The sequence below is a fragment of the Burkholderia sp. YHN3-13 genome (assembly GCF_055810675.1).
On sequence record NZ_JBVVNQ010000014.1, the window covers coordinates 114,019 to 171,689 of the forward strand.

The following is a 57,671-nucleotide window of genomic DNA, read 5'->3' on the forward strand; positions in this document are numbered from 1 at the left end:
AAGGCTTCACGTGGTCGTCGTCATGGCGCGGCGACGATCTGCCGTACGTGCATCCGCGCGGCGACGGCGGCGCACATGGCGCGCGGCTCGTCGAGCTGCCGCTGCACTACGAGCTTGAAGACGAGCCGTACTTCGAGTTCAACCTGTCGCCGCCGGTGCCTGCCGGCCAGCCGCGCATCGCGGCGTACCGCGACGTGCTCGACAACTGGCGGCGCGATGTCGACGGGTTTCGGCGGTTCGGGCTGTGCTGCGTGGTGCGTCTGCATCCGGAGATCATCGGCACGGCGGGGCGTATCGACCTGCTGCGCGCATTGCTCGCGCACCTGCGCGATGCGGGCGACGCGTGGTTCGCGACCGGGCGCGACATCGCACGCTGGTGGCGTGCGCAGGCGCCCGTCAATCCGCCGGGCCATCCGGTCGACGTATTCGCGCACTGCGTGGCAGACGCGTCCGCGCGATGACGGCGGCGCCGGAAACGCGCGCTACCCGGCTGGCGGCATTCGTCGCGCAAACGGCCGCCGATGCATTGCCGGATGACGTCGTCGCGAAGGCGCGGCGTCATGTGCTCGACACGCTCGGCGCGGCGCTGGCAGGCACGTGTGCCGCCGAGACGCGCAGCGCCCGCGCGCTGACGGGCACGGTCGCGCAGGGCGGCGCGACGCTGTGGGGCACGCGGCACGCCGCGGGCGCGCGCGATGCGGCGTTCGTGAACGGCATTGCCGCGCACGCGCTCGAACTCGACGATTCCGGCGGCTGCGATCATTCGGGCGCGGTGGTGTTGCCGGCCGTGCTGGCCGCGCTGTCGTGCGCGGGCCGCCCGGTGACGGGGCGCGAATGCGTGATGGCGATCGTGCTCGGCTACGACGTCGGCCGGCGCGTGCTCGAAGCGGCGGGCGGCTACGCGGCGCACAACGGGGCGGGCTGGCACTCGACGCTCAGTTGCGGCGTGTTCGGCGCCGCGGCCGCGAGCGCGCGCGTGCTCGGGCTCGACGCCGCGCGCACGCGCGACGCGCTCGGCCATGCGGCGAGTTTCGCGGGCGGCCTGTGGGGTTTCATCCACGACGGTTCGCAGACGAAGCGGCTGCACGCCGGGCGGGCGGCGGAGGGCGGCGTGCTCGCGGCGCTGCTTGCGCGCGAAGGCGTGAGCGGCCCCGCGCGGGTGTTCGACGACGTATGGGGCGGTTTCTTCAGCACGTTCGCCGCGCAGTCGCATGCGCCCGATGCACTGACCGACGGCCTCGGCACTCACTGGAAGCTGATGCGCTGTTCGATCAAGCCGCACGCATCGTGCCGCAGCGCGCATGCGGCCGTCGACGCGGCGCTGCAGCTCGCGAACGGCCGCAGGTTCGATGCGGGCGACATCGAGCGGGTGGTCGTGCGCGCGAGCGCGTTCGTCATGCGCATGTGCGGCGGTTGCGATCTGACGACGCTGTCGTCCGCGCAGATGAGCCTGCCGTATGCGGTGGCGGCGGCGCTTGCATTCGGGGACACGGGAATCGGCGTGTATCGCGCGGCGCAGCGCAGCGATCCGCGCGTGACCGCGCTGCTGGCGCGCATCGCGCTCGAGGTCGACCCGGCGCTTGGCGATCTCGACGAGCCGACGGTGATCCTGCATGGCACGGACGGGCGGCAGGCATCGTGCCATGTGCCGATCGCGCTCGGCGATCCGCGCAATCCGCTGCCGGACGCGGCCTTGCTCGCGAAATATCGCACGCTGGCGGGCGTGGCGTTCGACCGGCCGCAGGTCGATGCGCTGGGCGACGCCTGCCTGGCGCTGGATCGGCTGGAGGACGCGCGCGTGATGAACGAATGGCTGGCTGTGAAGCTTTGATAGGTTGGTTCGATGGTTCGTCCGGACGGGGTCCGGGCGACTGAAGGTCGCCAAACCCCCGATCTTCCAGGAACCCGGCCGGATGAACATCCACAAGAATGTCCGACGCGCTTTCGCGCGTCGATTTGAGCTGGTTCGGGAGATCACCGGATCCGGTTCGAGCGTGCCGCACGCGGCACGTCAATCGTTGCCCAACCGGATCCGCTGGGCGAGCAGATCGACGAAGGCGACGACCTTGGGTGAAAGATGGCGCCTCGTCGGATAGAGCGCATAGACCGGAATGTCTTCCCAGGACCAGTCGACGAGCAGGTGCCGCAAGCGCTTCCCGTCGAGATCGTCGGTGCACAAGGCCTTGGGTAACCATGCGATTCCCACGCCGGCGAGAGCGGCCACTCGAACCATCTCGATGTCGTTGGCCATCAGTCGTGGCGTAATGCGGACTTCGGTACGTTTGCTTCCTGATTCCAAAGGCCAGACGCGCGACGTCGCTTTACCGCCAAGGGCGATGCAGGCGTGGTTCGTCAGTTCGGCAGGTGTCTTCGGGACGCCATGGCGTTCGCAGTATTCGGGCGTCGCCACCAGCATGAACTGTGCTGTTCCGAGCTTGCGTGCGACGAGCGACGAATCGACGAGTGCGCCCGCCCGAATCGCGACGTCGAAGCGCTCGTCGACGAGATCGACAAGGCGATCTGAGTTCACCAACTCGATCGCGACGTCGGGATGGCGAGCGAGGTATTCGGCAATGATCGGTCTGAGTGGGCTGAAAGACATCGGCGCCGCGACCCGCAGCACGCCACGGGGCGTCCCACGCATTCCCGCCACTGCGCTCTCCGCCTCTTCGATGTCGCTCATGGCGGGGCCGACGCGTTCGAACAGGACGCGGCCGGCCTCGGTGAGGCTGAGCTTGCGTGTCGTGCGCTGAATGAGCCGCTCGCCGATCCGGTCTTCCAGGTCGGAGATTTTTCGGCTTACCGTGGACTTCGGCAGGTTCAGGCGTCGCGCTGCCTCACTCAGGCTTCCCGCCTGAATGACCCGGATGAATATCAGGAATTGGTTGAGATCGATTGTTCCACTCATGGAACGATGATACTAAAAATGCCCGTCTTGTTCAACGAAAGGCTCGGACGTATCTTCTGCGGACTGGGAAAACTTCCCGAATCGGATAGCAAAGGAGAAACCGTCATGCCCGATACTTCGCAGATGCTCACGACGCTGGCCCAGGGCCTCAGCACCCCGGTCCGCGCACCGATCCTCCACACGCCGGACGAGTATGGAATGGCGTACGAGGACATCACGTTCCCGTCCCTGGACGGCACTCCGCTGGAGGCGTGGTGGATTCCCCGAGCGGGATCGAACAAGCTGGTGATCGCCAACCACCCGATGCCGATGAACCGCTACGGCTTCCCCTCGCACCTGCCGCGGTGGCAGTTCGTTCCGGGCAATGACATCGAGGTCAACTACATGCGGGAATATCAGCACCTGCATGAGGCTGGCTACAACGTGCTGACCTACGACGCGCGCAACCACGGCCAGAGCGGCGCGGCCAACGGCAACATCTTCACGTGGGGCCTGTTCGAATCCCGCGACGTCGCCGGTTCGCTGAAGTACGTCAAGTCCCGCCCCGATACCCGTGGCATGAAGCTGGGCCTGCTCAGCCGCTGCATGGGTGCGAACGCCACCTTCGTCGCGAAGACGCGATATCCGGAGCTCTTTGCCGACGTACAGGCGCTTGTTGCCGTGCAGCCGATCTCGATGCGAGCCATGGTCGAGCGCAACCTCGAGTACATGGGGCTTGCGGACCAGTTCGAGGCGATCGACCGCGAGGTGCAGCTGATTACCAGCTTCAGGATCGACCAGGTGTCGCCGCTGGAATACGCGAAGCACTGGCAGGCGCCGGCCTTCCTGCTGCAGGTGCGTGACGACGCGCTGACCAAGCCCGGCGACGTACAGTCGATCTTCGACAACATTCCCGTTGCCGACAAGCAGCTGTTCTGGCTCGAAGGCAGCACCCGGCGCTGGGATGGCTACAACTACTTCTCCGAACACCCGGAGCAGTTGATCGCATGGTTCGACAAGCATGTGAAGTGAGTCCGTTTCACTTCGATCACGCTATGTGAACGCACCACACCGCTACGACTGGGTGCGAGACGAGCGCTGAGGATCCCGCTCCCCGAGCGATGTCCTCGGCTCCTTGGTATCAGCGGCAATCCGCAGAAAACGCAGGAGAATGACCATGTCGGAAAAAACCATTGTCGTGTTTGGCGCGACGGGGCGACAGGGGCAAGGCGTGGTGAATGCGCTGCTCGATCAAGGCGGTTATACCGTCCGGGCGATCAGTCGAGATGTCGGCTCGGATCAGGCCAAACGGCTCGCCGCTCGAGGCGTCGAAGTGGTTGCCGCAGATCTGAACAGGGTAGACACATTGGCGCCCGCGCTCAGCGGAGCCCATGGGGTGTTCCTGGTCACGAATTTCTGGGATCCCGCAACAGGGACGAGCGAATACGATCAGGTAAGGCATGTGGTCGGCGCTGCAAAATCTGCCGGCGTGACTCACATGGTCTGGTCGACGCTACCCGACGCTCACGAAATTTCAGGCGGCCGGTATGAGGTTTCGCACTTCACCCACAAAGCTCGGGCCAACGCCGTGATCGCCGACGCGGGCTTTCCCGATTACAGCTTCGTCGAAGCGCCGTTCTTCTTTCAGAATTTCCTTGGCCAGATGGCGCCGCAACCCACCGGGAACGGGAATCAAAAGGCCTGGGCGGTTCCGATGGATATCAACAGCAAGAGCGTCCATGCCGGCGACATCCGCGAACTGGGGAAGTTGGTCAAGGAAGTCTTCGACCATCCGGAGATAGCCGGTCAGGGGCAGATTCTGTCGTTGTGCGCCGACGCTTACAGCTGGCAGGCGTTCGCGGATATCCTGAATGCGCAGGGCCACAACGTGGTGGTGAACCAGGTGCCGGGCAAGGCCTACGAAATGTTCTATCCCGGCGCGGACGAAGTCTGCGCGATGATGGGTTACTTCGAAGACTACAGTTACTTCGGCCCTGACGCGGACGCCAAGAGGGCGCGCGCAGATGCGCTGGTCAACGGGCAGATCACCGGCTTTGCGGAGTGGGCCAAGGTCAACATGCCGGCTTGATCAGCGTGGCAAGAAGTTAGGATGCCGATTCGATATCGTCATGGACGCGGATGATAGGCGGGACCCCAACCGGGTATTGCGCGACGCGCGGGTTGGTCAGCCACTATTCGCTCACTTTCGCACGAGCGGCAAGTCGAAAGAAGACGTGAAAACAAGGATGAATGCCATGACAACAAGCACGACGGGAAGCGAAAACGCCCAGTTTCCGCTCAAGCATGAGCAGCGTTCACGTGGTATCGTCCGCCGCGCGCGCGGGTTGGGCAACGGGTCGATTACGCGGCTGGTGAGTCCCTCTGACCTGGGTCGGTTGATCAAGCCGTTCGTGTTCCTTGATCTCTTCGAGTCCAATGGCAGTCACGCCCGACCGCTTGAATTCGGCTGGCATCCGCACTCAGGCATCGCCACGGTAACGGTCGTCCTTGACGGCGCGGTCCAATATGCGGAAACGACGGGCAACGCCGGGGTGCTGCCCGCGGGTGGGGTGGAATGGATGCAGGCGGGCGGCGGTGTGTGGCACACGGGCACCTTTGACACGGCACCCCTGCGGGGCTTTCAGCTCTGGGTCGCGCTCCCGCCAGATCTGGAGAATGCACCGACCAGGAGCCAATATGTGATGCCGGAGCAGGTTCCGGGCGCGGGCCCCGTGCGCGTGATCCTGGGCACGTACGATGGCATGACGAGCCCTGTCGATGCACCGCCGATGACCTACCTCGTGGTCACGCTGAAGGATGGCGAGCATTGGGCGTTTGTTCCTCCTCCGGGGCAGGACGTCGCGTGGGTTTCCGTGATGGATGGCGCACTGCGTGCGTCATCCCGCATCACGCGTGGAGAGGTCGCGATCTTCGAGCGCGCCGAGACGGCGATCGAACTGGTCGCCGAGGGCGACACGCGCTTCGTGCTGGGTTCCGCCACTCAGCATCCCTACGAACTCGTGCTCGGCCACTACTCCGTGCACACCAGTGTCGACGCGCTTCAGCGCGGAGAGGCCGAGATTCGCCGCATCGGACGTCAACTTCGTGCCGAGGGCAAGCAGAGCGGTGCGCTCCAGTCGATCTGACGCCGGGATCGGAACGCCCGCACCGGGCTGGCCTGAAGGCCGGCCGGAATCGACAGACTCGCTCATACCCGGAATCGAGCCGGCGCAGCAGCGTGTCGAGGCGATCGAGCGACTGTACATTGATCGCGATACAGCCGAACTCGTCAACCGCGCGGTTGCTGCGCACCATGCGAGACGATCGGGTCGACGCCGAGCGGTGTGACCGCTCGCCCGTGTCGATGTCTGCCGTCGATGGCGTCGATCGACAAACACGGCGGCCGCGCCTGACGCATGGCCGCCCGATGGCATGCCCGCGGATGCCCGTACAATCCGGGCCGCGTTCTTCACCGACCCCGCAGCGGTAAATCCTTCCCTGAACGGAAGGTCGCGTTTATGATCCGCCATGCAAGCGGTGGTCGCTGGAATCGCCTGATTGGTCGCACGACCAGTCCGTTCCTTCGGGCACCGCTTTCCTTTTGTGCCCGACCTTCACGCGAATTCACGCAGACCCCGTGTAACGTGTGATCTCGTCACCGCCGAACCGAAAGCGATCTGTAAATAACAATGCTGCCGACAAGCTACAACGCGTTGCTCGTTCTTCTTTCGCTCCTGATCGCCATATTGGCGTCCTACACCGTGCTGGACATGGCCGGGCGCATCAAGACCGCCCAGGGGCGCGCCGCACATTGGTGGCTGGTCGGCGCGGCTTGCGTGATGGGCACGGGCATCTGGTCGATGCATTTCGTCGGCATGCTTGCTTTCGCGTTGCCGATTCCGGTCGGATACGATCCGGCCATCACGTTGCTGTCGCTGCTGATCGCCATCGCCTGCTCCACGTGCGCACTGTGGCTCGTCTGTCGGGATACGCTGAAGTGGCACCGGCTGTGCGGCGGGGCCGTGTTGATGGGGGCCGGCGTCGCGGGAATGCATTACACGGGCATGGCCTCCATGCACATGTCGCCGGGCATCCGGTACGACCTGCTGCTCGTTTGCCTGTCGGTCGCGATCGCCGTGGTCGCGTCGGGCGCCGTGCTGTGGATCGTGTTCATCCGGCGTGCGAACTCGTCCCGCGTGCGCCTGCTCAACCTGGGGTCCGCCGTGCTGATGGGGGCCGCCATCGCCGGCATGCACTATACCGGGATGGCCGCCGCCCGGTTCCCGCTGGGCAGCATCTGCGGCGCAGCCGGCTCGCGCATGGACGCTGGCTGGCTCGCACTGGTCATCATCGTCGCCACGTTGGCCATCCTCGCCATCGCGCTGGTCGTTTCCATCCTCGATCTGCGTCTGGAGTCCCGCACGGCAGTGCTGGCGACGTCGCTGGCCGAAGCCAACCAGGAATTGACGTATCTGGCGTTGCACGACAACCTCACCAAGCTCCCCAATCGCGTGCTGCTCGAAGACCGGATCGATCAGGCGATCCAGGGCACCGACCGCGAGAAAGGATGTTTCGCGCTGATGTTCATGGATCTCGACGGATTCAAGGCGGTCAACGACGCGTATGGCCATCATGTCGGCGATCTGCTGCTGGTCGACGTGGCGCAGCGCATCGGCGCGAACCTGCGCACGCAGGACACGATCGCCCGTCTGGGGGGCGACGAGTTCGTGCTGGTCGTGTCCGTCGACGAACCCGCGGACGCGGCCGGCGTGGCGGACAAGGTACTGGCGGTGATTCGACAACCGTTCCGCGTGGCCGAGCACGAATTGCGCGTGTCGGCCAGCATCGGAATCGCGCTCTATCCCGGCAACGGCAGCCATTTCCGGGACCTGATGACCAATGCCGATGCAGCGATGTATCACGCGAAGGCGCTCGGCCGAAACGCGTACTGCTTCTTCGAGGCATCGATGAACGCGAATGTCCGCGAGCACCTGAAGATCGTGCAGGAACTCCGCCTGGCGCTGGAGCGGCGTGAACTGGTCCTGCATTACCAGCCGAAGTTCGAAGTGCCGCATGGACCGATCATCGGCGTCGAGGCGCTGTTGCGGTGGATGCACCCGACGCGCGGCCTCATTTCACCCGATCAGTTCATCTCGATCGCGGAAAAGACCGGGTTGATCGTCCCGATCGGCGAGTGGGTACTGGACGAGGCCTGCCGGCAGATGCGCGCGTGGTGCGATGCCGGTCGAACCGACTGGACGATGGCCGTCAACCTGTCGCCGTTGCAATTCGGTCACGCGAGCCTGGTCCAGGTCGTGCAGGCCGCATTGCAGCGGCACGCGCTGGAACCGCGCTGCCTGACGCTGGAAATCACCGAATCGACTGCGATGCGCGATGCCGATGCCAGCTTGAGAATCCTCGAGCAGCTGCACGACATGGGCGTGCGTATTTCCATCGACGACTTCGGAACGGGTTATTCGAGCCTGCTCTATCTGAAACGCCTGCCGGCCAACGAGCTCAAGATCGACCGCGGGTTCATCCGCGATCTCGAACACGACACCGAGGATGCCGCGATCATTTCCGCGATCGTCGCGCTCGGCCGGGCACTCGACCTGAAGATCGTCGCGGAGGGCGTTGAAACGACGGCGCAGCAGCAGTTCCTGACCACGCTCGGCTGCAATTCGCTGCAAGGTTTCCTGCTCGGGCGTCCGATGCCGGCGGAGCATTTCATCGACATGACCGCGCAAGGCAATGCGATCGGGAGCGCTTGATCCCGTCGTCATGATTCGGTTGTGAAATCCGATGGGCGACAAGCCGACGGCCGGCGCGCGACCGCCGAGCAGCGGTGCGTGAAGTCGCCGAAGCATGCAACGTCGGGCGGTGGCGATCAAGGGCGCAATGCGTGGTCGGGTGCGATGAGTGCATGGATCGGTGCGAGTTAAAGGGCCATATCGAAAGACCTGGCTGGCGTTCGTTTGTAGCGCCCCCGCGGCAGGAAAGCGAATGATCCGTGATGGCCGGCCGACATGTGTTCCGTCGGCGGAACCGATTCCTTCGAAGCCTCGCCGGGAAAGGGGCGTGTGCGGAGATCACACGCGACTTGAACGAGTAAACCGAAACGGTCAGACTGTCGCTGAATCCTCGGCACGGGATTCATGAAACGAATGCTGCTCGATTCAGAAGATAAATTTCGAGAAGACCGCGTCGGCCGGTATGCTTGATGCCGCTGTCCCACGGCCCGACGCCGGATATCGAGTACGGAACCTGGCGATGGAGACAACGTGTTCGTGGCTGCATCAGGGCTGCGCTGTTGATCCAGGTTGACCTGTTTCACCAAGGCCGGGAGCCTGAATTTGGCCACTCGACACTCGGGGCTGAATTTTTCGCGCGGCCGCAACCGACAGTTCACAATATGACATTACAGATTGGGATTCCTCTGGAGATAGCCACCGGCGAACGGCGCGTAGCGACCGTCCCCGAGGTGGTTGAGAAACTGATCAAGCTGGGGTTTTCGGTGGCCGTGCAAAGCGGCGCCGGGGCCGGTGCGAACTTTGACGACGACGCGTATCGTGCGGCCGGCGCGAGCATTGCCGCCACGGCGGCCGAACTCTGGTCCGGCAGCGACATCGTGTTCAAGGTGCGCCCGCCGACGAGCGACGAAGTGGCGCTGATGCGCGAGGGCGGCACGCTGATCGGCTTCGTGTGGCCCGCGCAGAATCCCGAACTGATGGCGCAGCTGGCCGCCAGGCGCGCCACCGTGCTGGCGATCGATTCGCTGCCGCGCACGCTGTCGCGCGCGCAGAAGATGGACGCGCTCACGTCGATGGCCGGCATCAGCGGCTACCGGGCGGTGATCGAGGCCGCGCACGCGTTCGGCCGCTTCCTGAACGGCCAGGTCACGGCGGCCGGCAAGGTCCCGCCGGCCAAGGTGTTCATCGCCGGTGCCGGCGTGGCCGGTCTCGCCGCGATCGGCACGGCCGCGAGCCTCGGCGCGATCGTGCGCGCGAACGACACGCGCGCCGAAGTGGCCGACCAGGTCAAGTCGCTGGGCGGCGAGTTCGTCAAGGTCGACTACGAAGAGGAAGGCTCGGGCGGCGGCGGCTACGCGAAGGTGATGAGCGAAGGCTTCCAGCAGGCGCAGCGCGCGATGTACGCGCAGCAGGCGAAGGACGCCGACATCATCATCACGACCGCGCTGATTCCCGGCAAGCCGGCGCCGAAGCTCATCACCGCCGAGATGGTGCAGTCGATGAAGCCCGGCAGCGTGATCGTCGACATGGCGGCCGAACAGGGCGGCAACTGCGAACTCACGGTGCCCGGCGAGGCCGTCGTGCGCCATGGCGTGACGATCGTCGGCTACACGGATCTCGCGTCGCGCCTGTCGCGGCAGTCGTCCACGCTGTATGCGACCAACCTGCTGCGTGTGGTCGAGGAGCTGTGCAAGGCCAAGGACGGCACGATCAACGTCGATTTCGACGACGACGCGATCCGCGGCCTCACCGTCATCAAGGACGGCAACATCACGTGGCCGCCGCCGCCGATCAAGCAGGCGGTCGTCGCGCCGAAGCCCCCGGCGGCGCCCGCGGCGGCCGCGCCCGCGAAGTCCAAGGGCCATGGCCACAGCGGCGAGCCGATGTCGGCCAAGGCGCTCGCCATCGTGTTCGCGGTCGGCGCGCTGGCTTTCCTGGTCGTCGGCCAGTACGCGCCGGCGAGCTTCCTGTCGCACTTCACGGTGTTCGTGCTCGCGTGCTTCGTCGGCTACATGGTGATCTGGAACGTCACGCCGTCGCTGCACACGCCGCTGATGAGCGTGACCAACGCGATCTCGTCGATCATCGCGATCGGCGCGCTCGTGCAGGTCGCGCCGCCCCTCGGTGAACTGGCCAACGCGGGCGATCGCCCGTCCGGGCTGATTCTCGGCCTGGCGGTGGGCGCGCTGACGCTCACGGCCGTCAACATGTTCGGCGGCTTCGCGGTGACGCGGCGCATGCTGGCGATGTTCCGCAAATAAGGGGACGACAACAATGACTGCAAACCTGACTACCGTCTCCTATATCGGCGCCGCGATCCTGTTCATCCTCAGCCTCGGCGGGCTGGCCAACCCTGAAACCGCGCGTCGCGGCAACCTGCTCGGCATGATCGGCATGCTGATCGCCGTGCTGGCCACCGTGGCCGGCCCGCGCGTGTCGGCCGCGGGCATTCCGTACGTGGTCGCCGCGCTGGTCGTCGGCGGCGCCGTCGGCCTGTACGCCGCGAAGAAGGTGCAGATGACGCAGATGCCGGAACTGGTCGCGCTGATGCACAGCCTGGTCGGTCTCGCCGCCTGCCTGGTCGGCTTCGCGAGCTACATCGACACGTCGCTGCAGTTCACCGGTGCCGAGAAGGCCATCCACGAAGTGGAGATCTACGTCGGCATCCTGATCGGCGCGGTCACCTTCGCGGGCTCGATCATCGCGTTCGGCAAGCTGTCGGGCAAGATCGGCGGCAAGCCGCTGCTGCTGCCGGCGCGGCACTGGATGAACCTGGCCGCGCTGCTGATCGTGATCTACTTCGGCCGCGCGTTCCTGCATGCGGAAAGCATCCAGGACGGCATGCTGCCGCTCGTCGTGATGACGGTGATCTCGCTGCTGTTCGGCGTGCACATGGTGATGGCGATCGGCGGCGCGGACATGCCGGTCGTGGTGTCGATGCTCAACAGCTACTCGGGGTGGGCGGCGGCGGCCACCGGTTTCATGCTCGGCAACGACCTGCTGATCGTGATCGGCGCGCTGGTCGGCTCGTCCGGTGCGATCCTGTCGTACATCATGTGCCGTGCGATGAACCGCAACTTCATCAGCGTGATCGCGGGCGGCTTCGGCAGCGGCGCAGGCGCGCCGGCGGCAGCCGGCGGCGGCGCGCAGCCGGCCGGCGAGGCGGTGGCGGTGAGCGCCGCGGAAACGGCCGAGCTGCTGCGCGAGGCGAAGCGCGTGATCATCGTACCCGGCTATGGGATGGCGGTGGCGCAGGCCCAGCACACGGTGTTCGAGCTGACGAAGCTGCTGCGTGAAAAGGGCGTCGACGTGCGTTTCGCGATTCACCCGGTCGCGGGCCGCATGCCGGGCCACATGAACGTGCTGCTGGCCGAAGCGAAGGTGCCGTACGACATCGTGCTCGAAATGGACGAGATCAACGGCGACTTCCCGGAGGCCGACGTGTCGATGGTGATCGGCGCGAACGACATCGTGAACCCGGCGGCGCAGGACGACCCGACGAGCCCGATCGCCGGCATGCCGGTGCTGGAGGTATGGAAGGCGAAGACGTCGATCGTGATGAAGCGCAGCATGGCTTCGGGTTATGCGGGCGTCGACAATCCGCTGTTCTACAAGGACAACAACCGGATGTTGTTCGGCGACGCGAAGTCGATGCTGAGCGAGGTCTTCGGCATGCTGAAGGCCTGATGCGAGCGCGAACTTGAGTCAGTGACGGAGCGCGCGACGGCCGGCAACGCCCGGCCGTCGCCGCCAACACGTGCACCGCGGGGCGAGGCCATGCGCAAGTGCTCCGCGGTCGCCAGCGGTCCGGCCACGGCGCACGATACGTCGTGCGCGAATCGATCGACGTGATCGACCGGACGATCCGGATCATGCACGACCGGGCATGGCGTCGCTCTTCCCCGGGCACGACATCCGAAACATCCCGGGATCCCTGCCTGTCCAGGCTTGTACACGCGCCGCACTGCGCGCGCGACCGATACGCTCCCCGTTCGATTCCACGCCGCTTGCGTCACGCGTCGCGGCCGTCGATCCATTTTTGTCGCGCTGTCGTATGCAAACGATGGCGAGGCATCCGCCATTTCCAGCGCACCTTGCCGGTATTTAAATCGGTTGACAGGTTTTTTTGGATTGGATTGCGGATTACCGGCCGCCGATATTCACCGCATTCCGATACGCGCTGCAATGTGCGGTGAATCTGTCGTTCAGGCCGCGTTCTCCGGCCGCACCCGTTCCGCAATCGCAACGATCCGGGTGTTCCGTGCCATGTTCCCGTCCGGCGTGCGTTACGGCGCATCGTTACGTAACGGGCGAGAGCGTTTCATCCCCGCAAACGTTAAACACGATTATTTCTATTTATTCATACCTTTTCAATTCCGGACATAGGTCATTGGTTTGTCGAGGTTTTTCTGCGTTGCAGCAAAAGAAAGGGATGCAATGGCACGGATCGTGCGTTAAATGGCACGTGCCGAAGTAGTTAATACCATAACGTTAGACCGATCATGAATCACATCCTTATTCCGATATCCGGACGCGACGCGGGGGCGAAGCGGTCGATTCCGGGCCTTCACGTGATCAATCGCGTTCATGCGCCAATCCGTTCGGGATGGCTCGGACGCGGCATTTTCATTGCCATGCCGAACCGGGCCGACACGCCATCGCGGCGACAGTGCATCGGTGCGGAGGCGTGCGCCTAGGCAATTCGCAGTCCGTTCATCGTCCGGGTTCCTTGCGGGAATCGAATCGCTCGTCCGGTAACCGCGCGTTCCATTACATATAGGAATGCGAATTTATTGATTAATTCATCGATGGACGGGTGACGTCCGGGATGAATGTTGTCGACGTATCGGGATACCGAGGGCGGAGCATGTCCGGCGTCAGCACGGACATGCTCGCAGGCGAGGTAATGGGTGCAAGGGACAGGCAGTGCCATGCGGTGCCGTGATGGGAAAGGTGGATGTTGAGGAGTACATGAGATGAGTGAAATCGAGTTGGTCGACAAGGCGTGCCATGCCGATCCGGGCGTTCAGGATCGGCATCGTGTCGCCGCGGGCGCGGTGGTGCCGGTGGTCCTGGCCGGCGGGTCGGGAACCCGGCTGTGGCCGATGTCCCGCGAGCAGCACCCGAAACAACTCACGCATCTCGTCGGCGACGAAACGCTGCTCGAATCGACGCTGCGCAGGGTGAGCGGACTCGGGTCGGCATTCGAGCTGGCTGCTGCACAGGTCGTATGCGGCGACGCGCATCGGCACACCACGGTGCGGCAGCTTGCGGCCGGCGGCCTGCGGGCGCGCGTGGTCGTCGAGCCGGCGCGCCGCGATACGGCGCCCGCGATGACGCTCGCGGCAGCCCTTGCGCTGGCCGAGCACGGCGACGCCGTGCTGGTCGTCATGCCGGCCGATCACGCGATCCACGACACGTCCGGTTTCGAGCGTGCGATGGCAACCGCATTGCGTTACGCGCAGCTCGGGTGCATCGCGACGCTCGGCGTCCGGCCGACGCATGCCGATTCGGGCTTCGGTTATCTGCGTACCGGTGGCCAGGTCTCGCTGGACGGCGCCGCCGGCGGCTACACGCTCGATGCGTTCGTCGAAAAGCCCGCGCCCGAAATCGCGGCGCAGTACGTCGCGTCGGGCTCGCACTGGTGGAACAGCGGCATTTACGTGGTCCGGGCGAGTGTCTGGCTGCGCGCGATCGAGGCGCTTGCGCCGGACATTCACGCAGCGTGCGTCGCCGCGATCCGCGATGGCCGCGCGGACGACGGCTGCTTTCACCCGGCGCCGGAACCGTTCGCCGCGAGCCCGTCGGATTCGATCGACTACGCGGTCATGGAGCGGCTGGCCGCGATGACCGAACCGCCGGTGGCCGTCGCCGTGCCGCTGGATGCAGGCTGGTCCGACCTCGGGTCGTGGGACGCCGTCTGGGCCGCGCTCGACAAGGACGAGGACGGTAACGCCGGGCGCGGACGCGTGATGTTCGAGGACGCGACTGCGTGCTATGCGCATTCGGAAGGCCGGCTCGTCGCGTGTGTCGGCGTCAGCAACGTGGCGGTGGTGGAAACGCCCGACGCCGTGCTGGTCGTGGACCGGCAGCACGTTCAGGGCGTCAGGTCGCTCGTGGCCCGGATCAAGGCCGAACATGGCGCGGAAGCCGAGACGCACCGGCTCGTGCGGCGCCCGTGGGGCTGGTACGACTCGGTCGACCGCGGCGAACGCTTCCAGGTCAAGCGGATCGTGGTGGATCCCGGCGCGCGGCTGTCGTTGCAGATGCACCATCACCGCGCCGAGCACTGGACCGTCGTGAAAGGCACCGCGACCGTCACGCGCGGCGACGAGCAATTCCTGCTCGGCGAAAACGAATCGACCTACATTCCGATCGGCGTGCGGCACCGGCTCGAGAACCCCGGGCGCTTGCCGCTGGAAATCATCGAAGTGCAGACCGGCAGCTATCTCGGCGAAGACGACATCGTGCGCTTCGACGATGCATACGGGCGCGTGTGACGGCAAATGCGGCGCCGTCGCGCGCCGCCTGGAGAAGAGTCATGTTCGGAGTTCAGTCGATTGTTGCGCGCCTGTTCGATGCACTCGTCGTGGTGCTGGCGGCGGCCGCCGCGTCGCATGTGCGGTTCGATGACGATACGCTTGGCCGGTCGGACGCGATGGTCGTCCCGTTCGTCGCGATGCTGACGCTTGCCGTCTTTCCCGCATTCCAGGTGTACCAGTCGTGGCGCGGGCGGTCGTGGATCGCGATGATCAGCCGCATCAGTGCCGCATGGGTCGCGGTGCAGGCGGGCAATCTCGTGCTGCTGTTCGCGATGCATCGCGTCGATCACGTGTCGCGGCTGTGGTTCGTCTACTGGACGGCGATCGCGGGATGCGGATTCGTCGTGATCCGCCTGGCCGCCTACACGATGCTCGCGCACGTGCGGCATGCCGGCCTGAATCTTCGCAAGGTGGCGATCGTCGGCAATGGCGCGCATGCGGTGCGGGTGATCGAAACGCTCGCGCTGTCCCCTGCGAGCGGGTTCCGCCCGGTGGTGCTCCACGATCCCGCGGGCGGGGCCGGCGGCATCATCCCGGCGATCGCGGATTTCGCCGAGTTCGCCGCGGCCGTGCGCGCCGAAGCCGCGACGGAAATCTGGCTCGCGTTGCCGATCTCCGAGGAACAGACGATCCGGCGGGTCCTGAAGACGTTCGGCGACGACCTGATCAATATCCGCTTCATGCCGGACATGTGCAGCATCGCGCTGCTCGGCGGAACGATGATGGATCTCGTCGGCATGCCCGCGATCAACCTGGTGGCGTCGCCGATGTCGCATCGCGCGTTGATGCAGAAGGCGCTGTTCGACCGTGTGTTCGCGGCCGCGGCGCTCGTCGCGCTGGCGCCGCTGCTCGGGTTGATCGCGCTGGCGGTCAAGTTGTCGTCGCCGGGCCCGGTGTTGTTTACGCAGTATCGGAAGGGCGCCGATGGCCGGGTGTTCAGGATCTACAAGTTCCGCACGATGCGCGTGCACGCCGAACAGGCCGGCATCGTGCGTCAGGCCACGCGCGGCGACGCGCGCATCACGCGCATCGGCGCGTTCCTGCGCCGCACGAGCCTCGACGAGCTGCCGCAGTTCTTCAACGTGCTGCGCGGGGACATGTCGGTCGTCGGGCCGAGGCCGCACGCGATCGAGCACGACGATCTGTACCGGCCGCTCGTCGAGGGCTACATCCATCGTTACCGGATCAAGCCCGGCATCACCGGATGGGCGCAGGTCAACGGCTATCGCGGCGAAACGGATCACCTCGACAAGATGGTCGGCCGCGTGCAGCACGACCTCTATTACCTGCGCAACTGGTCCTTCGGGCTCGACATGAGGATTGTCGCCGCCACGGTGTTGAAGGGCTTCGTTCATCCGAACGCCTACTGAGCCCGGCCATGATCGAACGCATTCTGGTCGTTTGCGACGGCAATGCATGTCGCAGCCCGATGGCGAGCGCGATGCTGGCGCGCGCACTGCCGTCGGTGCACGTGCATTGCGCCGGGCTGATCGCGCTGGCCGGGCGGCCGGCCGCACAGGCCGCGATCGACGTCATGCGCGAACGCGGCTTCGACATCACGTCCCATATCGCGCAGCCGGTGCATCTCGGCCACGTGCGCGCATCGCAGCTGATTCTCGCGATGACGCTCGTGCAATGCCGCGAGATCGAGCGCCGCTATCCGTTCGCGCGGGGTCGCGTATTCCAGCTCGACCATGCGACGAAGCGCGATATCGCGGATCCCGTCGGCAAGTCGGCGGACGTGTTCGATGCGGTGGCGCATCACATCGAGCGCGCGGTCGCGTACTGGATCGCGCGGATTCCGGCGGCCATCGCACGGGGAGGCCGCTGATGCGCGCTCGCCACTTCGCACTGCTCGCCGGCCTGGCGTGCATGTCGGCCGCGCATGGTAGCGCGCCGGCGGCGCGCCCCGCGACGAGCGCTGCGCCGAATCCGCCGCGGTGGATCACCGGTCTTGTGGACCCCGCGTCACACACGTCGAATCCCTGGCGCGGTTCGATCGCGAAGCCGGCGGTCGCATCCGGCGTCGCCGTGCCGTCGGCCGGCAATTATGCGCCGCTGCCGGTCGAGCGGCAGATGCGTGCGTTGTCGAGCGATGCGCTGGGCATGCCGACCGTGCATCGCGCGCGCAGTGCGCGACGCGTCCCGATTCGGACACCCGCCGGGGCCGGCGGCACGGCGGGCGACTGGCCGGGCATCGTGCCGCCCTGGTCCCGCTCGCCATGGTGATCGGTCGGCAGGCACGGGACGGGGGCGAGACGAGTCGCGCCCTCGATCGACGTCATGAAAACAACCGCGAGCAACGCGCCACGGACGGCATGAACGACAGCGCGACAGACGAGGCAGCAATGGGTAATGCATTCGACGTGATATCGACAGGCAGCAGACGGGGCCGCGCGTTGGCGCCGCTCGTGCTGTCGGTGTTCCTGACGGCATGTGCGGTCGCACCCGGCATGCGAATGACCGGTTCGCAGGAACTGCCGGTGGCCAGCACACGTAACGGCGAGCCGGCACGGTCGCTCGATGTGCCGATCCGGGAAATCGACGTCAACCTGCTGAAATCGATGCGCGACGACAGCGATGCGGCCGAGAACGTCGACACGCTGCTGCGCGAGCGCGCGAAGGGCGGCTATCGGATCGGCGCCGGCGACGTGCTGCAGATCACGGTGTGGGATCACCCCGAGCTGTCCGCCGCGGCGCCGACGAGCCAGTCGTCGTCGACGCAACGGCCGAGCGATCCCGTCAGCGGCTTCGTCGTCGATGACACCGGCAGCGTGCAGTTTCCGTATGTCGGCACGATCGCGGTCGCGGGCCGGACGACGACCGAGGTCCGCGATGCGTTTCGCGTCGCGCTGACGAAGACCTTCCGCGATCCGCAGGTCACCGTGCGCGTGACGTCGTACCGCAGCCAGCAGGTGTACGTCGAGGGGGAGGTGCGCAATCCGGGCGGCCAGCCGATCAACGACGTGCCGATGACGCTGATCGAGGCGCTCGATCGCGCGGGCGGCCTGCAACCCACGGCCGACCGTAGCCGGATCGAGCTGATGCGCGGCGACGAGCATTACGTGCTGAATCTGTCGCAGCTCGTTGCACGACGGATCGACCCGGCCCGCATCCTGTTGCGCAACCGGGACGTGCTGCGCGTGCAATCGCGCGAGGACAGCGGTGCATTCGTGATGGGCGAGGTCGCGAAGCCGACGCTCGCGTTGCCGCTGCGCGACGGTTCGTTGACGCTCGGCGACGCATTGCAGCAGGCCGGCAGCTTCAACAGCGGCACCGCCGACACCGCGCAGGTCTATGTGATTCGCGGTCGCGGCTCGAGCACGCCCGATGTGTTTCATCTCGACGCGAAGTCGCCGGTCGCGATGGTGCTCGCGAACGACTTCAGGCTCGCGCCGAAGGACGTCGTCTACGTCGACGGCAACGGCCTCGTCCGACTCAGCCGCGTGCTGTCGTTGCTGCTGCCCGCCATCAATGCCGGCATGACCGGCGCGCTGGTCGCGAAATGAACCGCCGGAACCCGATAGACACTGGATTTGCCATGACCGACCTTTCCGAAGCACGGCTGTACGACGCGGCGTTGTACGACGAGGCCCCCCTTTCGTCGTACGTCGACATCGTGCTGGCACGGTGGCGGCTGGTACTCGGCATCGCGGCCGGCGTGTTCCTGCTGGGGCTGCTGTACGTCGTGTTCGCGACGCCGATCTACCGGGTCGACGCGACGATCCAGGTCAACGAATCGACGACGGCCGGCAATTCGCCGCTGCACGACATCGCGGCATTGCTCGACAACGGCAGCACGACCGCCGCCGAACTCGAACTCGTGCGCGCGCGCATGGTGATCGACCAGGTCGTGTCGAAGCAGCATCTCAACATCATCGCCGAACCGCGCTATTTCCCGTTGATCGGCCGCTGGGTCGCACGCCGCTACCGGGACGACGGCGTGGCGCCGCCGCTGTGGGGGTTGTCGCGGTTTGCATGGGGCGGCGAGCGGTTCAACGTCGCCGCGTTCGGGACGGTCGGCAAGAAGAGCCACGACGGCGTCGACGTGCTGGACGGGATCGGGTTCACCGTGACCGCCGAAGGCGGCGGTCGCTACGTGCTCCGGGACGAGGACGACGACGTCGTGCTGAAGGGCGCGGTGGGCGTGCCGGCGCACGGGGCGTTCAAGGGACAGCCGCTGACGCTGCTGGTCGCGGATCTCGATGCCCGCCCGGGCACGGTGCTGCGGCTCAAGCGCATCCCGCAGCTCGAGGCGGTGTCGCAACTCCAGGACGATCTGACCGTCGAGGAGAAGGCCAAGCAGTCCGGCATCCTGTCCGTCACGCTCGAGGGTGACGACAAGGCGCGCATCCGGGAAATCCTGAAGGCCGTGGTCGACGGTTATGTCGCGCAGAACCGCGATTACCGGAGCGAGGAGGCCGCCGCGACGCTGAAATCGCTCGAGGCCAGCATGCCGACGGTCGAGAAGACGCTGAAGGATGCCGAGGAACGGTACGCGGCGTTCCGTTCGCGTACGCGCACGGTCGACCTCGACGAACAGGGCAAGTTGCTGCTCGGTCAGGAAGTGGACATCGAGACGCGCACGCTCGAACTCAAGCAGAAGCGCGTCGACCTGATCGCGCGATTCGCCGATGGCCATCCGGCCGTGCAGGCCCTCGACGCCAACCTCGCGGAACTGGCGGGCAAGGCACAGGAACTGAAGGCGCTCGAAGCAAGGTTGCCGGGTACGGAGCGGGAAGGTCTCGCGGTGCTGCGCGACGTGCGCGTCAACACCGAGCTGTACACCAACCTGTTGAATACCGCGCAACAGCTCAAGATCGCCCGGCAAAGCGAGATCGGCAACGTGCGGGCCGTCGACGAGCCGGTGCTGCCGGTGAAGCCGGTCAAGCCCAAGCGCCTGCTGCTGGTTGCGCTGTCGCTGTGTGTCGGGCTCGCCCTGGGCGTGGCTGCCCCGTTCGCGCAACGCGCGGTTTGGGGGCGCGTCGAGCACTCCGAGCACCTCGAGCAGGCGCTGGGCGTGCCGGTCTATGCGGTGGTCCCGCACAGCCGCGAGCAACGACGCCTGGTGCGAAGCCAGCAACGTGCGGCCCAGGGCGCGCATGTGCTCGCGTCGGAAATTCCCGAGGACGTGACCGTCGACGCGATCCGCAGCCTGCGCACGACGCTGCAGTTCACGCTGTCCGAGTCGGGGCACCACGTGATCATGGTCACGAGCCCGCAGCCCAATGCGGGCAAATCGTTCCTTTGCGCGAACCTGGCGTCGCTGTTCGCTTTGGGCGGCAAGCGCGTGCTGCTGATCGACGCGGATATCCGCCGCGGCCAGGCGCACCGTCACTTCGGCTTGCAACCGGCGCCGGGCCTGCCCGACGCGATCGCGAGCGGCACGCTCGAGCGCGGCGTGCAGCGTTCGGCAATCGCCGGCGTCGATGTGCTGGCGCGCGGTGCGGTTGCGCGCACCTCGGAGCTGTTCACCGACGGCCGCTTCAAGGGGCTGCTCGACACGGCGTCGCGGCTCTACGACATCGTCATCGTCGATACGGCGCCGATCCTCGCGCTGCACGACGCGGCGTCCATCGGCCGCCACGGCGCGACGACGCTGCTGTGCGTCCGGCATGGCCGCAGTTCGATGCCGGAGATCCGCGAGGCCGAACGTCGCCTGCGCAACGCGGGCATCGCGATCAGCGGCGTCGTGCTGAACGACGTGCCGCGGCGTCAGGCCGTCTACGGTGCGTATGGCGAAGGGAACTACGCGTATGAAACCGAGCACTGAGCCCGCGCTGCGCGACCTTGCGCCGCGCGCCGCGAACGGCCATGCGTGGTCCGGCGGCGAGCGGCTCGGCGCGCGCACCGTGCGCGGCCTGGCATGGGCGCTGGTGCAGGCCTGGGGCGGCAAGCTCGTCACGCTCGTCACGTACCTGCTGGTCGCGCGCTGGCTCGGCCCGGCCGACGTCGGGCTCGCGGCGGCCGTCACGCTGTCGCTGTCGCTGGTCCTGATGATCGCCGAGGGCGGGCTGGGCGACGCGGTGGTGCAGCGCGCAACGCTCGACGACGACGATCTCGAATGGCCGTTCGTGTTGTCGATCGCGATGGCCGTCGTGCTCGCGGCCGTGCTGTTCGCCATGGCCGGGCATGTCGAGACCTGGCTGGGCGTACCGGGCCTCGCGCCTTACCTGCGGGTGGCCTGCGTGTTCGTCCCGATCGGCTCGGCCAGTTCGTTCCAGGAGGGACTGTACAAGCGGCGGCTGGATTTCCGCACGCTGGCGATGCGTCAACTCGTGGCGGTGAGCGTCGCGGGCGCCGTGGCGGTCGCGCTGGCGGTGGCGGGTGCCGGTGCGTGGAGCCTGATCGCGCAGGCGGCGACCTTCATGACGATGTCCGCGTTCTGGCTCTGGCGCAAACCGGTCTGGCGTCCGCGCGGCCGGCGCAACGCGTCGACTTTCTGGCCCATCGCGCGCTTCGGCGGCCACGTCGTCGCGGCGCGGCTGATCGACTGGTGGGCGACGCGCACCGTCGACCTGATCGTCGTCGCGCTGTACGGCGCGGCCGGGCTGGGCATCTACGCGATCGGCGCGCGGCTCTACCAGACGGCGCTGGAACTGCTGTGCCGCGCCGCGACCGACGTCGCGCTCGCGGTGCTGTCGCGCGTCGCGCACGACGCCGGGAAAATGGCGGCCACCTACCTCGACGTCACGGGGCTGGCCGCGATGGCCGCGGCGCCGCTGTTCGTGCTGATGGCCGTCATGAGCCGCGACATCACCATCGTGCTGTTCGGCGCGCGCTGGGCCGACAGTGCCGCGGTCATGACGCCGCTGATGGCGCTCGGCGCAGTCCAGACGGTCCAGTTCGTCAACGGCGCATTCCTGTCGGCGCGCGGCCGCCCCGGCGTCACGATGTGGCTGACGGTCGTCAAGCTCGTGCTGGTGCTGGGCGCGATGCTGTGCCTGCCGTCGCACGATGTCGCCGGGCTGGCGTGGCTGTACGTCGGTGCGGTGCTGTTCATCACGCCGCTCAGCTTCGGCGCCGTCGTCGTCGAACTGTCGGTCGACCCGGGCCGCCTGCTGGGACGGCTCGTGCCGCCCTATCTGATCGCGCTCGGCTGCGCGCTGCTCGTCTCGCGGCTCGGCGCATGGCTCGGCGGCGTGCCGGTCATGGCCCGGTTGGTCCTGCTGATTGTTTGCTTTGTCGCCGCGTATGCCGGCGCGACCTGGATGCTGCGTCGTCAGGCCGCCCGGCAAACCGTGTCGATGCTGATCGCGTTGCGCGATGCGAGGAAAGCGGCATGAACGGCCTCGTCCGGCAGGTGCCGCGGCAGCACGCGGCGTCGCCCGGTGCGGCGCCGGCCGCGCCGCGCGCGCGCTTCGATCTCGCGGATGCCGTGCTGCTCGTGCTGCTGCTGCTGAACGCGATCCAGTTCCTGAAGATCGGCGGCGCGCAACTCGGCCAGCTGTTCGCGGTGCTCGTGCTGCCGGTGCTGCTGGTGCGGCGCCGGATCCCCGTCGGCGCATGGGAAATCTGGACCTTCACGCTGTTCGTCGGCGCCGCGCTGTCGACGACGTTCCTGTCCGGCTATCCGCACTTCAAGGCGGCCGAGCAGATCGTGAAATTCGTGTTCGTGATGCCGGCGTTCTATCTGATCGGCCGTTACTACGGCGCACGGGCGCGTCAGCGGCCGCTGCCGTTCGGTTATGTCGCGATCACGGGATTCCTGGCGTTCCAGTATGCGCTGCAGCACTTCGACGTCCCGGTGCTGTACGAGAAAGTCGATTTCATGCAGAACGCGATTCACGGTTCGTTCAAGGAGCGGAACTGGTTCGCCGCGTTCTTCTTCCTGAGCGCCTATGCATGTTTCCTGCAGTCGCCGCGCCGCATTCCCGACGTCGTGAAGTTCGTGGTGCTCGCACTGGTCGTGACGCTGCTGAGCGAATCGAAGACGGTGCTGATCGCGTGCGCGATCGTGATCCTGTTCCAGGTGCGCGGCTACTTCTTCGCGAAAGCGCTGACGATGGCCGCCGGCGCCGGGTTCTATCTGTACATGTTCACGCGCGAGCTGACCGGCGACCAGTTGCAGGTCCGCCTGCAGCAGGAGCGCGGGCTGGCCTTCACGGAATCGATCAAGCTGGTCGGCCGCGACTGGATCGGTCACGGCTTCGGCTTCGTCGAACACTACTTCTCGCACTCGGCCGTCGCCGTGCGCGGGCTCGGCGAGGGCACGAGCGCCGTCTTCTGCGCGCCGCTGGACCTGATGCTGGTCGCCGGCCCGATCGGGCTGCTCGCGTGGGCGGTGTTCTTCGGTGGCCTCGGCCAGGGCCGGCGCGCGATGGTCATGCTGGCGCCGATCGCCGCCTGGTCGCTGATCAACCCGATGCACCAGAGCGAAACGTCGTACCTGTTCATCGGCTACCTCGCGTCGTTCGCCCTCGCTCCTCGGGCGGCACCCCGCAAAGCACGCACCGCGCCGCGCGTCGCGCGGCCCCGATCCTTTTTTCCGTCCGGGTCTATTCGATGAAATTCTCCCTCATCATGGCGACGCTCGGCCGCAGCGACGAGATCGAGCGCATGTTCGACTCGCTGCTGCTGCAGGCCTATGCCGACCTCGAAGTCATCGTCGTCGACCAGAATCCGGACGATCGCGTCGAGCGGATCGTCGACCGGTATCGCGACCGGCTGACCATCGTCCACCTGCGATCGGAGAAGGGCAAGTCGCGTGCGACGAACGTCGGGCTGAAGGCCGTGACGGGCGACGTGGTCGGCTTTCCCGACGACGACTGCTGGTATCGGCCCGGGATGCTCCATGCGGTCGCGGCGCGCCTGTCGGCCGACAGCACGATCGACGGCATGACCGGGATGAGCGTCGACGCCGCGGGCAGGCCGTCGCAAGGACGATGGGCGACGTCGGCGCAGACCGTGAACCGTTTCAACGTGTGGGTGTGCGCGACGTCGTACACGATCTTCCTGCGCCGGACTGCCGTCGCCGCGGCGGGGCAGTTCGACGTCGACCTGGGCGTCGGCGCGACCTCGCGCTGGGGCGCGGGGGAAGAGGTGGATTTCCTGGTCCGCGCGTTGCGGGCCGGATGCCGGATCGACTACGACCCGCACCTGCGCGTGCATCATCCCGAGCCGCTGGCCGTGCTCGACGAGCATGCGTATGCGCGCGGACGACGCTACAACCGCGGGTTCGGGCACGTGCTGCGCATCAATCGCTATCCGCTCGCGTACGTCCTCTACATGATCGCGCGGCCCGTGGCCGGCTGCGTGCTGTCGTGCGCGCGCCGCAATCCCCGCCGGGCGAAGTACTACTGGATCGCCGCATCGCATCGGCTGCTGGGCTGGATGGACTGAACGATGAGCACGATCCTCTCCCCGTCGACGGACAGCGCCGATCGCGCCGGTCGCGTCGAGCGCGCACCGCTCACGGTCTACACCGACACGCGCTGGCCGGTCGGCACCGGCATCCACAACGTGATGGCGGCCTATGCCGAGCGTGCGCCGTCGACCGTGCGCATCGCGCCGCTGACGGTCGGCGGCGGTGTCGCGCATCCGTTGTCGCCGCTGGCGTTGAGCCGGGCGCTGCGGCGGCTGCCGGCCCGCAACGCAGTGTTCTGGAATCCCGGGTTCGTTCCGGCCACGTTGCCCGATTTCCCGTCGGTCGTCGTCGTGCACGACCTCACGCATCGCCATTTCTATACGCGCGCGCATCGCTTCTACTACGACACGATCCTCCGGCCGCTGTACCGGCGTTGCACGGCGATCGTCTGCGTGTCCGAGTTCACGCGCGACGAATTCCTGCGCTGGTCGGGCATGCCGCCTGAGCGCGTTCACGCGATCCACAACGGCACCGACGACGCGTACCGGCGCAATCGCGACACGCTCGGCTATCCATTTCCGTACGTGCTGTATCCAGGCAACCGGCGCAACTACAAGAACCTGCACCGGCTGATCGAGGCGTTCGGCGCGAGCGGGCTGTTGCCGCTCGGCGTGCGCCTGATGCTGACCGGCGAACCCGACCCGGCGCTGCTTGCACATGCCGCGCAGCACCGGTGCGCCGACGGGCTCGTGTTCGCGGGGGTCCTGCCGAACGATGCGATGCCGAAGCTGTACCGCGGCGCGCTGTTCGTCGCGTTCGTATCGCAGTACGAAGGTTTCGGCTTGCCGATTCTCGAGGCGATGGCGTCCGACGTGCCCGTGCTGACGTCGATCGTGTCGGCGATGCCGGAAGTGGCAGGGGCCGCCGCGATGCTCGTCAATCCGCTGTCGGTCGTCGACATCGCGGTCGCGATGCGCCGGCTCGGCACGGAGGCTGCATCGCGCGACGCGCTCGTCGCGCGGGGCCGGGAGCAGATCCACCGGTTCGACTGGAACGCATCGGCGAGCAAGTTCTGGCGGCTCGTCGAGCAGGTCGGCGCGTCGGCATGACGCGCCCGTCAATCAACAGAGCCGGGCAAACCGGCCGATACCATCAATCACGGCGCGGGGTATCACGATGGAAACGGAAGGAAGAATCAGCGTCATCGTCGTCAATTACGGCACGCCCGACCTGACGATACGATGCGTGGCGTCATTGACGTCGTTACGCGTCGCGTTTGCCGACGATATCGTCGTCGTCGAGAATGCGTCGCCGGACGACTCGTATGCGCGGTTGCGACGCGAACTGCCGCACGGCGTGAGGCTGTTGCGTGCCGCATGCAATCGCGGTTTCGGGTCGGGTGTGAACTTCGGCATGGCCGCCTGCCGGCGCGACTACGTGCTGGTGGTCAATCCCGATACGCGTTTCAGCGAGAACGGGCTGGCCAGGGTGCTGGACCTGCTCGACGCGCGCCCGGAGGCCGGGCTCGTCGGGCTCGATCTGCAGTATCCCGACGGTCGCCGCCAGTATTCGGCACGGCGGTTCTACAGCTGGCTCGACATCCTGGCGCGCCGCACCGCGCTCGGCCGCTCGAACCGCTTCCGCGCGCGGATGGCTCGGCATCTGATGATCGATGCCTGGTCGTGCGGCAGCCCGTTCGACGCCGAATGGGTGATGGGAACGGGGTTCGTGGTGCGACGCGACCTGTTCGAGTCGCTCGGCGGCATGGACGAATCGTATTTCCTCTACATGGAGGATGTCGATCTGTGCGCACGGACCTGGCTTGCCGGTTATCGCGTGCTCGGCATGCCGGGCGTCACGCTCGTGCACGAGCATCAGCGGCAGTCGGCGGCGAGCCCCGTCTCCCGTGCGGGACGCCATCATCTGCGCAGCCTGTGGCGGTTCTATCGCAAATTCCACGTGCCGTTGTCGTTGCCGCCCGGCGTGTCGCGGATCGCCCGGCAATGACGCCAGTCCGTCCGTCTCGCGTCGTCCGGTGTGCCGTGGCCGCCGCGCTGTACGCGCTGGTCATGCACGGCGCGGATGGCGCGCAGCCCGTGCCGCCGGCGTCGCGCGTGCTGCTCGCGCGGGACGGCGTCGCGCGCTACGGCGTGCGCGCCGGTGCGGCGGATGCCGTCACACGGCACGCGGCCGACGAGATTGCCGACTACCTGTCGCGCATCAGCGGCGCGTCGTTCGCCGTGTCGGACGACGGCCAGGACCGGACACCCGCGATCGTCGTCGGCGGCGAGCACGCGGCGCAACGATGCGGACCGGCCAACGCGGCGGGGCTCGGCAGCGACGGCTTCGTCGTCTGCCGCAGCGGCGCCGACCTCGTCATCGCCGGTGGGACGCCGCGCGGCACGCTGTTCGGCGCGTACTGGTGGCTCGACCGCAAGCTGGGCGTGAAGTGGCTCGCGCCCGATGCCACCGAAGTGCCCAGGCAGGCCGAGCTTCGCGTCGACGCGACACCCGTGCGGCAGGTTCCGCGCTTCGCGTATCGCGAGGTATTGAGTGCGGAAGGCGAGGACAAGCCGTTTCGCGCGTATAACCTGCTGAACGGCGAGTCGCACGGGACGTCGTACCGCGCGTCCCCGCCCGGGATCGACATGTGGGATCGCAGCTGGCTCGCGCGGGATGGCGACGCCGACTTCTGGACGCTCGTGCCGCGCGACCGCTACGCGGCCGCTCACCCGTCCTGGTATGCGGGCGGGCAACTCGCGATGATGTCGGCCGACGTCCGCGCCACCATGGCCGCCGAGATCGTGAAGCGGCTGAAGCGTTTGCCCGATCCGGGCCGCATCTGGTTCGGCATCCGCGACATGGACTGGGGCTGGGACCCGGATCAGGCGAGTCGCGCGTTCGCCGATACGCACGGCGGCGCGCTGTCGGCCGCGTTTCTCGACATGGTGCGGGACGTGTCGGCGCAGGTCCGGGCCGCGGTGCCGGGCGCGCGTTTCGCGATGCCGGCCTATCACTGGGGCTTCACGCCGCCGGACGGCATGCAGGTGCCGGATCACGTCCGCGTCTATCCGATGACGATCCAGGTCGACTACAGCGTCGCGCTGAACGAGGACCGCAACGCGCGGCTGCGCGACGGCCTGAAGCAATGGAACCAGATCGCGCGGCACGTCACCGTCTGGGATCACGTCGTGAACTTCGGCGGCTACCTGCAGCCGACGCCGAATCTCTATCCGGTCGGCCGCAGCATTGCGTGGCTCGCCACGTTGCCGAACGTCGACGGCTACTTCGCGGAGGGCGACTGGCAGTCGCGCGGCGGCGAATTCGCGAGCCTGCGCGTGTGGCTGATCGCACGGATGCTGTGGACGCCGACGGCGGACCCGCGTGCGCTCGTCCGCGAATATTGCGACGCCTACTACGGTGCGGCGGCCCCGGCCGTCATGCGCTATATCGACCGCATGCATGCGGCGCTGCGCGCGAGCGGCGACGTGCTCGCCGAGCAGACGCCGGTCGGCATGTCGATGTACACGTACGACTTCGTTCGCGAGGCGGAACGCGATTTCGACGCGGCCGCCCGTGCCGTCGACGGCGACGCCGTGCGCGGCGCGCGCGTGCGACAGGCGCGCGTGCCGCTCGATTTCGTGATCCTGGCCCTGCGCGAGCGCTACGCGGCGCGCGCCGCGAAGGACGGCTGGGACCTCGACGTCGGCGCGCGACGCGCCCGTCTCGACGCGGCGATCGCGGCAGCAGGCATTCGTCAGTATCGGCAAAGCGGCAATCTCGCGGCACTCGGCGCGTTGCTCGATATCGACCGGCATCCCGTCGTCGCGCCGCCGCTCGTGGCGGGTCTGGCCGACGGCGACTGGCGCGCGATCGACGTGTCGCGCGTGAACCTCTACGACAGCGCGCGTTTGGTGGCCGATCCGGGTTCGCTCGACGGCGCCGCGATCGCGATGCGCGGCGATTCGGGCGCATGGGCGGTCCAGCTCAAGCTCGACAAGCTGCCGCGCGACGGGCGCTGGGATCTCTACGCATCGGTGCGCGTGCCGGAAGGCGGCGGGGCAGGCGCGGCCGCCGTGCGCGTCGGCGCGTACCCGCCGATGACGCTGCGCACCGACACGCCGGCGCGCACGCTCGACGACGCGCGATTCCGGTGGCTGCCCGTGCCGGGCGGCCCGTTCAGGTACGACGCCGATCACGAGAAAGGCATCTATGTCCACGGCGTCGGCTTCGCGCGAGGACAGTCCGTGCGCGTGGGGGCGTTCGTCGCCATTCGTCACCGTGCGCCGGAGGACACGCCGCCGCCCGCTCCGCTTCAAGGAAACGCTTCATGAAAGTCGCCATCGTTTCGCCGATTCCGCTGTTTCCCGTCAACGCGGGCAATCGCAGTCGCGTCCTGAATCTCGCGCGGGCGGTGAGGTCGCTCGGCTGCGATGTGCATTTCGTCTATCTGGAATCGCGCCAGACGGGCGGCGTGGATCTCGACGCGCATCGCGAGGAGTTCGACGCGGACCGCGTGTCGGTATTGCGTCGCGCGGGCCTGGCGCTGGCGCGCTATCGGTTCAAGCGGGTCGCGTGGCTTGCGCGTCGCCTCGCCGCGAAAGCGGCCGGCAGCCGGCATGCGTATTACACGGGGCTCGACGAGCTGTTCAGCGACAGCTTCTCCGCGCAGTTGCGCGCGCTGCAGCACCGCCACGCGTTCGACGCCGTGTTCGTCGAATACGTGTTCTATTCGCGTGCGCTCGATGCGTTTCCCGATTCGGTCGTGAAGGTCGTCGACACGCACGACATCTTCGCGGACCGGCACGTGCCGTTCATCGGCCGCCCCGGTGCGAAGCGCTACATGTTTTCGATTCCGCCGGAACGGGAATGCGACGGATTGCGCCGTGCGCATGTCGCGCTGGCGATCCAGGCCGAGGAGGGCGACGCGCTGACGGCACGCCTCGGCGGCGGCGACACGCCGTCGGTCGCGGTCCTCAGTCACCTGCTCGCGTTTCCGCCGCAGGTGGACTGCGCCGGGTATGCCGACGCGACCTTTCTCGGCAGCGACAACCAGCCGAACCGCGACGCCGTGAAGTACTTCGTCGACGAGATCCTGCCGCATGTCGTGGCGCGGCTGCCGGCATTTCGCCTGCATCTCGCCGGCACGATCGCGGCGGCCGTGCCGGACGGTCCGCACCTCGTCAAGCGCGGCACCGTCGCCGAGCTGGGCGACGCGTTCGCGATCGCGCCGATCTCGATCAATCCGATGCTGCTCGGCACCGGCATCAACATCAAGCTGCTCGAGAGCATGGCGCTCGGCGTGCCGATCGTCAGCACGCGGACCGGCGCGCGCGGCCTAGGCGAACAGGACCTGCGCGGTGTGACCGTCGTGCGGGACGGCGATCCGCAGGGCTTCTCGGATGCGGTCGTCCGGCTCGCGACGGACCGCGCGCAGCGTGTCGCGCAGGGGGCCGCCGCACGTGCCGCCGCGCTGGCCTGGCACGAAACGCAGCTGGATGTCCTGCGCGAGACGCTCCGGCGGCGGCCGGTTGCAGCGCACGCGTGACGGACGCATCCATCGAAACCATCGAACCAACCAGGGGAATCGAACATGTCGAAACTGGCCGATCTGAAGCAGCGGCTGCGCGTGCGGCTGTACGTCACGCGACTGACGCTGCAATGGCGTCGCGAGGCCGCACGGCGTGCCGCGAGCGACGCCGCCGCGCCCGGCGCCCATCTGCTGGTCCTGCCGTGCGACCCGTGGACGCTGGTCGGCTCGAAAGGCGACGAAGCGATGCTGCGCGCGGTCGTCGAGCGGTTGCGTGTTGCGAACGGCGCGTTGCGGGTGTCGGTCGTCACGGCCACGCCGGAGGCGGCGGACGCCGCGACCCGGCTCGGCTTTCAGGCGGTCGACGCTTGGCGCGAGCCGTGGCGCCTGATGGACACCGTCGAGCGGCTGGCCGCATTGCAGCCCAGCGCGGTGGTCGTCATCGGCGCGGACGTGATGGACGGCTACTACTCGCCGATGACGTCGCTGCGGTTGCTGGCGACGGCGGACCTGCTGGTCCGGCGCGGCGTGGCCGGCACGATTCTCGGCTTCAGCTTCAACCGCCAGCCGTACCGGCAACTGAGGCATGCATTCGACCAGATCGACGCGCGGCTGCTGGTCAATGTGCGCGACGGCGTGTCGCTCGACCGATTCAGGCGTTTCAGTTCGGCGCCCGCCGAGCTGGTGGCGGATTCCGCATTCATGCTTCAGCCGGACCATGCGTCGGATTGCGTCAGGGGGACGGCATCGTGGGTCGAATCGCGGCGCGCGGCCGGCGACATCGTGATCGCTTTCAACTTGCACCCGATGCTGATTCGCCGGGCCAGCGACACGGATATCGCGGCGCTCGTCGCGTCGGCGCAGGAGGCGCTTCACGGGCTCGCGGCACGGCATCGCGTCAGCGTCGTGCTGCTGTCTCACGACTATCGCGGCCGCGACGGCGACGATACCTGTCTCGAACCACTGCACGACGCCTTGACCGAGAAGATGGGCGACCGGCTGTACTACCCGCGCACCCGCATGTCGGCGGCCGAGCTGAAGGCCATTTCGGGGCAGGTCGACGGCGTGGTGACGGGCCGCATGCATCTCGCGATCGCCAGTCTTGGCATGGGCGTGCCCGTCGCGGCGCTGACCTACCAGGACAAGTTCCAGGGCCTTTTCAGTCATTTCGGGCTGCCGGACACCTTCCTGATGAAGCCTGACGAAGCGATGCGCGCGACGCGCCTGGCGGCGGTGCTCGACCGCTTCGTGTCGGAGCTTCCCCAGCTGCGCGACCAGGTGCATGCCGCGCTGCCGCGCGTCAAGGAGGCGTCGTGCAGGAACCTGCGCGGCGTGATCCACGCGATTCAGCCGTCGTGAGCGGGTATTCCGCCATTTTTACCCCGTTCGAAGCCGCGCCGTGCCGCGCGGGGTCGAACGGCAACCTGTCGAGTCTCGCTTGAACCTGTCAAATGAAAAGTCCCACCATTCGCGAACTGCAACAGCAACTGGGTCAACTGAACCTGATCGTCGAAGAAGTCCGGCAGAAGGAGAAGCAGGCCCGACTCAAGGAGATCGCCGAGTACGTCCGGCAGTTCAGCATCACCGAAATCGAACTGCTGCGCGCGGCGGGCTTCATCAAGGCGCGGCAACAGAAGGCGCCGGCGAAATACTACGACCCGAACACCGGCCGCTCGTGGTCGGGGAAGGGCGCACGTCCCCGGTGGCTGGCGGGCAAGAACCTCGACGACTACCTGATCCGGGAAACGCCGCAGCCATGGTGGCCGGAAACGCGCTGACGGTCGGTCGGCAACGGCGTCCTGACGCGACGCCGGTCGATCCGGCATGACTCGAACGAACTGAATTTAGAGGCAATGCGGCATATGCGGAATCCCGACATGGACCCGGTCGCTCCCCCGGACAGCCCGGGACCCAGGAAGAAGACGAGCTATCGCGCCCCGGCGCTCGAGAAAGGCCTCGATATCCTCGAGCTGCTGATCGATCGCCAGTACGGCATGGCGCAGGCGGACATCTGCCGCGCGTTGAAACGCAGCCGAAGCGAGCTGTACCGGATGATGCAGGTGCTCGAGGATCGCGGTTACATCTACCGGGTGGATCGCTATGACCGGTACGCGCTCACCATGAAGCTTTACTTTCTCGGGCAGCATCATGCACCGACCCGATCGCTGGGCGCGCTCGTCACGCCGCTGTTGCAACAGTTCGCATTGCAGACGGTCCAGTCGTGTTACCTGGCGGTATTCGACGGCGACACGATGATCGTCATCGCGACGGCCGGCGCCGAGACGGAATGGAACATCGCGGTCCGCGTCGGCACGCGCATGCCGCTGCACGGCAGCGCGGCGGGCGAGATGTACCTGGCCTTTCAGGACGAAGACGTGCGGGCCCGGTTGTCTCGGGCCGACGGGCACGCCGGTGGGTCGCGCAATCCGCCGCCCGGTGACGACACGTTGCCGTCCCATCTGGTCGACGGCTATCTCTGCCGTCCCAATGCGCGCATTCCCGGCATCACGGATATCGCGACGCCGATCGTCGACAAGTCGGGTTCGGCCATCGCGATCCTCGCGTGCCCGTACCTCGCGCTGTCGGGGGAAGCGGGCGCGATGTCGGTCAAGCAGATCAGCGCGGCGTTGTACGAAACGGCGCAGCGCATCGCCGCGACGGTCGATCAGCGGTTCATGCAATCGGCCGTCGACATGCCGGCGCGCGGCGCGGCATGCACGTAGGGCGGCGGGAATCGTTCCGGGTACCGACGGAGAGGGCGAACTCACCGTGAAGCGGCGCCGGCTCTGCGCCAGGCCGCGCTCAGGGCGGTCGCGGTCATGTCGCGGCGCGATGTGTGCTCACGCGTCGCGACGATCGGCAGCCTGCGGTCAGCGGTTCACGACCGAGTACACGAGCGTGCCGGAGAACATCAACAGCACGAGCGAGGCGCCGCGCAGCAGCGTCGACGTTCGGGCGGCCCACGCGCGTTGCGAGGTCAGGAGTCCGCCGAGGGACGACCAGCCCACGCCGATCGGCGCGAGCACGACCAGAAAGACGAGGAGCGTCCATGCGAAATAGTGGGCCGACCTGAACGCCTCCAACGGAAACAGCGTGCTCGAGAACAGCAGCGCCTTCGGGTTCATCGTCGTCGCGACGCACACATCGCGAAACCTCACCGGCGCGATCGGTACGTCCTGCAGCACGCGGCTATGCGTCCACATCCTGAGCGCGAGGAAAAAGATGTAGACGGAGCTCGCGAGCTTGACCACGTCATACAGCCAGGGCCGGCCGGCAGCGAACGCGGCCAGGAAGAATCCCCATACGGAAATCGCGATCGCGTAGCCGAGCGCCTCGGCGATCACGAGCGGCCAGGTACCGCGCAGGCCGACCTTCAGCCCGGACGACAGCAGCAACGTATTGGTCGGCCCCGGCACGATCAGCACCAGCGAGACGTACATCGACATCTTCAGCAACGCTTCCTGGATGGGCACGCGGCCTCCTCGATTCGTCGGTGTCGCGGTTCGCGGCCGGCCGAAGCCGGGGCGCCGCTGGAATGCTTCAGTGCAGAGGCGATCCGCTCTTTCGGGAACGTGCCCGTTTTCATTGCATGGTCTTCGTGTCTGCCCGGACACATGATGACGAATTTCTCCGGCGACGAGTCGGATTATTTTCAGGTCGGCATCAAAACTGCCGAAATTCGAAAAGATCGACTTCGTTGTTTTGGAAATGAAGAGGGCTTTATTTCTTTCCTGTTAATTAGGTCGGCCATTTCGCGTTTTTTGTAAAATGGGGTGCTTGTTTGTGCGATTTAAATAAAAAACAGAATTCATTTGGTTTGAGAAATTAAATCGATCGTTGTGCAGCATTTCGTCGATATTTTGCGGGATTTAGAATTTCTCTGGATAACTTTAGATTGATATGAAATTTTTCTCGGCATGCCGTCCTGAACGCTGTTAAGGTGTGCCGCAGCGGTCAAGTGCATGGCGTATCAATCGTGCTGGCAATCAGGGCAATTGATCATGGCCGTGCACTAACGGCGATCGTCGAATCGGCAAGTCAATCTGCCGAGGCTGAATCCATTGCGCGGTGTGCCGCCGCATTCGATGGGGATTTGCATTGTTGATTGAATTCGCTTCAATTCACTGCGTCTTTGCGATTTGACTTGTCATGACGGGTGGCGTCATGTTGTGACGCGTTGCCGAACAATTTGCCGGTTCAATTCGAAAAGGCGGCACTATCCATTCAGGTTTTCGATCCCATGGGAAGCGTGTCATGAGTAATCCGATCAGGAATATCGTCATCGTGGGCGGCGGCACGGCGGGCTGGATGTCCGCCTCGTACCTCGTCCGGGCACTCCAGCAGCAGGCGAACATCACGCTCGTCGAATCCGCGGCGATTCCCCGGATCGGCGTGGGCGAGGCGACCATTCCGAGTCTGCAGAAGGTGTTCTTCGACTTTCTCGGAATACCGGAGCGGGAGTGGATGCCCGAGGTGAATGGCGCGTTCAAGTCTGCCATCAGGTTCGTGAACTGGCGGAAGTCGCCCGACCGCGCGCCCGGCGATCATTTCTATCATCTGTTCGGCAACGTGCCGAACTGCGACGGCGTGCCGCTTACCCACTACTGGCTGCGCAAGCGCGAACAGGGCTTCCAGCAGCCGATGGCGTACGCCTGCTACCCGCAGACCGAGGCGCTGGACGCCAAGCTGGCACCGTGCCTGGCCGACGGCACCCGCCAGATGTCCCACGCGTGGCACTTCGACGCGCACCTGGTGGCCGACTTCCTGAAGCGCTGGGCCGTCGAACGCGGCGTGAAGCGCGTGGTCGACGAGGTCGAGCAGGTTCACCTGGACGATCGCGGCTATATCTCCAGCCTGTCCACCAAGGAGGGGCGGACGCTGGAAGCGGACCTGTTCATCGACTGCTCCGGCATGCGGGGACTCCTGATCAACCAGGCCCTGAAGGAGCCGTTCATCGACATGTCCGACTACCTGCTGTGCGACAGCGCGGTCGCGAGCGCGGTGCCCGCCGACGACGCGCGCGTGGGGATCGAGCCGTACACCTCGGCGATCGCGATGAACTCGGGCTGGACCTGGAAGATCCCGATGCTGGGCCGGTTCGGCAGCGGCTACGTGTTCTCGAGCAAGTTCACGTCGCGCGACCAGGCCACCGCCGACTTCCTCGACCTCTGGGGGCTCTCGGACGAGCAGCCGCTCAACCAGATCAAGTTCCGGGTCGGGCGCAACCGGCGGGCGTGGGTCAACAACTGCGTCTCCATCGGGTTGTCGTCGTGCTTCCTGGAGCCGCTGGAATCGACGGGCATCTACTTCATCTACGCGGCGCTTTACCAGTTGGTGAAGCACTTCCCCGACACGTCGTTCGACCCGCGGTTGACCGACGCATTCAATGCCGAAATCGTCTACATGTTCGACGACTGCCGGGATTTCGTCCAGGCGCACTATTTCACCACGTCGCGCGACGACACCCCGTTCTGGCGCGCGAACCGGCACGACCTGCGGCTCTCGGATGCCATCCAGGAGAAGGTCGAACGCTACAAGGCGGGGCTGCCGCTGACCACCGCGTCGTTCGACGATTCGACGTACTACGACACCTTCGACTACGAATTCAAGAACTTCTGGTTGAACGGCAACTACTACTGCATATTTGCCGGCCTGGGGCTGTTGCCGGACCGGTCGCTGCCGCTCTTGCGGCACCGGCCGGAGTCGATCGACAAGGCCGAGGCGATGTTCGCCCGGATCCGGCGCGAGGCCGAGCATCTGCGAAAGAGCCTGCCGACGAACCACGATTACCTGCGCTCGCTGCGCGAGGGCCACGCGGGGCTGTCTCGCAGCCAGCCCGGGCCGACGCTCGCGGCGCCGGAGATCCTGTAGTGGACAGCACCCTGGCCCGGGTAAGCGCCATCGCGGCCACGCACGACGCCGTGGCGGCGTGCGATCCGCTGCAGGCGCGGGCGTTCGTCCTGCAACTGCCCGGCCTGAACCGTCAACGGGACGTGCCCGGCATCGTCGGCCTGTTGCGCGCGTTCCTTCCGGCGCGCGGCATGCCCGCGGGCTGGGGCTTCGTCGAAGCCGCGGCCGCGATGCGGGATATCGGGTTCTTCCTCGGGTCGCTCAAGCGGCACGGACACGAGCCGGTGGACGCGGTGCCCGGGCTCGAGCCGGTGCTGCTCGACCTGGCGTGCGCGACCGGCCTGCCGCCGCGCGAGACGCTCCTGCACGTGACGGTCTGGAACCCGGCGGCGGCCGACGCGCAGCGCAGCTACACCGGGCTGCGCGACGAAGCGCACCTGCTCGAGAGCGTGCGCCTCTCGATGGCGGCGCTCGAGGCGGCCATCGCGTTGACCGTCGAGCTGTCCGACGTGCCGCTGCAGGCACCCGCGTTCGCGCAAGGGTGCGACGCGCTGGCGGCCTTTCTGCGGAAAATGGTCGACTCGATTGTTTATGCGTACCGCTTCATCTCGCTGCAGGTCTTCTACGACGAGCTTCGCCCGTTCTACGAACCGATTCGAGTGGGGGGCCGCAGCTACCTCGGCCCCGGCGCCGTCGAAATGCCGCTCTTCGTGCTGGAGCACGTGCTGTGGGGTTCGCAATCGGACCACCACGCGTATCGGGAATTCAAGGAGACGTACCTGCCCTACGTGCTGCCCGCATTCAGGGCGATCTACGCGCGGTTCGCCGGGCAGCCGTCGCTCGTCGACCGTGCGCTCGGCGACGCGCAAGCGGCCCGTGCGCGGGGCGAGCCCGTCGCGGCCGGGTTGGCGGCCCTCGACCGCGTATTCGAGGTCCTGCTGCACTTCCGGGCGCCTCACGTCAAATTGGCGGAGCGCGCATACGAAGCCGGTAAAAGCGGCCCGTCGATCGGCAGCGGGGGGTACGCGCCCAGCATGCTCGGCGATCTGCTGACGCTCACGCGTGCCGCGCGATCGCGCGTGCGCGCCGCGCTCGACGAATCCGGCGCCTGACGCGCGCGGCCATGTGTTCCATCTCACCAGGAGAGTGTGCCCCCATGACTCAGCAGAGCCCCGCGAACGGGCGCGACAGCAACCACTTCGATGTGATCATTCTCGGCTCGGGCATGTCGGGCACTCAGATGGGCGCCATCCTGGCCAGGCAACGGTTTCGCGTGCTGATCATCGAGGAGTCGTCGCACCCGCGGTTCACGATCGGCGAATCGTCGATCCCCGAGACGTCCCTGATGAACCGCATCATCGCCGATCGCTACGGCATTCCGGAGCTTGACCACATCACGTCGTTCTATGCGACGCAGCGGTACGTCGCATCGAGCACGGGCATCAAGCGCAACTTCGGCTTCGTATTCCACAAGCCCGGCGAGGAGCACGATCCGAAGGAGTTCACGCAGTGCGTCATCCCCGAACTGCCGTGGGGGCCGGAGAGCCATTATTACCGGCAGGACGTCGACGCCTACCTGTTGCAAGCCGCGATCAAATACGGCTGCACGGTCCGCCAGAAGACGACCGTGACGGAATACCACGCGGACAAGGACGGCGTCGCGGTGGCCACCGCCCAGGGCGAACGGTTCACCGGCCGGTACATGATCGACTGCGGCGGGCCCCGCGCGCCGCTCGCGACCAAGTTCGCGCTGCGCGAAGAGCCGTGCCGCTTCAAGACGCATTCGCGCAGCCTCTACACGCACATGCTCGGGGTCAAGCCGTTCGACGACATCTTCAAGGTCAAGGGGCAGCGCTGGCGTTGGCACGAGGGGACCTTGCACCACATGTTCGAGGGCGGCTGGCTCTGGGTGATTCCGTTCAACAACCACCCGCGGTCGACCAACAACCTGGTGAGCGTCGGCCTGCAGCTCGACCCGCGTGTCCACCCGAAAACGTACATCCCCGCGCAGCAGGAATTCGACGCATTCCTCGCGCGGTTCCCGAGCATCGCGGCGCAGTTCCGCGACGCCGTGCCGGTGCGCGACTGGGTCAGGACCGACCGCCTGCAGTTCTCGTCGCGCGCGTGCGTCGGCGATCGCTACTGCCTGATGCTGCACGCGAACGGGTTCATCGATCCGCTTTTCTCCCGCGGGCTCGAGAACACCGCGGTGACCATCCACGCGCTCGCGGCGCGGTTGATCAAGGCGCTGCGCGACGACGACTTCTCCCCCGAGCGCTTCGAGTACATCGAGCGGCTCCAGCAGAAGCTGCTGGACCACAACGACGACTTCGTCAGCTGCTGCTACACGGCGTTCTCGGATTTTCGCCTGTGGGACGCGTTCCACAGGCTGTGGGCGGTCGGCACGATCCTCGGCCAGTTCCGGCTCGTGCAAGCCCACGCGCGGTTCCGCGCGTCGCGCGACGAGCGCGACCTCGATCGCCTCGACGACGACGCGCCGTACCTCGGGTTCCTGTGCGCGGACATGGAGGGGTACTACCAGTTGTTCAACGACGCCAAGGCCGAGGTCGAGGCCGTGAGCGCCGGGCGCAAGCCGGCCGGGGAGGCCGCGGCGCGGATTCACGCGCTCATCAACGAACGCGAGTTCGCCAAGCCGATGTTCGGCTTCGGATACTGCATCACCGGGGCCAGGCCGCAGCTCAACAACTCGAAGTACAGCCTGCTGCCGGCGATGAAGCTGCTGCACTGGACGCAGACCAGCGCGCCGGCGGAGGTGAAAAGGTATTTCGACTACAACCCGATGTTCGCGCTGCTCAGGGCGTACGTCACGACCCGCATCGGCCTGGCGCTGAAGTAGTCGCCCGACCCCGGAATCGAAATGATCGACGACATTCAATTGAATCAGGTGGGTGCCGGCGCGCATCCGGCGGCGGCATACGACGCGACCACGCGCGTGGCCGCGAGCTGGTACGTCGCGATGCGCACGGCCGACCTCAAGGACAAGCCGGCGGCGTTGACGCTCTTCGGCCAGCCGTGCGTCGCATGGCGCGGCGCGTCGGGACGGGCCGTGGTGATGGACCGCCACTGCGCGCACCTTGGCGCGAACCTGGCCGACGGGCAGGTCGAGGACGGGTGCATCCGGTGCCCGTTTCACCACTGGCGGTACGACGAGCACGGCCAGTGCGTGCATATCCCCGGCCACAGCCCGGCGGTGTGCCGCCTGGAGCCGGTCCCGCGCGGGGCGCGCCAGCCGACGTGGGTCACGGCCGAGCGGTACGGCTACGTGTGGGTCTGGTACGGCTCCGCGCAGCCGCTGCATCCGCTGCCCGAAATCGCCGCGGCCGACGTCGACAACGGCGACTTCATGCACCTGCACTTCGCGTTCGAGACGACGACCGCGGTGTTGCGGATCGTCGAGAATTTCTACGACGCGCAGCACGCGGCGCCCGTCCACGCGCTGCCGATATCGGCCTTCGAGCTCAAACTCTTCGACGATTGGCGCCCGTGGCCGGAGGTCGAGTCGCTGGCACGGGCGGGCGCGTGGTTCGGTGCCGGGATCGATTTCACCGTGGACCGGTACTTCGGGCCTTTCGGCATGCTGTCGCGCGCGCTCGGCATGAACATGTCGCAGATGAACCTGCACTTCGACGGCTACCCCGGCGGGTGCGTGATGACCGTCGCGCTGGACGGAGACGTCAAATACAAGCTGCTGCAGTGCGTGACGCCGGTGAGCGACGGCAAGAACGTCATGCACATGCTCATCTCGATCCGGAAGGCGGGCGGCCTCCTGCGTCGCGCGACCGACTACGTGCTGTTCGGGCTCCAGACCCGGCAGGCCGCGGGGTACGACGTCAAGATCTGGAACGGGATGAAGCCGGACGGCGGCGGCGCGTACAGCAAGTACGACAAGCTCGTGCTGAAGTACCGCGCGTTCTACCGCGGCTGGGTCGACCGCGCCGGCGCAAGCGAGTGGCAATACGCGAGCCGGCGGCTCTAGCCGGACCGGGTTCGGCCGCGTCGCGAAGAAGATCTCGCCACGCTGACCGGCTGATTACGGTTTTGTCATCAACGCCGTGCGCGCCTGCACGCAGCGAAGCCGTGGCGCCATTTCCGGGTAACATCGCCGGATGTCCCCACGCTAGCGACGGAGCCGGCCATGCGCATCCTGATAGTCGAAGACGAACCGAAGACGGGCGCTTACCTGAAGAAGGGGCTCGAGGAATCGGGCTTCAGCGTCGATCTCGCAAAGGACGGCGGCGAAGGGCTGATGCTGGCGCAGGAAGAGCGTTACGACGTGATCGTGCTCGACGTGATGCTGCCCGTGCTCGACGGCTGGGCCGTGCTCAAGCGGCTGCGCGACACGCACACGACACCGGTGCTGTTCCTGACCGCGCGCGACGACGTGCAGGACCGTGTGCACGGCCTCGAACTCGGCGCCGACGACTACCTCGTGAAGCCGTTCGCGTTCGTCGAGCTGCTCGCCCGCATCCGCACGCTCGCGCGTCGCGGGCCGCCGCGCGAGACCGAGCACCTGACGGTCGGCGATCTCGAAATCGACGTGGTGCGCCGCCGCGTGAAGCGCGGCGCCACCCGCATCGACCTCACGCCGCGCGAATTCTCGCTGCTGCAACTGCTCGCGCGCCGGCAGGGCGAGGTGCTGAGCCGCACGCAGATCGCATCGTACGTGTGGGACATGAATTTCGACAGCGACACCAATGTCGTCGAGGTCGCGATCCGGCGCCTGCGCGCGAAGATCGACGACGCGTTTCCGGTCAAGCTGATCCATACCGTGCGCGGCGTCGGCTACGTGCTCGAACCGAAGGACGACGCATGATGCGCCCGCGCTCGCTTGCCGCGACGCTCGCGCTCGCGTTCGCCGCGACCACGCTCGCGTCGTTCGCGCTCGTCGGGACGTATGTGTATGCGGGCCTCGAGCGGCAGGTCAACACGCAGGACGACCTCGACATCGTGCTGGCCGCGCGCCACACACGCCGGCTCGCGGGCGAGCTCGAGTCGCTCGAGGCGGTGCGTGCGCACGCGGAGCGGTTGACGAGCCAGGTGCTGGGCAACGAGGCGCTGTCAATGGCCGTCGTCGATGCGCGGGGCGAGGTGCTCGCGCGGCACAATGTCCGGCTCGCCGCGCTCGACGACGCGCCTGCCGCCGCATCGGTTCCGCTCGCCGACGTGCAGCTGTTCGCGCCGCACGCGGTGCCGGTTCCGGCAAACGACCGGATCACGGCCGACCGGCTCGTCACGTGGACGGCCGGCGGCGGCAAGCCGATGCGCGGCGTCGTGATCGAGGCGGCGCTGGGCGACCGCACGCCGATCCGCATCGCGATCGCGCGCAACATGCGCGACCGGGCCGACCTGCTCGACGGCTATCGCGATCGGCTCGAGCTCGCCGGCGGGCTCGGCGCGCTGTTCGCGCTGCTGCTCGGCTACTGGCTGATCCGCACGGCGCTCGCGCCGCTGCGCGAGATCGTTGACAACACCGGCCGGATCACGGTCGACAAGCTCGACACGCGGCTCGACGCGTCGCGCGCCCCGCCCGAGCTGCGTGCGCTCGTCGATGCGCAGAATGCGATGCTCGGCCGCCTGCAGCAGGCATTCGCGCATCTGTCGCAATTCAGCGCCGACCTCGCGCACGACCTGCGCACCCCGCTGAACAACATGCGCGGCGCCACCGAAGTCGCGCTCGCGCGGCCGCGTTCGGTGGACGAGTACCAGACGCTGCTCGAATCGAATCTCGAGGAATACGACCGTCTCGCACGGATGATCGAGAACGTGCTGTTTCTCGCGCGCGCCGAGCATCCGAGCTTCGTCACGCGGCAGCGCGCGTTCGACGTGCGCGACGAACTCGAGCGCATCGCCGGGTATTTCGAGGGCCTTGCCGACGAAGCGGGCTCGACGTTGCGCGTCGAAGGGCAGGGGCAGCTGACCGCCGATGTCGAGCTGTTTCGCCGCGCCGTCGGCAACCTGCTCGCGAACGCACTGCGTTACACGCCGCCCGGCGGCGTCATTACGCTCGGTGTCGACGAAACGGCCGAGGCGGTGAACGTTGTCGTCGAGAATCCGGGCGAGCCGATCGATCCCGCGCTGCTGCCGCGAATCTTCGACCGGTTCGTGCGCGGCGACCCCGCGCGCAGCGGCGGCGTGCCGGGCGGCACGGCCGGGCTCGGCCTCGCGATCGTGCGCTCGGTGATGGAGTTGCACGGCGGCACCGCGCAGGTCGAAAGCGACGCGCGCGGCACGCGCTTCGTGCTCACGTTCAACCGGCCGCCGGCGGCGTGACAGCGGGGGCGGGCTGAGCGGCTGTTGCTCGTTCCATCGTACCGGCTTTCGATACCACGTCCGCGCCCGCCTGCCAGCCGCCGCCCAGCGCCTTCAGCAAGGCGACTTCGGCCTCCATCCGGCGCGCGTCGATCTGATCGGCCGTGCGCCGGTTCGTCAACGCGATCGTCTGCGCGGTCACCACGTCCAGATAGCTGACGGCGCCCGCGTTGAAGCGATTCGTCGTCAGCCGCAGCGACAGGTCGGCCGCGTCGGTCGCGCGCTGCTGGCTGCCGGCTTCGGACGCAAGCGCATCGAGCGCCGACAACTGATCCTCGACCTGCTGGAACGCGACGAGGACGGACTGCCGGTAGTCGGCGACCGCGCCGTCGTACTGCGCGTGCGCGCCGCGCAGCGATGCGCTGCGACGGCCGCCGTCGAACAGCGTGCCGGCGAGTTGCGGGCCGAGCGACCAGAACAGGCTCGGTGCGGCGAGCCACGGCGCGAAGAACGCGCTTTCGAGGCCGGCGCTCGCCGACAGCACGAGATCGGGGAAGAATGCGGCGCGCGCCTCGCCGATCCGCGCGTTCGCGGCCGCGACTCGGCGTTCGGCCGCCGCGATGTCGGGCCGCCGCTCCAGCAGTTGCGACGGCACGCCGGCCGGAATCGCCGGCACGCGGAACGCCTGCACGCGCGGCGGCAGCGCGAACGTCGACGCGCTTTCGCCGACGAGCGTCGCGATCGCGTGCTGCAACTGCGCACGCGACGCGTCGATGTCGGTGTCCTGCGTGCGGGTCGATTCGAGCTGCGTCTCGGCTTGCGCGACCGCCGATGCGTCGATCGCACCGGCCGCGAGCTGCTGCTTGAGCAGCGTCAGCGCATCCGTGTAGGCGCGCACCGTATCGTCGAGCAGCTGCTTCTGCGTGTCGAGCGAGCGCAGCGCGAAATAGTCGGTCGCGAGCTCGGCCGTGACCGACAGCTTCACGGCCTGCAGGTCGGCTGCACTCGCGGCGGCGTTCGCCTGCGCGCCCGCTACGGCGTCGCGCACTCGGCCGAATACGTCGGGTTCCCAGCTCGCGGCCACGCCGGCCTGGTAGTCGGGCGTCGTCTTGCCGGCGAGCGACGAGCCGAGCCGGTTTTGCGACACGCGCGCACGGCTCTGCGCGACGCCTGCCGTGATCGTCGGCAGGAACCCGGCGTGCTGATAGTCGACCATCGCGCGCGCCTGCTGCAGATCGGCGATCGCTTTCTTCACCGTTTGGTTCGACACGTCGACGCGCGCTTCGAGCGCGTTCAGGTCGGCGTCGTCGAACACGGTCCACCACGCGCCGCGCGCGGCGGCGTCAGCGGGCATCGCGACGTGCCAGCCGGCTTGCGCGGCCGGCGCGCCCGCGTAGTGGGCGGGCACCGCGACGGCGGGCGGGGAATAGGGCGGCAGCGTCGAGCAGGCAGTCAGTGCGGCGGCAACGCCGAGCGCGACGATGCGGCGAGCGAACGGGAGCGGATGAAGAAGGCGCATGGCAGGCATCTCGTGGGGGGGCGTCGAAGGGTCAGCCGCGGGCGGGCGCCGGAGCAGGCGTTGACGTAGCCGGTGCAACGCCGGCCTCGCGCGACGCCACGTCGCGCGCCCCGGACGCGGACGCCGGTTGATTGGCCTGTGCGGCCCGAGCGGCCTGCGCGGACGAAGCGGACGAAGCGGACGAAGCGGACGAAGCGGACGAAGCGGACGAAGCGGACGAAGCAGCCACTGGCGCCGCATCGCGCGCGGTCGACACGATCTTCACGGCCTCGCCGGCCGTGATCGCATCGCCCGGGTTGTCGATCACGCGATCGGTCGCCGCGAGTCCCGCGACGATTTCCACGCGCGTGCCGAAATCGCGCCCGATCTGCACGGTCTTCAGCGCGGTGCGCCCGTTCGCGCCGACGGTGGCGACCGTCACGCCGTTCGCGCGGAACAGCAGCGCGCTGACCGGCAGGTCGAGCGCCGGCGCCGCGCTCGGCACGACGAGATGCGCCTGCGCATACGCACCGGGCATCAGCGTGCCGTCGCGATTGTCGACGTCGATCTCGACACGCAGCGTGCGCGTGACGGGGTCGATCGCGCCCGCGCTGCGCGCGACCTGCGCGGCGATGCGCCGCCCCGGAAACTGCGGCGTCGTCAGGTAGACCGCCGTGCCGGTCGACACGCCGGCCGCGCTGTCCTGCGGCACGTCGACGAACACGCGCAGCGTGTCCGTCTGTTCGAGGTGGAACAGTTCGCCGGACAGGCCCGGGCTGCCCGGCGTGCCGCCCGCGGTCACCAGCGTGCCGACGTCGACGTTGCGTGCGGTGATCACGCCGTCGAACGGCGCGGCGACGGACTCGTACGACACGAGTTCGGCAAGATGCGCGACGTTCGCCTGCGCGGACGCGAGCATCGCGCGCTTCGCGTTCATGTCCGCGACCTTCGTGTCGGTGTCCTGCTGCGAGACCGACTGCGTTTTCAGCATGTCCTGCCAGCGCTGCGCGGTCGATTTCGCATAATCGTAGTTCGCCTGCGCGCTCGCTTCGTCGGCGCGAGCCTGGCGCAACTGCGCGTCGAGATCCGGCGCCGAGATCCGCGCGAGCGTCTGGCCGGCCTTCACGTGCGTGCCGAGATCGGCGCTCCAGTGCGCGATATAGCCGCTCGTGCGCGCATAGATCGATGCGTCCGCATACGGCATCACCGAGCCGGGCAACGTCAGCGTCTGATCGGCCGGCGCCGTGCCGGGCATGATGACCGCCACCGGCAGCGCCTGCTGCGCGGCCACCTGCATGCGCTGCGCGGCGCGTGCATCGATACGCGGCACGATGCCGAGCGCGAGCAGCCCGGCGGCGAGCGCCACGGCCGCGAGCGGCACGGCCCGCTTGCGGCCGTGGCGGGCCGGTGCGGTGTCGGGGGCGGCGCCCCGCGCGGCGGGCGGCACGGCTGCTGCCGCGGCTGCCGCGTCGGCGGCGGGCGGCGGGGCGACGGGTTCGATCGAGTCGTTCATGATGGGTCCGGGTCGGGCGAATCGAAGGATGAGAAGAAGGAGGCCATCCGCGCGTCAGCGCAGCGCCGGCGTATCGGGCGCGGACTGCACGCGCCGGGCGGCCGCGGCGTCGCGGCGCCGGGCGAGCCACGCGTGGACGAAGCCGAACAGCACCGGGACGAACAGCAGCGTCGAGAGCGTGCCGAACGCGAGGCCGCCGATCACCGCGCGGCCGAGCGGCGCATTCTGCTCGCCGCCGTCGCCGAGGCCGAGCGCCATCGGCAACATGCCGATCAGCATCGCGAGCGCGGTCATCACGACGGGCCGGAAGCGGTTGAAGCCGGCGTCGAGCGCCGCCTGCCACGGCGATGCGCCGGCCGCGAGCAGCTCGCGCGCCGCGTTCACGACGAGGATGCTGTTCGCGGTCGCGATGCCGATGCACAGGATCGTGCCGGTCAGCGCGGGCACCGACAGCGTGGTGCGCGTGACGAACAGCATCCACGCGATGCCGGCGAGCGACGCCGGCAGCCCGCCGACGATCACGAGCGGATCGAGCCACGACTGGAAGTTCACGACCATCAGCAGGTAGACCAGCGAGATCGCGAGCGCAAGGCCGCCGAGGAGGCCCGCGAACGATTCGTGCATCGCCTGCACCTGGCCGCGCAGCACGATCGACGAGCCGGGCGGCAGTTGCGCGCGCGCGGCGTCGACGAGCTTCGTCACGTCGGCCGTGACGCCGCCGAGGTCGCGCCCCTGCACCGACGCGAAGAGGTCGAGCACCGGCTGCACGTTGTAGTGCGACACCACGGCCTGCTGCGTCGTGCGCGAGAACGAGCCCAACGAGCCGAGCAGGTTCTGCGCGGGCGCGCCCGCGGCCGGGCCGCCGGCCGGCGTCTGCGGCGCGCGCGCGGTGCCGGCGGGCAGCGGGACGTTCGCGAGCGACTGCAGCGAATTCACCGTGTATTGCGGCGTCTGCACGAGCACCGGGTAGCTGACGCCGTTGCGCGGATCGAGCCAGAAGTTCGGCGTCGTCTGCGAACTGCCGGACAGCGCGATCAGCAGGTTCTGCGCGACGTCGCGCTGTTCGAGGCCGGCCTGGATCGCCTTCGTGCGGTCCACGTTCACGTTGATCGCGGGTTCGTCGCCGGGCTGCTGGATGCGCGCGTCGACGAGCCCGCGCACGCCGCGCAGCTTCGCGAGCAGCGCATTCGCGACCGCGCGGTTCTGGTCGAGCTTGTTGCCGACGATCTGGATGTCGATCGGCGCGGGCAGCCCGAAGTTGAGGATCTGGCTGACGATGTCGGCCGGCAGGAACGCGAACGTCACGCCGGGGAACGACTGCGCGAGCACGTTGCGCAGCGTCGCGACGGTCGCGGCGGTCGACGCGTGATTCGGCTTCAGCGTGACCAGCACGTCGGCGTCCTCGGTACCGATCGGGTCCGACGAGTCGTACGTGAGGTTGATCCCGCTTACCGGCACGCCGATGTTGTCGAGCACGCTCGCGAGCTGGTTGGCCGGAATCACGTCGCGGATCTTCGCTTCGACCTCGTCGGTCAGTCGCGCGGTTTCCTCGATCCGCGTGCCGGTCGGCGCGCGCAGATGCAGGCGGATCTCGCCGGTGTCGACCGACGGGAAGAAGTCCTGCCCGGCGAACGCGTAGAGGCCCGTCGACGCGACGCACGCGAGCAGGAACGCGGCCGCGAAGCGGCGGCGCCGCGCGATCGCCGCCGAGAGCAGCGCGCGATAGCGCAGCCGGACGGCTTCGAAGCGATGCTCGAACGCGGCCTGGAAACGTGCGACGCGCGCGAATACGCCGCGCGGCGGCCGGCCGTTGCCTTTCGCGCGCATCAGCACCATCGCGAGCGTCGGCACCAGCGTGCGCGAGAAGAAGTACGACGCGATCATCGCGAAGATCACGGCCTCGGCCAGCGGCACGAACAGATAGCGCGCAACACCCGTGAGCAGGAACATCGGCACGAACACGATGCAGATCGACAGCGTCGACACGAAGGTCGGCACCGCGATTTCTCCCGAGCCGGTCAGGATCGCGTCCTCGAGCGGCGCGCCGCGCTCGAGATGATGCGTGATGTTCTCGATCGCGACGGTCGCGTCGTCGACCAGGATCCCGACCGCGAGCGCGAGGCCGCCGAGCGTCATGATGTTGATGGTCTGGCCGAGCACGGACAGCGCGAGCAGCGACGTGAGCACCGCGAGCGGGATCGTGATCGCGATGATCAGCGTCGCGCGCCAGCTGCCGAGAAACAGCAGGATCATCAGCGCGGTCAGGCACGCGGCGATCAGCGCTTCGCGCACGACGCCCTGGACGGCCGCCTTCACGAACACGGACTGATCGTCGAGCGGCGCGATGTGCAGCGCCTTCGGCAGCCCGGCCGCGATCTTCGGCAGCATCGCCTTCACCTGGTCGATGATCGTCAGCGTCGAGGTGCTGCCGGTCTTCTCGACCGTCAGCAGCGCCGCGCGCTTGCCGTCCGCCCGCACGATGTTGGTCTGCGGCGCGTAGCCGTCGCGAACGTGCGCGACGTCGCGCACGTACACGACGTTGCCGCCGATCGTCTTCACCGGCAGGTCGTTCAGCGCCGCGACCGTCTGCGTGCTGCCGTTCATCTGCACGTTGTATTCGTGCGTGCCGATCTTCGCGGTGCCGCCCGGCAGGATCAGGTTCTGTGCGTTGATCGCGTTCACGACGTCGATCGGCGCGAGCCCCTTCGCCTGCAGCGCGCGCGTGTCGAGGTCGACGACGATCTGGCGGATCTTGCCGCCGAACGGCAGCGGCACCGCCGCGCCCTGGACGGTCGCGAGCTGCGTGCGGATGAAGCTGTTGCCGAGGTCGTACAGCTGCTGCTCGGCGAGCGTGTCGCTCGACAGCCCGAGCTGCAGGATCGGCACGGTCGACGCGTTGTACGTGATGATGTTCGGCGGCAGCGTGCCGGGCGGCAGGATGCGCAGGATCGATGCGGCGTTGCTCGCGGCTTCCGCGATCGCGCGATTGATGTCGGCGCCCGGGTGGAAGAAGATCTTCACGACCGACACGCCGTTCAGCGACTGCGACTCGATGTGCTCGATGTCGTCGACGTCGGACGTGAGCGCGCGCTCGTAGTTCGACGTGATGCGCTTGGCCATGTCTTCCGCGGAGAAGCCGTTGTACGACCAGACGATGCTGACGACCGGGATGTCGATGTTCGGGAAGATGTCGGTCGGGGTGCGCAGCAGCGCAAGCGGTCCCGCGATGAAGATCAGCAGCGCGAGTACGACGAACGTGTAGGGCCTGCGTAACGCCAGCCGGACGATCCACATGATGGTGCTCCTCGAAGCAGGGCTCGGATGCGCATTCGATGCGACGAGCGTGCAGTCTGCCGGCGCGGCGTTGACCCGACCCTGACCCGAAGATTACGAAACCGTTATCTGTGCCGGCGCGCGGGTGCGCAGCGTCCGACCGGACCGGTCGGCTCGCGGCCGACAGGCGGCAGCCATCAGATGACAAGACCGTAATCGAAGCCTCACCTTCCGGAAAGCGCGCGAATCGCAGAATGGATTCCACTCTTCATCGCGTCGATGCGGAGCGACGGTCCGGCCTGGTGTGCGGACGCCAATACGCCATCTTGAGAGGTGAACATCATGAACAACCTGATTCGTGCAGTCCTGCTTTCCTGCGCATTGAGCGCGCCGATCGTCGCCTTCGCGCAAACCGCCGACGGTACGGTCACGCGCGCCGACGTGCGCGCCGATCTCGTTCGGGTCGAAAAGGCCGGTTATCGGCCGGTCGGCAGCGATCCGTACTATCCCGACGACATTCAGGCAGCGGAGGCGAAGATCGCCGCGCAGTCGTCGCAATCGGTTGCCGCTCGGCCATCCGTCGTCGCCGGTGCGGCCGTGTCATCGCTCGCGTCGCTTGACGCGCAGCCGTTGTACGAGCATCACTGAGCGCGATGTTCGACCCCCTTCGCGGCCGCGACGGAAGCGGCTGCGGATTCCAGGTGTGTCACCCGCCGGTCGCTGTTTCAACGCGGCGCCCCCGAACCGTGGCGGCTCATCGAAGCGGATCCGGCGGTCCAATCGCTTCGAGAGCGGCCTTGTCGCGACGCTACCGCATACCTTGCGCGAGAACGCGCACGAGTTCTCGATCGGCGATCCGGCGCGGGTGCCTGGCACCGCCGCACGTGACCGGCGCCGCTGCCGACAGGGCGGGCCCCGAGCGCCTTGCAGCGGATCGGTTACCGACGCTTGCCAGTATTGCTCACGACATGGGGCGACTTGGCGAGCGGTTGTCGGCGCAACTAAAGGAAGCGACCGGCCGGAATGTCATGTCGGTCCGGAACGCGTCCGGGAGAACGGGGAAGGCCCGTGTCTTGAAGAGCGAGAACGGTTGACAGGCAAGCGGTAATGCCCACGGAACCGTGTCAATGATCGTCGCGTGTTCCGTCCAGGCGCTGGCCTAACCAGACGGCCGCAGGCAGCACGACCGCCCAGCCGCATGCGAGCAGCATCCACGCGGTCGGGCTCACGAAGCGCACCGCGCCGAGCGCTGCGCCCGCCCGGAACGAGAGCGGGCCGGCGACGGCGCCCAGCAGCGCGGCGGCCAGCCAGCGCCCGCGCAGCCAGCGCAGCAGGACGTTCAGCTGGGCGGCGAACAGCACCCACAAACCCGCGATCCAGTAAGGCGCCGTTCCGTCCAGCAAGACGCCGTTCGGGTAGTGCAGCGCGCCCGTCGCAACGGGTACGGCATCCCAGCTCCAGCCGATCGCAGCGACGATCGCGATCAACGATGCTTCGCGGGCGGGGAAACGGGTGCGCAGCAGGTGGCCGCCCGCCAGCAGTACCGCACACAGCGTCCCGATCCAGCCGCGCCCATGTGCGGCGCTCGACACGCAGACGAGCCAGCCGGCTTGCGACAGCACGAGATACGCGGCGGTTTCGACGGCGGCGGAATGAAGCATGAGTCGCTGCGCGTTCGGCCGGCCGGCGGCCGTCGTCGCTCGCTCACATGTTCGGCCCTTGGCGGACCGGGTCGCCAAGCAACTCGCGGCGCAGCGATGCTGCCCGGGTGCGCGGATCGAACCAGATGGCGAAGAACGCGCGCGCGAAGTCCGGATCGGCGACGTCGGACATCAAGCGGTCGTTCTTGTAGAAACGCGCGCCGCGGCCCGGCAGGTAGACGCCGCAGAGCACGTCGCCGCGCAGCACGTCGGTAAAGGCGCCGGCGATGTCGGCGCGCCAGGCGTCGCGGGTCGCCGCCGGCAACGGCGTCGCGGCCAGGCGCTCGATTTCGGCGATGCCGGTGGCGACGAGCCGCTCGCCCTTCACGTCGTGGCGGTACGCGAGCGAAAGGGCGAACGGCGTATCGAATGCCGCGGGCGAACGGGACGCCCAAAGCTGCGCGTCATAAAGGCAAAGCCCGAATACGCAGAATCGGCCGGATCCGATCATCCGCGCCGACGCCACGTCGTCGACGCATCCCGCGTTCGCCACCTGCATGGCGGCATACGCGGCCACGGCCACGAGGATCGCGAGCCTACGCGTCATGGCGGTCCCCGCTCGAGACGACGAAGTGCATCACGTCGGTGCGCCGCTCGGCAAATCCCGCTTCGCAATAGGCCAGGTACAGGCGCCAGGTGCGGATGAAGGTCTCGTCGAATCCTTGCGCGCGGACCGCGTCGAGGCTGGCCTCGAACGCCGCGCGCCATGTGCCCAGCGTGCGCGCATAGTCGAGACCGAACGCATGCACCGGTTCGGCGACGAGGCCCGCGTGCCGGGCCGCGCCGACGAAGCGCTCGGCGCTTGGCAGCATGCCGCCCGGAAAGATGAACTCGCGGATGAAGTCGCTCGATGCGCGGTACGCATCGAACTGCGATTCGGCGATTGTGATCGACTGGATCAACGCCCGCGCGCCTGCTTTCAAGCGCTGCCTGAGCGTGTCGAAATACACCGGCCAGAACGCTTCACCCACCGCCTCGAACATTTCGATCGACACGATCGCGTCGTAGCGCCCGTCGATGTCACGGTAGTCGCGCAACTCGAGTGTCGCGAGACCGGACAGCCCCGCCCGCGCGATGCGTTCCGCCGCCAGCGCGTATTGCGACGGCGAGATCGTCAGCGCGTGCACGCGGATCCCCTGGCGGGCCGCATGCATCGCGAAGCCGCCCCAGCCGCACCCGATCTCGAGCACGCGCATGCCGGCGCGCAGGCCGAGCGAATCGACGATGCGCCGATATTTCGCCGTCTGCGCGTCGGCGAGCGAGCGCCGCGCGTCGCCGTCGAAGCACGCGCTCGAATACGTCCACGTTTCGTCGAGCCAAAGCGCGTAGAAGGGGTTGCCGAGATCGTAATGCGCGTGGATGTTGCGGCGGCTGCCGGCGCGCGTATTCGCCCGCAGCCGGTGGCGCAGCGCATACCAGAGGCGGGCGAAGCGGCCGCCCGTCACCGTGCGCGCGATCGCCGGCTCGTTGCGGATCGCCAGACGCAGCAGCGCGACGAGGTCGGGCGTGTCGATGCGGCCCGCGCGATACGCGTCGGCAAAGCCGATGTCGCCGGCGCGCAGGATCGCGCGGCACGCCCGCCAGTCGCGGATTTGCAGCGTCGCGGCCGGCTGGCGGTGCGGATCGCCGAACACGTATTGCGCGCCTTCGGGCGTCACGAGTATCAGGTGGCCGTGCCGCAGCCGCCGCAGCAGCGCGACAAACAACCGCGCGGAAAGCGGCAGCGCGGGTTGCGAGGCATTCGATAACAGGCGCAGCAGGGTCATGGGCGGACCTCGTGGTCGGATACCGCAGGGCGGCATGGCGGCGACACCGGTGCCGACGGGGGCGGCAGCGCACCGGCGCGGGGCGGCCGGGCAGGGGGCGTCCTGCCGTGGAACGGCACGCGCTTGAGCCAGAGCCGCAGCGCTTGCCAATGGATGCGGACGAGCACGCCGATCGCATTGAACGGCTGCCGCGCGAGCGCGCGCCACGCCCGCGCGGCGCTCAGCGGGCCGGCCTGCATGACGAGCGCCGTCCGCAGCAGCGGACCGTCGTCGTCGCGGTAGTCGATGGCGACCAGCAGGTGGTCGCCGCGCTGACGCACGCGAAACGCGTACGTCCCGGCGACGTCGCAAAACGGCGATACATGAAACGTCTTGCGGCAGACGAGGACGGTGTCGTCCCCGATCGGCGCGTGCCGCGTCGCGCTCAGCAGGTAGCCGTGGTACGCGCCGAACGTGTTGCGCACATCCGCGTACAACGCGCGGAGGCGGCCCGCGCGGTCGTAGCAGTACCAGAAGCTCACGGGGTTGAACGCATGGCCGAAGAGGCGCGGGATCGTCTGCAGCCAGATCGGGCCGTCGGCCGGAATGCCGGCTTCGGCGAGGCGGGCCCGCAGCCAGGGCGCAAGCGGCTGGCCGTCACGCGGACCGTAGTCGCGCGACGCGAGTCCGAACGGCCGCCATCGATCGACGCCGAACCAGTGGCCGCCGATTTCGTGAAGCCGCTCGATGTCGCAGCAAACCTGGAACAGCGGATACGTGAACGCATGGTGCACGGGCCGCAGCCGCTCGTGCATCACGTGCCCGACCAGAAGCCGCGCGCCGCTGCCGTCGCTCGCGAACGGCACGTTCATGGCTTGGCCCAGGCCGGCTTCACGCCGAAATCGTCGGCCACGCGCAACGCGGATTTCAGGCCGTCCTCGTGAAAACCGTAGCCCGTCCACGCGCCCGCGAACCACGTGCGGTGCCGCCCCTGCAGCGCAGGCAGGCGATCCTGCGCGTCGACGGCGGCGAGATCGAGCAACGGATGCTCGTAGTCGTAGCGACCGAGCTGCGTGTCGGGCGCGGGCGCGTCGATCGGGTTCAGCGTGACGACGACCGGCGTGCGGAACGGCAGCGGCTGCAACTGGTTGATCAGGTAGCTCACACACACGGGCGCTGCGCCGTCGGCAGCGGGCGCCGCACGACCGCTCAGGTAGTTCCACGCCGACCACACGCGCCGGCGGCGCGGCAGCAAGGCCGTGTCGGTGTGCAGCACCGCGACGTTGCGTTGGTAGCGCACGGCGCCCAGCACGCCGCGTTCGGCTTCGCTGGCGTCCGCGAGCAGCCGCAGGCTCGTCGGCGCGTGGCACGCGAGCACGATGGCGTCGAACCGCTCGCCGCCGGCCGCGTCGGTCGCCACCGTGACGCCCTGTTCGTCGCGCCGAACGGTACGGACCGGCGCGTTCAGGCGGGCGTCGTCGAGCGTCGCGGCGATGCGCTCGACATACTGCCGTGCACCGCCCGCGATCGTGCGCCAGGGCGGGCGGTTGTTGACCTGCAACAGCGCGTGGTTCAGGCAGAAGCGCAGGAACGTGGCGGCCGGAAACCGCAGGATGTCGCCGGCCGCGCTCGACCAGATCGCGGCCGCCATCGGCAGCAGGTAATGATGCTGGAACGGTGCGCCGTACCCGCCCGCGGCGAGCAGTTCGCCGACCGACAGCCGCTGGCGGCTCGCCGCATCGAGGTGGTCGTGCGCGGATGCATTGAAGCGCAGGATATCGCGCAGCATGCCGAGAAACGTCGGCGAAAACAGGTTGCGGCGTTGCGCGAACACGGTGTTGAGGTTGCTGCCGGCCCATTCGAGCCGGCCGCCGTCGACCGACACCGAGAACGACATGTCGCTCGGATGCGCGGCCACGCCGAGTTCGGCGAGCAGCGCGATCAGGTTCGGATAGGTCCGGTCGTTGAAGACGAGGAACCCGGTATCGACCGGGTGGCGCGCGCCGTCGAGTTCGACATCGACGGTGTGCGTGTGGCCGCCGAGGTAGCCGGCCGCCTCGAACAGCGTCACGCGGTGACGACGGGCCAGCAGGTAGGCGCTCGCCAGGCCGGCGATGCCGGCGCCGACGACGGCGATCCGCCGCCCGGGCGGCAAGGCAGTGAGGGGCTGGTGCATCGCGAAGGGTCTCCGTCAGGCGGGTCGGCGGTCTCGGGAAGGGTTGTTCGGAGATACGGAGCAAAGCGGGCGGCGGATGCGCGTGGCCCGTTTCAGTCGCGCTCGCCCGGCGAGGCGAAGCCCGGTTGACCGATCTGCCCCGGTGTTTGCGGCACGCGCCTGAAGCGCGACGTGTCGTAGCCCATCGCATCGAGCCGCGCGAGCAGCGAGCGATACGTCGCGTCGTCCATCGTCGGCTCGCGCGAGAAGATCCATCCGAGCGTCTTGCCCGGGTAGCCGAGGATCGTATGGCGGTAGTCGGGATCGACATAGAGCGTCAACTGCGTGACGTACACCGGCCAGAACAGCCGCACGCGCCATTCGCCGCCCCCGCTGCCGGGCTTTGCCGTATCGACGAAGCGATAGCGTTGCTCGGGCCGGTCGAAGCCGCCCTTGCGGCCGACGAACACGTCGTCGATCCGGCCGTCCTCGTGCAGCGTCCACTCGGCACGGCTGCCCACGTAATCGCGTTCCGCGAAGTACGGGATGTTGGCGATCACGTACCAGCGGCCCATGTAGCGCGGCAGGTCGACGGGCACGCTCGACAGGGGCACGGCCGCACGCGGATTCGTGTTCGGCGCATTGCCCGAGCAGCCCGCGGCGATGGCGAGTGCAAGACCTGCCGCGAGCGCGGCGGCGAAGCGGCGGACGATCGGGGACGGCATCACACGTCTCACGCGCGTACCGGCCGCTTGTCGAACAGGTAGTGGGCGACGCCCCATTCCTGGCCGCCGGCATAGCCGAACAGCTCGGCGACCGCCATGTAGAACATGCGCCAGCGCTGGAACCAGATCCGCGCGTCGGCGCCGTAGACCGTTTCGAAAATCGGCATGATCCGGCCGCGCGCGGCGTCGAGCGACGCGAGCCAGTCGTTGGCCGTGCGAGCATAGGCGGTGCCGTCGATCCACCATTGGCGGTCGAGACGGACGTCGTCCTGGAACCGCGGCAGCAGATGGGCCGACGGCATCGTGCCGCCGGTGAAGAAATGGCGCGACATCCAGTCGGTGTCGTCGCGCACCGCGAAGTGATAGGCGAGCAGCTTGTGCGCGAAGACGTGCACGAACAGCTTGCCGTCGTCGTGCATCCAGCGCGCGATTTTCGCCAGCAATTGCCGGTAGTTCTTCATGTGCTCGAACATCTCGATCGACAGCACGCGGTCGAAACCCGCTTCGCCGGGCGCGAAATCGAAGTCGACCACGTTGCCCGTGACGATCCGCAGATTGGTCAGCCCGCGCCGGGCCGCGCATTGCTCGATGAAGTTTCGCTGACCGTGAGCATTCGACAGGCCGACGATCCGCGCGTGCGGATAGCGCTCGGCGAGCCACAGCGACAGCGACCCCCAGCCGCAGCCGAGATCCAGGATGCGCTGGCCGTCCGCGAGACCGGCCCGCTCCGCGTAAAGCGACAGCATCGCGTCCTCGGCTTGCGCGATCGTTTCGTTGCCGAGCGGGTAATAGCCGCACGAGTATTTCAGCCGGGGGCCGAGATGGGCTTCGAAGAACGCGCCGGGCACTTCGTAATGCTGCGTGTTGGCCGCTTGCGTATCGATCGCGATGGGGCTCGCGTTCAGTTCGTGCACCAGCCGCTCGAAGGCGGCCGCGCGCCGCTCGCCGTCGAGCAGATGTTCGTCGCGCAGGCGCTGCCGCAGCAGGGCGCGCATCCCGGCGCGGATCAGCGGATCCGGCAGCCAGCCGCGTTCGCAGCAGCGGATCAGCCACGTGTCGCCGGGGGCGGGCATCCGGGCGGGCGACGGTTGCGAGGCGGTGGCGGTCATGAGCGCGTACTCCTGTCTTCGGGATGGTCGGGGCGGGCAAGGGGCGGGCACGCGGCCGGCCTGGGCGGCCACGGAACGAGGGCGCTGGTCGTGCGCATGTATTCCCGGTAGCCCGGCCGCGTTCGCACGAGATGCGCCTCGAGCAGCGGCAGGCCGGAGACCCTGAGCAGCAGCCACGCCATCAGGAACGGCGGCATCAGCGTGAGCCAGCCCCACGGCATGCCGATCGCCAGCGCCGCGTAAGCGCACCAGTGCAGGCATTCGAAGAAGTAGTTGGGGTGACGCGAATAGCGCCACCAGCCCACCCGACAGACGCCGTCGCGGCGCCCGGGGGCGGCCAGGAAGCGCTTGAGCTGCCGGTCGGCGGCGGCCTCTCCGGCCACGGCGACGAGCCAGATCGACACGGCGGCGATGGCGGCCGGCCGGGACGGCGCGTCCGGACTGTATGCCGGGACGAAGAACGCGACCGACAGCACCATCGAGATCAGCGCCTGCAACTGGAACAGCCAGAACATGTTGCGCGGCGCGGCGTCGCCCCATTGCAGGCGGAATTGCCGATAGCGCCGGTCCTCGGGCTGCCGGTGGTTGCGACGCCACAAGTGCCGCGCGAGCCGCAGCCCCCAGATGCCGCCGCCTGTCGCGACGAGTGTGCGGTTCAATACCGGGCCGGTGCCGAGCCCCGCGACGAACATGGCCATGCCGCCGAGCGTCACCGCCCAGACCGGGTCGATCATCCCGGCATTCCGCGAGCGCAATTGGCTGATCCACACCGCCGTGAACGACAGGAACAGTCCGACGAAAGCGAGGAGGGCAACGGCGACGGCAGGCATGCGGGCGGCTCCGGGGACGCGATATCCGTCATATACGGAGCCGAAGGCCAAACGGATGCATCGGGATGCGCCGCGACTTGCGCGCGGACGACAGGGGCGCGCACCGCGCGCTCCCGCGAAGGGCGGTTGCCCGACGCGGGGTGGCGCGGCGCCCGTTATGCCGCGTGCATGGCCCCGGTGGCGAGCACCGGACCGGTGGGTTGACCGCTCGGCGAGCCGCCGCGCGGCTCGATCGACACGGCGAGCACCGCGCGCGCGCTGAGCTGCGCGACGATCGCGGGCGGCAGCGTCATCGACGCCGGCGCGTCCGGCGTGAATACGCCGAGCGAGATCGGCTTCGCATTCGGCGGAATCAGCCAGAGCTCGGTCGAGCGATTCGCGGCGATCGTCGGCTTGTCCGCCGGCACCACGACCATCCGGGCGCGACGCAGGTCGACCGTGGCGGTCCAGTGTGCGACGCCGTCCGACCGTGCAATCGTGGCCACCATGTAGCTGCCCGCGACGGCGGCCGCGCGCGGCGGCGCCTCGCTCACCCGGAGCAGGTTGACCGCGAGCAGTCCCAGCGCGGCCGCGCTCGCGCCGAGGCCGACCCAGCGCCACAGTTGCAGGCTGTTCCACCATCCGCCCGATGGCGCGGCGCCGCGTGCGGCCGGCGGAACGAAGAAGCCGAGGTCACGCTGGATTCGCGTCCAGACCCGGCCGGGCGGGGCGACGGGGGCGACGTCTTCCGCGAGCGGTGCGAAGCGGTGCTGCCAGCGCGCCAGCGTCGCCTGCAATAGCGGATCGCGTGCGGCGGATGCCTCGAGTGCGCGCCGCGCATCGGCGTCGAGCACGCCGAGCGCGTATTCCGCGCAGCGCAATTCGGGATCGTGATCGGCGGGCGTATTCATTGCTCGAGACATCCCTTCAGCTGCATCAGGCTGCGCCGGATCCAGCTTTTCATGGTTCCGAGCGGCACACGCAGGCGCGCGGCGAGTTCGCTGTAAG

General features: G+C 67.7%; 46 protein-coding genes (2 of these 46 only partly in view). 31 read left to right on the plus strand and 15 right to left on the minus strand.

The features are described from left to right. Together AC0KUR_RS27005 and AC0KUR_RS27010 are read left to right on the plus strand one after the other, a co-directional pair. Window positions 1-461: the 3' portion of a polysaccharide deacetylase family protein gene (locus tag AC0KUR_RS27005; RefSeq protein ID WP_124609304.1), read on the plus strand. 448 nt of this gene lie to the left of the window's left edge; only the last 461 of its 909 coding nucleotides appear in the window; its start codon lies off the left edge, out of view; it ends in the stop codon at window positions 459-461. After that, a complete protein-coding gene (locus tag AC0KUR_RS27010; protein ID WP_473376624.1) occupies window positions 458-1,831 on the plus strand; it encodes an MmgE/PrpD family protein in 1,374 nt (457 codons plus the stop codon). Before AC0KUR_RS27005 ends, AC0KUR_RS27010 begins: the two co-directional genes overlap by 4 nt. A 180-nt stretch (window positions 1,832-2,011) precedes the next feature. On the opposite strand, the gene AC0KUR_RS27015 is transcribed toward AC0KUR_RS27010, so the two are convergent. Then, window positions 2,012-2,908 carry a LysR family transcriptional regulator gene (locus AC0KUR_RS27015; protein WP_124609306.1) on the minus strand — a complete coding sequence of 299 codons (897 nt, stop codon included), beginning with the start codon at window positions 2,906-2,908 and terminating at the stop codon, window positions 2,012-2,014. Window positions 2,909-3,013: 105 nt separating this feature from the next. Between AC0KUR_RS27015 and AC0KUR_RS27020 the strand changes: the two genes are divergently transcribed. The 22 genes from AC0KUR_RS27020 (at window position 3,014) to AC0KUR_RS27125 (ending at window position 32,739) form a co-directional block, all read left to right on the plus strand. After that, window positions 3,014-3,919 (plus strand): alpha/beta hydrolase family protein, encoded by a 906-nt coding sequence (locus AC0KUR_RS27020; RefSeq protein WP_124609307.1) that lies wholly within the window; start codon window positions 3,014-3,016, stop codon window positions 3,917-3,919. A 145-nt stretch (window positions 3,920-4,064) separates the two neighbouring features. Next, the gene (locus tag AC0KUR_RS27025) at window positions 4,065-4,976 is read left to right on the plus strand and encodes an NmrA/HSCARG family protein (RefSeq protein WP_167361885.1); all 912 of its coding nucleotides are present in this window, start codon (window positions 4,065-4,067) and stop codon (window positions 4,974-4,976) included. A gap of 40 nt (window positions 4,977-5,016) precedes the next feature. After that, the gene (locus AC0KUR_RS27030) at window positions 5,017-6,033 is read left to right on the plus strand and encodes a pirin family protein (RefSeq protein WP_226104031.1); all 1,017 of its coding nucleotides are present in this window, start codon (window positions 5,017-5,019) and stop codon (window positions 6,031-6,033) included. A gap of 543 nt (window positions 6,034-6,576) precedes the next feature. After that, the gene (locus AC0KUR_RS27035; RefSeq protein WP_473376625.1) at window positions 6,577-8,658 is read left to right on the plus strand and encodes a putative bifunctional diguanylate cyclase/phosphodiesterase; all 2,082 of its coding nucleotides are present in this window, start codon (window positions 6,577-6,579) and stop codon (window positions 8,656-8,658) included. A gap of 641 nt (window positions 8,659-9,299) precedes the next feature. Then, on the plus strand, window positions 9,300-10,898 hold the full coding sequence (locus AC0KUR_RS27040; protein ID WP_049035768.1) for a Re/Si-specific NAD(P)(+) transhydrogenase subunit alpha: 1,599 nt from the start codon (window positions 9,300-9,302) through the stop codon (window positions 10,896-10,898). A 13-nt stretch (window positions 10,899-10,911) separates the two neighbouring features. After that, on the plus strand, window positions 10,912-12,324 hold the full coding sequence (gene pntB / locus AC0KUR_RS27045) for a Re/Si-specific NAD(P)(+) transhydrogenase subunit beta (RefSeq protein ID WP_049035769.1): 1,413 nt from the start codon (window positions 10,912-10,914) through the stop codon (window positions 12,322-12,324). A gap of 1,289 nt (window positions 12,325-13,613) precedes the next feature. Next, window positions 13,614-15,137, plus strand: a complete 1,524-nt coding sequence (locus tag AC0KUR_RS27050; protein ID WP_473376626.1) for a mannose-1-phosphate guanylyltransferase/mannose-6-phosphate isomerase — start codon at window positions 13,614-13,616, stop codon at window positions 15,135-15,137. A 41-nt stretch (window positions 15,138-15,178) separates the two neighbouring features. Then, window positions 15,179-16,549 carry an undecaprenyl-phosphate glucose phosphotransferase gene (locus AC0KUR_RS27055; RefSeq protein ID WP_034190961.1) on the plus strand — a complete coding sequence of 457 codons (1,371 nt, stop codon included), beginning with the start codon at window positions 15,179-15,181 and terminating at the stop codon, window positions 16,547-16,549. Between the two features lie 8 nt (window positions 16,550-16,557). Next, window positions 16,558-17,010, plus strand: coding sequence for an arsenate reductase/protein-tyrosine-phosphatase family protein (locus AC0KUR_RS27060; RefSeq protein ID WP_059557916.1), 453 nt, complete (start codon window positions 16,558-16,560; stop codon window positions 17,008-17,010). Further along, window positions 17,010-17,408 (plus strand): hypothetical protein, encoded by a 399-nt coding sequence (locus tag AC0KUR_RS27065; protein ID WP_034190963.1) that lies wholly within the window; start codon window positions 17,010-17,012, stop codon window positions 17,406-17,408. Before AC0KUR_RS27060 ends, AC0KUR_RS27065 begins: the two co-directional genes overlap by 1 nt. 119 nt (window positions 17,409-17,527) lie before the next feature. After that, window positions 17,528-18,688, plus strand: coding sequence for a polysaccharide biosynthesis/export family protein (locus AC0KUR_RS27070; protein ID WP_226253828.1), 1,161 nt, complete (start codon window positions 17,528-17,530; stop codon window positions 18,686-18,688). A 32-nt stretch (window positions 18,689-18,720) separates the two neighbouring features. Continuing rightward, entirely contained in the window at window positions 18,721-20,952 is a 2,232-nt protein-coding gene (locus AC0KUR_RS27075; RefSeq protein WP_473376627.1) for a polysaccharide biosynthesis tyrosine autokinase, read from the plus strand. Next, complete coding sequence (locus AC0KUR_RS27080; RefSeq protein WP_049036127.1) at window positions 20,936-22,465, plus strand: oligosaccharide flippase family protein; 1,530 nt, start codon at window positions 20,936-20,938, stop codon at window positions 22,463-22,465. The genes AC0KUR_RS27075 and AC0KUR_RS27080 overlap by 17 nt, the downstream gene beginning before the upstream one ends. Next, on the plus strand, window positions 22,462-23,688 hold the full coding sequence (locus AC0KUR_RS27085; protein ID WP_059557911.1) for a hypothetical protein: 1,227 nt from the start codon (window positions 22,462-22,464) through the stop codon (window positions 23,686-23,688). The genes AC0KUR_RS27080 and AC0KUR_RS27085 overlap by 4 nt, the downstream gene beginning before the upstream one ends. Next, window positions 23,685-24,521, plus strand: a complete 837-nt coding sequence (locus AC0KUR_RS27090; protein ID WP_034190966.1) for a glycosyltransferase family 2 protein — start codon at window positions 23,685-23,687, stop codon at window positions 24,519-24,521. The genes AC0KUR_RS27085 and AC0KUR_RS27090 overlap by 4 nt, the downstream gene beginning before the upstream one ends. Window positions 24,522-24,524: 3 nt before the next feature. Further along, entirely contained in the window at window positions 24,525-25,595 is a 1,071-nt protein-coding gene (locus AC0KUR_RS27095) for a glycosyltransferase family 4 protein (RefSeq protein ID WP_049036126.1), read from the plus strand. 67 nt (window positions 25,596-25,662) lie between these two features. Beyond that, complete coding sequence (locus AC0KUR_RS27100) at window positions 25,663-26,493, plus strand: glycosyltransferase family 2 protein (protein WP_034190967.1); 831 nt, start codon at window positions 25,663-25,665, stop codon at window positions 26,491-26,493. Further along, window positions 26,490-28,820, plus strand: coding sequence for a DUF4838 domain-containing protein (locus AC0KUR_RS27105; protein WP_473376628.1), 2,331 nt, complete (start codon window positions 26,490-26,492; stop codon window positions 28,818-28,820). Before AC0KUR_RS27100 ends, AC0KUR_RS27105 begins: the two co-directional genes overlap by 4 nt. Next, window positions 28,817-30,034, plus strand: coding sequence for a glycosyltransferase (locus AC0KUR_RS27110; RefSeq protein WP_473376629.1), 1,218 nt, complete (start codon window positions 28,817-28,819; stop codon window positions 30,032-30,034). Before AC0KUR_RS27105 ends, AC0KUR_RS27110 begins: the two co-directional genes overlap by 4 nt. 45 nt (window positions 30,035-30,079) lie before the next feature. Beyond that, window positions 30,080-31,375, plus strand: a complete 1,296-nt coding sequence (locus AC0KUR_RS27115; protein ID WP_063851158.1) for a polysaccharide pyruvyl transferase family protein — start codon at window positions 30,080-30,082, stop codon at window positions 31,373-31,375. 92 nt (window positions 31,376-31,467) lie between these two features. Continuing rightward, on the plus strand, window positions 31,468-31,794 hold the full coding sequence (locus tag AC0KUR_RS27120; RefSeq protein ID WP_034190970.1) for an H-NS histone family protein: 327 nt from the start codon (window positions 31,468-31,470) through the stop codon (window positions 31,792-31,794). A 99-nt stretch (window positions 31,795-31,893) separates the two neighbouring features. Beyond that, entirely contained in the window at window positions 31,894-32,739 is an 846-nt protein-coding gene (locus AC0KUR_RS27125; RefSeq protein ID WP_226104030.1) for an IclR family transcriptional regulator, read from the plus strand. A gap of 147 nt (window positions 32,740-32,886) precedes the next feature. Here the strand turns inward: AC0KUR_RS27125 and AC0KUR_RS27130 are convergent, their stop codons facing one another. Then, window positions 32,887-33,489 carry a LysE family translocator gene (locus tag AC0KUR_RS27130; protein ID WP_473376630.1) on the minus strand — a complete coding sequence of 201 codons (603 nt, stop codon included), beginning with the start codon at window positions 33,487-33,489 and terminating at the stop codon, window positions 32,887-32,889. Window positions 33,490-34,270: 781 nt separating this feature from the next. Between AC0KUR_RS27130 and AC0KUR_RS27135 the strand changes: the two genes are divergently transcribed. The 6 genes from AC0KUR_RS27135 (at window position 34,271) to AC0KUR_RS27160 (ending at window position 42,157) form a co-directional block, all read left to right on the plus strand. Continuing rightward, window positions 34,271-35,887 carry a tryptophan halogenase family protein gene (locus AC0KUR_RS27135; protein WP_473376631.1) on the plus strand — a complete coding sequence of 539 codons (1,617 nt, stop codon included), beginning with the start codon at window positions 34,271-34,273 and terminating at the stop codon, window positions 35,885-35,887. Between the two features lie 50 nt (window positions 35,888-35,937). Next, the gene (locus AC0KUR_RS27140; protein WP_425551667.1) at window positions 35,938-36,978 is read left to right on the plus strand and encodes a monodechloroaminopyrrolnitrin synthase PrnB family protein; all 1,041 of its coding nucleotides are present in this window, start codon (window positions 35,938-35,940) and stop codon (window positions 36,976-36,978) included. 44 nt (window positions 36,979-37,022) lie between these two features. Then, on the plus strand, window positions 37,023-38,723 hold the full coding sequence (locus AC0KUR_RS27145; RefSeq protein ID WP_473376632.1) for an NAD(P)/FAD-dependent oxidoreductase: 1,701 nt from the start codon (window positions 37,023-37,025) through the stop codon (window positions 38,721-38,723). 24 nt (window positions 38,724-38,747) lie between these two features. Next, window positions 38,748-39,863: a Rieske 2Fe-2S domain-containing protein gene (locus AC0KUR_RS27150; RefSeq protein WP_473376648.1), complete on the plus strand. Its 1,116-nt coding sequence runs from the start codon at window positions 38,748-38,750 to the stop codon at window positions 39,861-39,863. Between the two features lie 159 nt (window positions 39,864-40,022). Then, window positions 40,023-40,700, plus strand: coding sequence for a heavy metal response regulator transcription factor (locus AC0KUR_RS27155; RefSeq protein ID WP_034190976.1), 678 nt, complete (start codon window positions 40,023-40,025; stop codon window positions 40,698-40,700). Beyond that, window positions 40,697-42,157 carry a heavy metal sensor histidine kinase gene (locus AC0KUR_RS27160; protein WP_473376633.1) on the plus strand — a complete coding sequence of 487 codons (1,461 nt, stop codon included), beginning with the start codon at window positions 40,697-40,699 and terminating at the stop codon, window positions 42,155-42,157. Before AC0KUR_RS27155 ends, AC0KUR_RS27160 begins: the two co-directional genes overlap by 4 nt. Here AC0KUR_RS27160 and AC0KUR_RS27165 read toward each other — a convergent pair. The 3 genes from AC0KUR_RS27165 to AC0KUR_RS27175 are packed head-to-tail and all read right to left on the minus strand — an operon-like array spanning window position 42,135 to window position 48,441. Further along, a complete protein-coding gene (locus AC0KUR_RS27165; protein ID WP_473376634.1) occupies window positions 42,135-43,655 on the minus strand; it encodes an efflux transporter outer membrane subunit in 1,521 nt (506 codons plus the stop codon). The genes AC0KUR_RS27160 and AC0KUR_RS27165 overlap by 23 nt on opposite strands. Window positions 43,656-43,686: 31 nt before the next feature. Further along, window positions 43,687-45,147, minus strand: a complete 1,461-nt coding sequence (locus AC0KUR_RS27170; RefSeq protein ID WP_473376635.1) for an efflux RND transporter periplasmic adaptor subunit — start codon at window positions 45,145-45,147, stop codon at window positions 43,687-43,689. Between the two features lie 54 nt (window positions 45,148-45,201). Further along, window positions 45,202-48,441, minus strand: a complete 3,240-nt coding sequence (locus AC0KUR_RS27175; protein ID WP_473376636.1) for an efflux RND transporter permease subunit — start codon at window positions 48,439-48,441, stop codon at window positions 45,202-45,204. A gap of 321 nt (window positions 48,442-48,762) precedes the next feature. On the opposite strand from AC0KUR_RS27175, the gene AC0KUR_RS27180 reads away from it, so the two are divergent. After that, complete coding sequence (locus AC0KUR_RS27180) at window positions 48,763-49,068, plus strand: DUF4148 domain-containing protein (protein ID WP_059558003.1); 306 nt, start codon at window positions 48,763-48,765, stop codon at window positions 49,066-49,068. A 476-nt stretch (window positions 49,069-49,544) separates the two neighbouring features. Here AC0KUR_RS27180 and AC0KUR_RS27185 read toward each other — a convergent pair whose 3' ends face one another. The 10 genes from AC0KUR_RS27185 to AC0KUR_RS27230 all read right to left on the minus strand — a co-directional run. After that, window positions 49,545-50,081 (minus strand): DUF2878 domain-containing protein, encoded by a 537-nt coding sequence (locus AC0KUR_RS27185; RefSeq protein ID WP_069707158.1) that lies wholly within the window; start codon window positions 50,079-50,081, stop codon window positions 49,545-49,547. Between the two features lie 43 nt (window positions 50,082-50,124). Beyond that, window positions 50,125-50,667: a chalcone isomerase family protein gene (locus AC0KUR_RS27190; protein ID WP_069707157.1), complete on the minus strand. Its 543-nt coding sequence runs from the start codon at window positions 50,665-50,667 to the stop codon at window positions 50,125-50,127. Then, window positions 50,657-51,886, minus strand: a complete 1,230-nt coding sequence (locus AC0KUR_RS27195; RefSeq protein ID WP_069707156.1) for an SAM-dependent methyltransferase — start codon at window positions 51,884-51,886, stop codon at window positions 50,657-50,659. Before AC0KUR_RS27195 ends, AC0KUR_RS27190 begins: the two co-directional genes overlap by 11 nt. Then, window positions 51,883-52,737 (minus strand): DUF1365 domain-containing protein, encoded by an 855-nt coding sequence (locus AC0KUR_RS27200; protein WP_069707155.1) that lies wholly within the window; start codon window positions 52,735-52,737, stop codon window positions 51,883-51,885. Before AC0KUR_RS27200 ends, AC0KUR_RS27195 begins: the two co-directional genes overlap by 4 nt. After that, window positions 52,734-54,041 (minus strand): NAD(P)/FAD-dependent oxidoreductase, encoded by a 1,308-nt coding sequence (locus AC0KUR_RS27205; protein WP_473376637.1) that lies wholly within the window; start codon window positions 54,039-54,041, stop codon window positions 52,734-52,736. Before AC0KUR_RS27205 ends, AC0KUR_RS27200 begins: the two co-directional genes overlap by 4 nt. A 92-nt stretch (window positions 54,042-54,133) precedes the next feature. Further along, a complete protein-coding gene (locus AC0KUR_RS27210) occupies window positions 54,134-54,745 on the minus strand; it encodes a lipocalin family protein (RefSeq protein ID WP_473376638.1) in 612 nt (203 codons plus the stop codon). Window positions 54,746-54,753: 8 nt separating this feature from the next. Continuing rightward, on the minus strand, window positions 54,754-55,854 hold the full coding sequence (locus AC0KUR_RS27215) for an SAM-dependent methyltransferase (protein ID WP_473376639.1): 1,101 nt from the start codon (window positions 55,852-55,854) through the stop codon (window positions 54,754-54,756). After that, complete coding sequence (locus tag AC0KUR_RS27220; protein WP_473376640.1) at window positions 55,851-56,684, minus strand: DUF1295 domain-containing protein; 834 nt, start codon at window positions 56,682-56,684, stop codon at window positions 55,851-55,853. The genes AC0KUR_RS27215 and AC0KUR_RS27220 overlap by 4 nt, the downstream gene beginning before the upstream one ends. Before the next feature lie 155 nt (window positions 56,685-56,839). Then, a complete protein-coding gene (locus AC0KUR_RS27225) occupies window positions 56,840-57,574 on the minus strand; it encodes an anti-sigma factor (protein ID WP_200099036.1) in 735 nt (244 codons plus the stop codon). Beyond that, window positions 57,571-57,671, minus strand: partial view of a sigma-70 family RNA polymerase sigma factor gene (locus AC0KUR_RS27230; RefSeq protein ID WP_473376649.1) — the 3' end only. The gene runs 496 nt beyond the window's last position; 101 of the gene's 597 nt are visible here — the last part of the coding sequence; its start codon lies beyond the right edge, outside the window; the stop codon is at window positions 57,571-57,573. The genes AC0KUR_RS27225 and AC0KUR_RS27230 overlap by 4 nt, the downstream gene beginning before the upstream one ends.

Coding starts and splice junctions, on each gene's coding strand:
- AC0KUR_RS27040 (WP_049035768.1), top strand. CDS start 9,300: ATGACATTACAGATTGGGATTCCTCTGGAGATAGCCACCGGCGAACGG.
- AC0KUR_RS27135 (WP_473376631.1), top strand. CDS start 34,271: ATGAGTAATCCGATCAGGAATATCGTCATCGTGGGCGGCGGCACGGCG.
- AC0KUR_RS27165 (WP_473376634.1), bottom strand. CDS start 43,655: ATGCGCCTTCTTCATCCGCTCCCGTTCGCTCGCCGCATCGTCGCGCTC.
- AC0KUR_RS27010 (WP_473376624.1), top strand. CDS start 458: ATGACGGCGGCGCCGGAAACGCGCGCTACCCGGCTGGCGGCATTCGTC.
- AC0KUR_RS27175 (WP_473376636.1), bottom strand. CDS start 48,441: ATGTGGATCGTCCGGCTGGCGTTACGCAGGCCCTACACGTTCGTCGTA.
- AC0KUR_RS27110 (WP_473376629.1), top strand. CDS start 28,817: ATGAAAGTCGCCATCGTTTCGCCGATTCCGCTGTTTCCCGTCAACGCG.
- AC0KUR_RS27090 (WP_034190966.1), top strand. CDS start 23,685: ATGAAATTCTCCCTCATCATGGCGACGCTCGGCCGCAGCGACGAGATC.
- AC0KUR_RS27120 (WP_034190970.1), top strand. CDS start 31,468: ATGAAAAGTCCCACCATTCGCGAACTGCAACAGCAACTGGGTCAACTG.
- AC0KUR_RS27065 (WP_034190963.1), top strand. CDS start 17,010: ATGCGCGCTCGCCACTTCGCACTGCTCGCCGGCCTGGCGTGCATGTCG.
- AC0KUR_RS27060 (WP_059557916.1), top strand. CDS start 16,558: ATGATCGAACGCATTCTGGTCGTTTGCGACGGCAATGCATGTCGCAGC.
- AC0KUR_RS27190 (WP_069707157.1), bottom strand. CDS start 50,667: ATGACGCGTAGGCTCGCGATCCTCGTGGCCGTGGCCGCGTATGCCGCC.
- AC0KUR_RS27170 (WP_473376635.1), bottom strand. CDS start 45,147: ATGAACGACTCGATCGAACCCGTCGCCCCGCCGCCCGCCGCCGACGCG.
- AC0KUR_RS27070 (WP_226253828.1), top strand. CDS start 17,528: ATGGGTAATGCATTCGACGTGATATCGACAGGCAGCAGACGGGGCCGC.
- AC0KUR_RS27220 (WP_473376640.1), bottom strand. CDS start 56,684: ATGCCTGCCGTCGCCGTTGCCCTCCTCGCTTTCGTCGGACTGTTCCTG.
- AC0KUR_RS27180 (WP_059558003.1), top strand. CDS start 48,763: ATGAACAACCTGATTCGTGCAGTCCTGCTTTCCTGCGCATTGAGCGCG.
- AC0KUR_RS27085 (WP_059557911.1), top strand. CDS start 22,462: ATGAACGGCCTCGTCCGGCAGGTGCCGCGGCAGCACGCGGCGTCGCCC.
- AC0KUR_RS27205 (WP_473376637.1), bottom strand. CDS start 54,041: ATGCACCAGCCCCTCACTGCCTTGCCGCCCGGGCGGCGGATCGCCGTC.
- AC0KUR_RS27080 (WP_049036127.1), top strand. CDS start 20,936: ATGAAACCGAGCACTGAGCCCGCGCTGCGCGACCTTGCGCCGCGCGCC.
- AC0KUR_RS27105 (WP_473376628.1), top strand. CDS start 26,490: ATGACGCCAGTCCGTCCGTCTCGCGTCGTCCGGTGTGCCGTGGCCGCC.
- AC0KUR_RS27160 (WP_473376633.1), top strand. CDS start 40,697: ATGATGCGCCCGCGCTCGCTTGCCGCGACGCTCGCGCTCGCGTTCGCC.
- AC0KUR_RS27055 (WP_034190961.1), top strand. CDS start 15,179: ATGTTCGGAGTTCAGTCGATTGTTGCGCGCCTGTTCGATGCACTCGTC.
- AC0KUR_RS27225 (WP_200099036.1), bottom strand. CDS start 57,574: ATGAATACGCCCGCCGATCACGATCCCGAATTGCGCTGCGCGGAATAC.
- AC0KUR_RS27020 (WP_124609307.1), top strand. CDS start 3,014: ATGCCCGATACTTCGCAGATGCTCACGACGCTGGCCCAGGGCCTCAGC.
- AC0KUR_RS27210 (WP_473376638.1), bottom strand. CDS start 54,745: ATGCCGTCCCCGATCGTCCGCCGCTTCGCCGCCGCGCTCGCGGCAGGT.
- AC0KUR_RS27075 (WP_473376627.1), top strand. CDS start 18,721: ATGACCGACCTTTCCGAAGCACGGCTGTACGACGCGGCGTTGTACGAC.
- AC0KUR_RS27200 (WP_069707155.1), bottom strand. CDS start 52,737: ATGAACGTGCCGTTCGCGAGCGACGGCAGCGGCGCGCGGCTTCTGGTC.
- AC0KUR_RS27155 (WP_034190976.1), top strand. CDS start 40,023: ATGCGCATCCTGATAGTCGAAGACGAACCGAAGACGGGCGCTTACCTG.
- AC0KUR_RS27215 (WP_473376639.1), bottom strand. CDS start 55,854: ATGACCGCCACCGCCTCGCAACCGTCGCCCGCCCGGATGCCCGCCCCC.
- AC0KUR_RS27145 (WP_473376632.1), top strand. CDS start 37,023: ATGACTCAGCAGAGCCCCGCGAACGGGCGCGACAGCAACCACTTCGAT.
- AC0KUR_RS27095 (WP_049036126.1), top strand. CDS start 24,525: ATGAGCACGATCCTCTCCCCGTCGACGGACAGCGCCGATCGCGCCGGT.
- AC0KUR_RS27100 (WP_034190967.1), top strand. CDS start 25,663: ATGGAAACGGAAGGAAGAATCAGCGTCATCGTCGTCAATTACGGCACG.
- AC0KUR_RS27185 (WP_069707158.1), bottom strand. CDS start 50,081: ATGCTTCATTCCGCCGCCGTCGAAACCGCCGCGTATCTCGTGCTGTCG.
- AC0KUR_RS27030 (WP_226104031.1), top strand. CDS start 5,017: ATGGACGCGGATGATAGGCGGGACCCCAACCGGGTATTGCGCGACGCG.
- AC0KUR_RS27115 (WP_063851158.1), top strand. CDS start 30,080: ATGTCGAAACTGGCCGATCTGAAGCAGCGGCTGCGCGTGCGGCTGTAC.
- AC0KUR_RS27035 (WP_473376625.1), top strand. CDS start 6,577: ATGCTGCCGACAAGCTACAACGCGTTGCTCGTTCTTCTTTCGCTCCTG.
- AC0KUR_RS27025 (WP_167361885.1), top strand. CDS start 4,065: ATGTCGGAAAAAACCATTGTCGTGTTTGGCGCGACGGGGCGACAGGGG.
- AC0KUR_RS27195 (WP_069707156.1), bottom strand. CDS start 51,886: ATGACCCTGCTGCGCCTGTTATCGAATGCCTCGCAACCCGCGCTGCCG.
- AC0KUR_RS27050 (WP_473376626.1), top strand. CDS start 13,614: ATGAGTGAAATCGAGTTGGTCGACAAGGCGTGCCATGCCGATCCGGGC.
- pntB (WP_049035769.1), top strand. CDS start 10,912: ATGACTGCAAACCTGACTACCGTCTCCTATATCGGCGCCGCGATCCTG.
- AC0KUR_RS27125 (WP_226104030.1), top strand. CDS start 31,894: ATGGACCCGGTCGCTCCCCCGGACAGCCCGGGACCCAGGAAGAAGACG.
- AC0KUR_RS27015 (WP_124609306.1), bottom strand. CDS start 2,908: ATGAGTGGAACAATCGATCTCAACCAATTCCTGATATTCATCCGGGTC.